At 65.1% G+C, this 56,152-nt stretch carries 53 protein-coding genes and 1 tRNA gene (1 of these 54 cut by a window edge); 25 read left to right on the forward strand and 29 right to left on the reverse strand.

Annotation, left to right across the window (positions count from 1 at the left end; translation table 11 throughout):
* Nucleotides 1-116 precede the first annotated feature (116 nt).
* Nucleotides 117-1,427, reverse strand: coding sequence for a glycosyltransferase family 2 protein (locus L0977_RS20890; protein WP_234266797.1), 1,311 nt, complete (start codon nt 1,425-1,427; stop codon nt 117-119).
* Nucleotides 1,424-2,281 carry a hypothetical protein gene (locus L0977_RS20895; protein ID WP_234266798.1) on the reverse strand — a complete coding sequence of 286 codons (858 nt, stop codon included), beginning with the start codon at nt 2,279-2,281 and terminating at the stop codon, nt 1,424-1,426. The genes L0977_RS20890 and L0977_RS20895 overlap by 4 nt, the downstream gene beginning before the upstream one ends.
* 318 nt (nt 2,282-2,599) lie before the next feature.
* Between L0977_RS20895 and L0977_RS20900 the strand changes: the two genes are divergently transcribed.
* The 5 genes from L0977_RS20900 to L0977_RS20920 all read left to right on the forward strand — a co-directional run bounded on the left by L0977_RS20900 (nt 2,600) and on the right by L0977_RS20920 (nt 7,534).
* Complete coding sequence (locus L0977_RS20900) at nt 2,600-4,087, forward strand: nucleobase:cation symporter-2 family protein (RefSeq protein ID WP_234266799.1); 1,488 nt, start codon at nt 2,600-2,602, stop codon at nt 4,085-4,087.
* Nucleotides 4,088-4,345: 258 nt separating this feature from the next.
* Nucleotides 4,346-5,371 (forward strand): ABC transporter substrate-binding protein, encoded by a 1,026-nt coding sequence (locus L0977_RS20905; protein WP_234266800.1) that lies wholly within the window; start codon nt 4,346-4,348, stop codon nt 5,369-5,371.
* Nucleotides 5,372-5,440: 69 nt separating this feature from the next.
* Entirely contained in the window at nt 5,441-6,277 is an 837-nt protein-coding gene (locus tag L0977_RS20910; protein ID WP_234266801.1) for an ABC transporter ATP-binding protein, read from the forward strand.
* Nucleotides 6,278-6,287: 10 nt separating this feature from the next.
* Nucleotides 6,288-7,058, forward strand: coding sequence for an ABC transporter permease (locus tag L0977_RS20915; RefSeq protein ID WP_234266802.1), 771 nt, complete (start codon nt 6,288-6,290; stop codon nt 7,056-7,058).
* On the forward strand, nt 7,055-7,534 hold the full coding sequence (locus L0977_RS20920; protein WP_370465268.1) for a nucleoside deaminase: 480 nt from the start codon (nt 7,055-7,057) through the stop codon (nt 7,532-7,534). The genes L0977_RS20915 and L0977_RS20920 overlap by 4 nt, the downstream gene beginning before the upstream one ends.
* Nucleotides 7,535-7,558: 24 nt before the next feature.
* Here L0977_RS20920 and L0977_RS20925 read toward each other — a convergent pair whose 3' ends face one another.
* Entirely contained in the window at nt 7,559-8,551 is a 993-nt protein-coding gene (locus L0977_RS20925; RefSeq protein WP_234266803.1) for an isopenicillin N synthase family dioxygenase, read from the reverse strand.
* Between the two features lie 541 nt (nt 8,552-9,092).
* Between L0977_RS20925 and L0977_RS20930 the strand changes: the two genes are divergently transcribed.
* The 5 genes from L0977_RS20930 to L0977_RS20950 all read left to right on the forward strand — a co-directional run bounded on the left by L0977_RS20930 (nt 9,093) and on the right by L0977_RS20950 (nt 14,338).
* Nucleotides 9,093-10,118 (forward strand): ABC transporter substrate-binding protein, encoded by a 1,026-nt coding sequence (locus tag L0977_RS20930; RefSeq protein ID WP_234266804.1) that lies wholly within the window; start codon nt 9,093-9,095, stop codon nt 10,116-10,118.
* Nucleotides 10,119-10,125: 7 nt separating this feature from the next.
* Nucleotides 10,126-11,106 carry an isopenicillin N synthase family dioxygenase gene (locus L0977_RS20935; protein ID WP_234266805.1) on the forward strand — a complete coding sequence of 327 codons (981 nt, stop codon included), beginning with the start codon at nt 10,126-10,128 and terminating at the stop codon, nt 11,104-11,106.
* Nucleotides 11,107-11,154: 48 nt separating this feature from the next.
* Nucleotides 11,155-11,598: a VOC family protein gene (locus L0977_RS20940; RefSeq protein WP_234266806.1), complete on the forward strand. Its 444-nt coding sequence runs from the start codon at nt 11,155-11,157 to the stop codon at nt 11,596-11,598.
* Between the two features lie 90 nt (nt 11,599-11,688).
* Complete coding sequence (locus L0977_RS20945; protein WP_234266807.1) at nt 11,689-12,519, forward strand: urease accessory protein UreD; 831 nt, start codon at nt 11,689-11,691, stop codon at nt 12,517-12,519.
* A 124-nt stretch (nt 12,520-12,643) separates the two neighbouring features.
* Nucleotides 12,644-14,338, forward strand: a complete 1,695-nt coding sequence (locus L0977_RS20950) for a response regulator (RefSeq protein WP_234266808.1) — start codon at nt 12,644-12,646, stop codon at nt 14,336-14,338.
* Nucleotides 14,339-14,558: 220 nt separating this feature from the next.
* On the opposite strand, the gene urtE is transcribed toward L0977_RS20950, so the two are convergent.
* The 7 genes from urtE to L0977_RS20985 form a co-directional block, all read right to left on the reverse strand.
* A complete protein-coding gene (gene urtE, locus L0977_RS20955) occupies nt 14,559-15,251 on the reverse strand; it encodes an urea ABC transporter ATP-binding subunit UrtE (RefSeq protein ID WP_234266871.1) in 693 nt (230 codons plus the stop codon).
* 16 nt (nt 15,252-15,267) lie between these two features.
* A complete protein-coding gene (gene urtD / locus L0977_RS20960; RefSeq protein ID WP_234266809.1) occupies nt 15,268-16,143 on the reverse strand; it encodes an urea ABC transporter ATP-binding protein UrtD in 876 nt (291 codons plus the stop codon).
* The gene (gene urtC / locus L0977_RS20965) at nt 16,140-17,273 is read right to left on the reverse strand and encodes an urea ABC transporter permease subunit UrtC (protein WP_234266810.1); all 1,134 of its coding nucleotides are present in this window, start codon (nt 17,271-17,273) and stop codon (nt 16,140-16,142) included. Before urtC ends, urtD begins: the two co-directional genes overlap by 4 nt.
* A 124-nt stretch (nt 17,274-17,397) precedes the next feature.
* Nucleotides 17,398-19,008 (reverse strand): urea ABC transporter permease subunit UrtB, encoded by a 1,611-nt coding sequence (gene urtB, locus L0977_RS20970; protein ID WP_234266872.1) that lies wholly within the window; start codon nt 19,006-19,008, stop codon nt 17,398-17,400.
* Nucleotides 19,009-19,218: 210 nt separating this feature from the next.
* A complete protein-coding gene (urtA, locus tag L0977_RS20975; protein ID WP_234266873.1) occupies nt 19,219-20,478 on the reverse strand; it encodes an urea ABC transporter substrate-binding protein in 1,260 nt (419 codons plus the stop codon).
* A 224-nt stretch (nt 20,479-20,702) separates the two neighbouring features.
* On the reverse strand, nt 20,703-21,743 hold the full coding sequence (locus tag L0977_RS20980) for a response regulator (protein ID WP_234266874.1): 1,041 nt from the start codon (nt 21,741-21,743) through the stop codon (nt 20,703-20,705).
* Nucleotides 21,744-21,777: 34 nt separating this feature from the next.
* On the reverse strand, nt 21,778-25,284 hold the full coding sequence (locus L0977_RS20985; protein ID WP_234266811.1) for a hybrid sensor histidine kinase/response regulator: 3,507 nt from the start codon (nt 25,282-25,284) through the stop codon (nt 21,778-21,780).
* A gap of 139 nt (nt 25,285-25,423) precedes the next feature.
* On the opposite strand from L0977_RS20985, the gene L0977_RS20990 reads away from it, so the two are divergent.
* The 8 genes from L0977_RS20990 (at nt 25,424) to L0977_RS21025 (ending at nt 30,637) form a co-directional block, all read left to right on the forward strand.
* Nucleotides 25,424-25,726, forward strand: a complete 303-nt coding sequence (locus tag L0977_RS20990; protein ID WP_234266812.1) for an urease subunit gamma — start codon at nt 25,424-25,426, stop codon at nt 25,724-25,726.
* A gap of 125 nt (nt 25,727-25,851) precedes the next feature.
* Nucleotides 25,852-26,454, forward strand: a complete 603-nt coding sequence (locus tag L0977_RS20995) for a HupE/UreJ family protein (RefSeq protein WP_234266813.1) — start codon at nt 25,852-25,854, stop codon at nt 26,452-26,454.
* 10 nt (nt 26,455-26,464) lie between these two features.
* Nucleotides 26,465-26,770: an urease subunit beta gene (locus tag L0977_RS21000; protein ID WP_234266814.1), complete on the forward strand. Its 306-nt coding sequence runs from the start codon at nt 26,465-26,467 to the stop codon at nt 26,768-26,770.
* A gap of 20 nt (nt 26,771-26,790) precedes the next feature.
* A complete protein-coding gene (ureC, locus tag L0977_RS21005) occupies nt 26,791-28,509 on the forward strand; it encodes an urease subunit alpha (RefSeq protein ID WP_234266815.1) in 1,719 nt (572 codons plus the stop codon).
* A 19-nt stretch (nt 28,510-28,528) separates the two neighbouring features.
* Entirely contained in the window at nt 28,529-29,131 is a 603-nt protein-coding gene (ureE, locus tag L0977_RS21010; RefSeq protein WP_234266816.1) for an urease accessory protein UreE, read from the forward strand.
* Complete coding sequence (locus tag L0977_RS21015) at nt 29,118-29,843, forward strand: urease accessory protein UreF (protein WP_234266875.1); 726 nt, start codon at nt 29,118-29,120, stop codon at nt 29,841-29,843. The genes ureE and L0977_RS21015 overlap by 14 nt, the downstream gene beginning before the upstream one ends.
* Before the next feature lie 6 nt (nt 29,844-29,849).
* Nucleotides 29,850-30,524, forward strand: a complete 675-nt coding sequence (gene ureG / locus L0977_RS21020) for an urease accessory protein UreG (protein WP_234266817.1) — start codon at nt 29,850-29,852, stop codon at nt 30,522-30,524.
* 25 nt (nt 30,525-30,549) lie between these two features.
* Nucleotides 30,550-30,637: transfer RNA gene (locus L0977_RS21025), tRNA-Ser, on the forward strand.
* A gap of 152 nt (nt 30,638-30,789) precedes the next feature.
* Here the strand turns inward: L0977_RS21025 and L0977_RS21030 are convergent.
* The 11 genes from L0977_RS21030 to L0977_RS21080 form a co-directional block, all read right to left on the reverse strand.
* A complete protein-coding gene (locus tag L0977_RS21030) occupies nt 30,790-31,953 on the reverse strand; it encodes an acyltransferase family protein (RefSeq protein ID WP_234266819.1) in 1,164 nt (387 codons plus the stop codon).
* Nucleotides 31,954-32,292: 339 nt separating this feature from the next.
* Complete coding sequence (locus tag L0977_RS21035; protein WP_234266820.1) at nt 32,293-32,586, reverse strand: toxin-activating lysine-acyltransferase; 294 nt, start codon at nt 32,584-32,586, stop codon at nt 32,293-32,295.
* Nucleotides 32,552-33,841: a hypothetical protein gene (locus tag L0977_RS21040; protein ID WP_234266821.1), complete on the reverse strand. Its 1,290-nt coding sequence runs from the start codon at nt 33,839-33,841 to the stop codon at nt 32,552-32,554. The genes L0977_RS21035 and L0977_RS21040 overlap by 35 nt, the downstream gene beginning before the upstream one ends.
* Nucleotides 33,842-33,861: 20 nt before the next feature.
* The gene (locus tag L0977_RS21045) at nt 33,862-34,449 is read right to left on the reverse strand and encodes a hypothetical protein (protein ID WP_234266822.1); all 588 of its coding nucleotides are present in this window, start codon (nt 34,447-34,449) and stop codon (nt 33,862-33,864) included.
* Between the two features lie 8 nt (nt 34,450-34,457).
* Nucleotides 34,458-35,669 (reverse strand): hypothetical protein, encoded by a 1,212-nt coding sequence (locus tag L0977_RS21050; protein WP_234266823.1) that lies wholly within the window; start codon nt 35,667-35,669, stop codon nt 34,458-34,460.
* Nucleotides 35,670-35,982: 313 nt separating this feature from the next.
* Nucleotides 35,983-36,900 carry a hypothetical protein gene (locus tag L0977_RS21055; protein ID WP_234266824.1) on the reverse strand — a complete coding sequence of 306 codons (918 nt, stop codon included), beginning with the start codon at nt 36,898-36,900 and terminating at the stop codon, nt 35,983-35,985.
* Nucleotides 36,897-39,143, reverse strand: a complete 2,247-nt coding sequence (locus tag L0977_RS21060; RefSeq protein WP_234266825.1) for a phospholipase effector Tle1 domain-containing protein — start codon at nt 39,141-39,143, stop codon at nt 36,897-36,899. Before L0977_RS21060 ends, L0977_RS21055 begins: the two co-directional genes overlap by 4 nt.
* 1 nt (nt 39,144) lies before the next feature.
* On the reverse strand, nt 39,145-40,047 hold the full coding sequence (locus L0977_RS21065) for a hypothetical protein (protein WP_234266826.1): 903 nt from the start codon (nt 40,045-40,047) through the stop codon (nt 39,145-39,147).
* 428 nt (nt 40,048-40,475) lie between these two features.
* A complete protein-coding gene (locus L0977_RS21070; protein WP_234266827.1) occupies nt 40,476-40,883 on the reverse strand; it encodes a hypothetical protein in 408 nt (135 codons plus the stop codon).
* Nucleotides 40,880-41,179, reverse strand: a complete 300-nt coding sequence (locus tag L0977_RS21075; protein ID WP_234266828.1) for a hypothetical protein — start codon at nt 41,177-41,179, stop codon at nt 40,880-40,882. Before L0977_RS21075 ends, L0977_RS21070 begins: the two co-directional genes overlap by 4 nt.
* Nucleotides 41,170-41,892, reverse strand: coding sequence for a sulfite exporter TauE/SafE family protein (locus L0977_RS21080; RefSeq protein ID WP_234266830.1), 723 nt, complete (start codon nt 41,890-41,892; stop codon nt 41,170-41,172). Before L0977_RS21080 ends, L0977_RS21075 begins: the two co-directional genes overlap by 10 nt.
* 80 nt (nt 41,893-41,972) lie before the next feature.
* On the opposite strand from L0977_RS21080, the gene L0977_RS21085 reads away from it, so the two are divergent.
* Nucleotides 41,973-42,884 (forward strand): LysR family transcriptional regulator, encoded by a 912-nt coding sequence (locus tag L0977_RS21085; protein ID WP_234266831.1) that lies wholly within the window; start codon nt 41,973-41,975, stop codon nt 42,882-42,884.
* A gap of 42 nt (nt 42,885-42,926) precedes the next feature.
* On the opposite strand, the gene L0977_RS21090 is transcribed toward L0977_RS21085, so the two are convergent.
* Nucleotides 42,927-44,081 carry an alpha/beta fold hydrolase gene (locus tag L0977_RS21090; protein ID WP_326491096.1) on the reverse strand — a complete coding sequence of 385 codons (1,155 nt, stop codon included), beginning with the start codon at nt 44,079-44,081 and terminating at the stop codon, nt 42,927-42,929.
* Between L0977_RS21090 and L0977_RS21095 the strand changes: the two genes are divergently transcribed.
* From L0977_RS21095 to L0977_RS21105, 3 genes are read left to right on the forward strand one after another with little or no spacing between them, the layout of a single operon-like run.
* Nucleotides 44,026-45,186 (forward strand): sensor histidine kinase, encoded by a 1,161-nt coding sequence (locus L0977_RS21095; protein WP_234266835.1) that lies wholly within the window; start codon nt 44,026-44,028, stop codon nt 45,184-45,186. The two genes, L0977_RS21090 and L0977_RS21095, sit on opposite strands and share 56 nt — an antisense overlap.
* On the forward strand, nt 45,183-45,563 hold the full coding sequence (locus L0977_RS21100; RefSeq protein WP_234266836.1) for a response regulator: 381 nt from the start codon (nt 45,183-45,185) through the stop codon (nt 45,561-45,563). The genes L0977_RS21095 and L0977_RS21100 overlap by 4 nt, the downstream gene beginning before the upstream one ends.
* Nucleotides 45,563-48,208 carry a PAS domain S-box protein gene (locus L0977_RS21105; protein WP_234266837.1) on the forward strand — a complete coding sequence of 882 codons (2,646 nt, stop codon included), beginning with the start codon at nt 45,563-45,565 and terminating at the stop codon, nt 48,206-48,208. Before L0977_RS21100 ends, L0977_RS21105 begins: the two co-directional genes overlap by 1 nt.
* A 12-nt stretch (nt 48,209-48,220) precedes the next feature.
* On the opposite strand, the gene hemW is transcribed toward L0977_RS21105, so the two are convergent.
* From hemW to L0977_RS21130, 5 genes are all read right to left on the reverse strand, one after another.
* Nucleotides 48,221-49,441, reverse strand: coding sequence for a radical SAM family heme chaperone HemW (gene hemW, locus L0977_RS21110; protein WP_234266838.1), 1,221 nt, complete (start codon nt 49,439-49,441; stop codon nt 48,221-48,223).
* Nucleotides 49,438-50,046 (reverse strand): RdgB/HAM1 family non-canonical purine NTP pyrophosphatase, encoded by a 609-nt coding sequence (gene rdgB, locus L0977_RS21115; RefSeq protein ID WP_234266839.1) that lies wholly within the window; start codon nt 50,044-50,046, stop codon nt 49,438-49,440. Before rdgB ends, hemW begins: the two co-directional genes overlap by 4 nt.
* Nucleotides 50,043-50,771, reverse strand: a complete 729-nt coding sequence (gene rph / locus L0977_RS21120) for a ribonuclease PH (RefSeq protein ID WP_234266840.1) — start codon at nt 50,769-50,771, stop codon at nt 50,043-50,045. Before rph ends, rdgB begins: the two co-directional genes overlap by 4 nt.
* A 135-nt stretch (nt 50,772-50,906) precedes the next feature.
* Nucleotides 50,907-51,806 (reverse strand): PP2C family protein-serine/threonine phosphatase, encoded by a 900-nt coding sequence (locus tag L0977_RS21125; protein ID WP_234266841.1) that lies wholly within the window; start codon nt 51,804-51,806, stop codon nt 50,907-50,909.
* Nucleotides 51,803-52,810: a serine/threonine protein kinase gene (locus L0977_RS21130; RefSeq protein ID WP_234266842.1), complete on the reverse strand. Its 1,008-nt coding sequence runs from the start codon at nt 52,808-52,810 to the stop codon at nt 51,803-51,805. The genes L0977_RS21125 and L0977_RS21130 overlap by 4 nt, the downstream gene beginning before the upstream one ends.
* A 61-nt stretch (nt 52,811-52,871) precedes the next feature.
* On the opposite strand from L0977_RS21130, the gene L0977_RS21135 reads away from it, so the two are divergent.
* Genes L0977_RS21135 through rpoZ form a run of 3 tightly spaced genes read left to right on the forward strand, consistent with a single transcriptional unit; the run spans nt 52,872 to nt 54,627 of the window.
* Complete coding sequence (locus tag L0977_RS21135; RefSeq protein WP_234266843.1) at nt 52,872-53,777, forward strand: YicC/YloC family endoribonuclease; 906 nt, start codon at nt 52,872-52,874, stop codon at nt 53,775-53,777.
* Nucleotides 53,778-53,785: 8 nt separating this feature from the next.
* Complete coding sequence (gene gmk / locus L0977_RS21140; RefSeq protein WP_234266844.1) at nt 53,786-54,406, forward strand: guanylate kinase; 621 nt, start codon at nt 53,786-53,788, stop codon at nt 54,404-54,406.
* A 17-nt stretch (nt 54,407-54,423) separates the two neighbouring features.
* Nucleotides 54,424-54,627, forward strand: a complete 204-nt coding sequence (gene rpoZ, locus L0977_RS21145) for a DNA-directed RNA polymerase subunit omega (RefSeq protein WP_234266845.1) — start codon at nt 54,424-54,426, stop codon at nt 54,625-54,627.
* 112 nt (nt 54,628-54,739) lie between these two features.
* On the opposite strand, the gene nadA is transcribed toward rpoZ, so the two are convergent.
* Nucleotides 54,740-55,849: a quinolinate synthase NadA gene (nadA, locus tag L0977_RS21150; protein WP_234266846.1), complete on the reverse strand. Its 1,110-nt coding sequence runs from the start codon at nt 55,847-55,849 to the stop codon at nt 54,740-54,742.
* A 37-nt stretch (nt 55,850-55,886) separates the two neighbouring features.
* Nucleotides 55,887-56,152, reverse strand: the final stretch of a protein-coding gene (gene nadC, locus L0977_RS21155; protein WP_234266847.1) for a carboxylating nicotinate-nucleotide diphosphorylase. Its footprint extends 598 nt past the window's final position; the window shows 266 of its 864 coding nt (coding positions 599-864); the start codon falls outside the window, past its right edge; its stop codon occupies nt 55,887-55,889.

Raw genomic sequence — 56,152 nt, forward strand, 5'->3', positions numbered from 1 at the left:
ACTCCTGCATCGCGTCTGAACCTCGCATCGTCTGGACTCCTTGTTGAGCGAGCAGTCAGTATCTACAACGATGCTCCTGAATGCCAGGTTTTATGGGAGCGAAATTCAACAGCCTGCTAAGACGCTGGCGCGTCCTGTTCCAGCGGTTCGGTCAGCCCCCCATCCGGCAGCAGCCCCGCAATGTCCAGCGTGCCGATGACGACCGCCGGATCGAGGGGAACAAAGGCCCGAAAGCCACTGCCCTCCGGCGCCTGGGGATTCAGGTACTTCTGTGGACCCTTGAGGGCGGGCGCAGGCTGGTGCGCCGCCAGCAAGGGGGCCGGCTCGAACAACGGCACCCGATGCACCTGGCCATTGACCACGGCCACCAACCCCTGGACGTGCGCGTGGTGCCAGGCCTGGCACCAGCCACGAAGGTGCAAGCCGGCATCCGTGCGGATCACACGGCCCACCCGCCCACCGAACGGAGGGCGCAGGGACTCACACGCCCCGGCATCCCGATCCCCGTCCACCCAGCCGGCGGCCGTCAGCGCCGCCTCGATGCGGGCCATTTCCGCACGCAAACGTTCCAGGTGACCGGGCGCCACAGGCGTGTGCTGATCGTTGTTGTCGTGCCAGAGGAAATAGCTCTGGCCCAGAGGCCGGGGCACGAACACGCGCCCCTTGCGGCGCTTGCGTTGCGCAAACTCCTGGTAGGACTTGATCACGTAGTGGTTGATGCGAAAGCCCTCCCAGCACACCCGTTCACTCCGGATGTAGCGCTTTTCCGGAATGTCGAGATAGTCGGGATGGGTCTGGCGCGGCTGGCCGTCTGCATGGAGGTGGCTGCGTCCCGGTGCCAGTTGCACGTTGTGCGAACACGTGAACCCTTCGAAGTCGCCTGGACGAAAGACCGTCTTGACCGGCACATTGGCGAAATGGTCGCGAGGGGCATGCCGGGTGAAGCGCTCGACCACCAACCCCGGCGCCTGGTGCAGCTGGCCGTCGGAACCGTACGACGCCCAGTTCAGCACCAGGGCGCCCATCTGGGGCCGGCGCTCGGCCAGTTGCTGCAGAAACGCCGGCAACGAGTCTTCTTCTCCCATGGGCCAGATGAATTCGTCGGCATCGATGAAGGCCAGCCACTCCACCTCGTGCCCGTGCGTCTCCAACAGCATCCGGTAGGCCGGCAACTGGGGCCCACGCCCCTCCGGACTGGGAAATCGGTGACAAGCCAGAAAACCACAGGCCTGCAGGGCCTCCAGCAATTCGGTGGTGCCGTCAGTGCTCTGGTTATCGGCCACAAAAAACCGCTCGACACCCAGCAGACGGTGGTGCGCGAGCCATTCGATCACGTAGGGTTTTTCGTCCTTGAAGATCGCCCCGACACCCAGTCTCGGCAAGCGCTTCCCAGTTTCGGGCGAAATCGCCTCGATGCGCTGCCTCATCCCGTAGCGCCCTCCACAGGCGGAGCGGCAGGCACCTCGCAGCCGGATGGCGGCATCTCTTCTGGCACCAGATGCGGGTGGCTGTGCAGCTGGAAATGCAGGTGGTGGTACATCGTCGACAGCTTGGAGAACAGGGCCTGCTCCCGGATCAGCGATTCGGGAAAATGATTCGCCGCATCGGCCTCGTCCACACGCGCGCGCAGGTGCTGCACCACCTCCCGCCGGAAGGCGCTGCTGCAATTCGCCAAGGGGTCATGACCCACCGGGTGAAACGGCGCCGTCCGGATATCGGGGCGGCGGGACACGAAGGTCGAAAAAAGCCGCTCCGCAATGAAGGGCAGGAAGGGCGCCTCCACAAAGTAGGGCGCGGACTCGAACACCGCCCGCGCCTCGGGAGCCTGCGGGCAGGTTTCGAGAAACCGTGCCACCGGGTCCAGCACCTCACCCACGTATGCCTGCCAGAAGGCTGGCGTGCCGACCCAGAAGTTGGCGTAACACAGGTGCCCACGGTGGTGGCGAGGCGTCTTCGACAGGTCCCAGTCCAGCCCGGCGGCGGCCAGCAGGCGCTGGGCCCGCTGCACCAGCCCCGGATGCGCTGCCTCGCCTTGCATCCAGACGTTGTAGGAGTAGTAAGGCATGGTCGGGAACACGTTGACGAAGCACACATCGGCGTCCGGATGCGAGCGTGCAAACGCCAGAAACTGGTCACCGGACAGGTTGGACTTGAGCCGGAACTTGGGCGAAAAGATGCCCGTCTTCTCGGCGACCTGATGCCCTCCGCGGCGAAAGAAATCGACCTGGATGCGCAGCTCGCGCCACGATGCATGGCGGTTGTCCGGCAGCGGCAGCGGCAAAAACGCAGGCTCTTTCAGAGTCTGCCCGATGCGTCAGAGAGGCTCGTAGATGTCAACCCGCATCGACCTCCTTGATGAACCGTGTTTTTTTCATGGGTTTTGCGTGAGAAATCACACTTTTTCATTTTAGACACGACCGGAAGTGGTTGGAACCCACCGAACAGCCTACGCCGCCAGGGGGCTCCACCCTGCCCCGACCAAGCCACGTCTCCGAACCAGAGGGCAACCCAAGCCTCCGCAAGGGTTTGCCCCTATCGATCTCCCAACACTGGGTACACATAATTTGTATACAGATCTGCATGCAAAAAAGGAGATCCCATGACAGCGTCGGTTCATCCCGTGGACGAGAAACTGCCCAACGGCAAACTGGCTGCGCTGGGCCTGCAGCATGTGCTGGTGATGTACGCGGGTGCGGTGGCGGTGCCGCTGATCGTGGGCCGCGCTCTCAAGCTCAGCCCGCAGGAAGTCGCGATGCTGATCTCGGCCGACCTGTTCTGCTGCGGCATCGCCACCCTGATCCAGGCGCTGGGCGTCACGCAGTGGTTCGGCATCAAGCTGCCGGTGATGATGGGCGTGACCTTCGCCGCCGTCGGCCCCATGGTGGCCATCGCCAACACCACGCCGGGCACCGACGGGGCGCGCATGCTGTTCGGCGCCATCATCGGCGCGGGCGTGATCTCCGTCGTGATCGCGCCCATGGTCAGCCGCCTGCTGCGCTTCTTCCCGCCGGTGGTCACCGGCACCATCATCGCCGTGATCGGCATCAACCTGATGCGCGTGGGCATCAACTGGATTTTCGGCAATCCCGTGGGGCCCACGGCCCCGCTGGTGGTGCCACCGGAGCACAGCGAGTGGCTGAGCACGCTGCGCAGCGCCGCCGCCGCGGGCACACCCGGCTACCCCACTGTGCCGCAGGGCCTGACGCTGGCCCCCACCGACCCCAACCCGCGCTATGCTGCGCTGCCCGGCGTGGCCGTGTCGGCCGTGGTGCTGGCCACCATCCTGCTGGTGGCCAAGTTCGCCAAGGGTTTTCTCGCCAACATCTCGGTGCTGCTGGGCATCGTGGTCGGCGGTGTGCTGGCGACCGCGCTGGGCATGATGCACTTCGACAAGGTCGGCCAGGCCAAGTGGGTGGACGTGGTGCTGCCGTTTCACTTTGGTGTCCCGATCTTCGACCCGATCATGGTGCTGACCATGACCTTGGTGATGATCGTGGTGATGATCGAGTCCACCGGCATGTTCCTGGCTCTGGGCGAGATGACCGACCGCAAGATCGACCAGCCGGCCCTGGCTCGCGGCCTGCGCACCGACGGTCTGGGCACCCTCATCGGCGGCATCTTCAACACCTTCCCGTACACCAGCTTCTCGCAGAACGTGGGCCTGGTCGCCGTCACGGGTGTCAAGAGCCGCTATGTCTGCGTGGCTGCGGGCGTGATCCTGCTGGTGCTCGGCCTGCTGCCGAAGATGGCGGCGCTGGTCGAGTCGCTGCCCACCGTGGTGCTGGGCGGCGCCGGGCTGGTGATGTTCGGCATGGTGGCGGCCACCGGCATCCGCATCCTGGGCGGCGTGGACTTCAAGACCCACCGCCACAACGCGCTGATCGTGGCGGTCTCGATCGGCTTCGGCATGATCCCGCTGGTGGCGCCCAAGTACTCGCAGTGGATGCCGCACGCGATCCATCCGCTGATCGAGTCGGGCATCCTGCTGGCCTCGATCAGCGCGGTGTTGCTGAATCTGTATTTCAACGGCGCCCGCGGTGACAGCCAGGCCGCCGTGGCAGCCGCCAAGCAGGCCGACGCCCACTGAGGCGCACCCTCACCACCACCTCCCAAGGGCCCTCGCGGCCCTTTTTTCTTGCCTTGACCCGCCTCAGCCTGCACAGTAGCGGTGCACGCGCCGCGCTTTCGCACCAATACAGGGTTGTTTCGGATGGTCGGTTGGGGCCGTCTGCGCAGAATCTGCATACACATTCTGTATTCAATACCCCTTCCCCACCCGTCTGCTGGCACCGAAATTGCTGGTAGGCGTCACCCTCCTGCAACCGATCCTTACAACGGAGCCCTCATGAACAAGCGTCAAGCCCTCCAGTTCGCCGCCGCCCTGGCTGCCACCACGGTATTCGGGACCGCCCATGCCCAGACCCCGATCAAGTTCCAGCTGGACTGGCGCTTCGAAGGTCCGGCCGCGTTCTTCCTGCAATCCGAAGCCAAGGGCTACTACAAGGCAGCGGGCCTGGATGTGAGCATTGACGCCGGCAACGGCTCCGGCGGCACGGTCACCCGCGTGGCCTCGGGCACCTACGACCTGGGCTTCGCCGACATGGCGGCGTTGATGGAGTTCCATGCCAACAACCCCGACGCACCGAACAAGCCGGTGGCCGTCATGATGGTCTACAACAACACCCCCGCTGCCGTGCTGACGCTCAAGAAGAGCGGCATCACCAAGGTGGCCGACCTCAATGGCAAGAAGCTGGGCGCCCCGGTGTTCGACGCCGGCCGCAAGGCGTTCCCGATCTTCCAGAAGGCCAACGGCATCGGCAACGTGGCCTGGACCGCCATGGACCCGCCGCTGCGCGAGACCATGCTGGTGCGTGGTGACATCGACGCCATCACCGGCTTCTCGTTCACCTCGCTGCTCAACCTCGAAGCGCGTGGCGTCAAGCCGGCCGACGTGGTGGTGTTCCCCTATGCCGACTACGGCGTGAAGCTGTATGGCAACGCCATCATCGCCAGCCCCAAGCTGATCAAGGAGAACCCGGCTGCGGTGAAGGCCTTCCTGTCCGCCTTCACCAAGGGCGCCAAGGAGGTGATCGCCAACCCCGCCGCCGCCATCGACACGGTCAAGGCGCGCGACGGCATCATCAACGTGGCGCTGGAAACGCGCCGCCTGAAGATGGCCATCGACGCGGTGGTCGCCAGCCCCGACGCCTACAAGGAAGGTTTTGGCCAGGCCGTGCCCGGCCGCATGGCGCTGATGGCTTCGCAGGTGTCCGACGCCTTCGGCACCAAGACCCGGATCGACCCGACCGCCGTCTGGACGGCCACGCTGCTGCCGCCGGCCGCCGAACTGAACATCCTGCCCAAGAAATAAATCCCGGCGACATTTTTGACCTGGGCCAGTTCTGCGAAAGCCGGCTGGCCTTTTTTTCAGGAGCGCTCCATGCAAGAAGCCCCCGGAGGCAGCGACGCCCCCTTCGTCGACTTCGACCAGGTCTGGCTGGCCTACAACGACGACCTGCTGGCCAAGAACATCTTCGCGGTCGAAGACATCAACCTCAAAGTGAAGAAGGGCGAGTTCATCGCCATCGTCGGCCCATCGGGTTGTGGCAAGTCCACCTTCATGAAGCTGACCACCGGACTGCGCATGCCCAGCATGGGCAAGATCCGCATCGACGGCCAGCCCGTCACCGGTCCGCTGAAGATTTCGGGCATGGCCTTCCAGTCGCCTTCGCTGCTGCCCTGGCGCACCACCATCGACAACGTGCTGCTGCCGCTGGAGATCGTGGAACCGTTCCGCAGCCAGTTCCGCGACCGGCGCAAGGAGTTCGAGGAACGCGCCCTCAAGCTGCTGGAGAGCGTGGGGCTGGGCGGCATGGGCAAGAAGTACCCGTGGGAACTGTCGGGCGGCATGCAGCAACGCGCCAGCATCTGCCGCGCGCTGATCCACGAACCCAAGATGCTGCTGCTGGACGAACCCTTCGGCGCGCTGGATGCGTTCACGCGCGAAGAACTCTGGTGCACGCTGCGCGACCTGTGGGAAGCGCAGAAATTCAACGTCATCCTGGTCACGCACGATCTGCGCGAAAGCGTCTTCCTGGCCGACACGGTGTACTGCATGAGCCGCAGCCCGGGTCGCTTCGTCGTGCAGCGCGACATTCCGATTCCGCGCACCCGCGACCTGGAGGTGACCTACACCCCCGAATTCACCGACATCGTGCACGAACTGCGCGGCCATATCGGCGCCATGCGAAAAGCCGGCACCGTGATCAACCAGTAAGGAGCGAGCGATGAGCACGAAACAGAAACACGTCGAACGCTGGTCGCCCTGGATCCTTCTCCTGGCCATCATCATCGTCTGGGAAGTCATCTGCAGCGGCTTCGGGGTCTCCGAATTCATCTTCCCCAGCCCTTCGCGCATCTGGGAACAGACGCTGGAGCACAAGACCGTCATCCTGGGTCACGCGTGGCGCACCTACTGGGTGACGATGGCCGGCTTCGGCGTCGCCATCGTGGTGGGGGTGCTGCTGGGTTTCCTGATCGGTTCCTCGCGCCTGGCCTACGCGGCCATCTACCCGCTGATGACCGCCTTCAACGCCCTGCCCAAAGCCGCTTTCGTGCCCATCCTCGTGGTGTGGTTCGGCATCGGCGTCGGCCCGGCCATCCTCACCGCCTTCCTGATCAGCTTCTTCCCCATCATGGTCAACATCGCCACCGGCCTGGCGACGCTGGAGCCCGAGCTGGAAGACGTGCTGCGCGTGCTCGGCGCCAAGCGATGGGACGTGCTGATGAAGGTCGGCCTGCCGCGCTCGCTGCCCTACTTCTTCGGCTCGCTCAAGGTCGCCATCACGCTGGCCTTCGTCGGCACCACGGTGTCGGAGATGACCGCCGCCAACGAAGGCATCGGCTACCTGCTGATCTCGGCCGGCAGCTCCATGCAGATGGGCCTGGCCTTCAGCGGCCTGCTGGTCGTCGGCGTGATGGCCATGGTGATGTACGAACTGTTCAGCTGGGTCGAAAAGCACACCACCGGCTGGGCGCACCGCGGAAGTCAGGGATGATGACCGGCGAGCAGGTCGCGCGCCATCTGCGGCGCGCCAACGAGGTGGCCCTGCGTGCCATGCGCATGGGCCGCCACCCTTTCGGCGCGCTGCTGGTGGCGCCCGACGGCGAAACCGTGCTGGCCGAGCAGGGCAACATCGACACGGTGAACCACGCCGAGTCGACACTGGCGCGAACCGCCGCCGCCAACTACCCCGGCGAATACCTCGCCCGCTGCACGCTGGTCACCACGTTCGAGCCCTGCGCCATGTGTGCCGGCACCGTCTACTGGGCCGGCATCGGGCGCGTGGTCTACGGCGCCGAAGAAACGGCCCTGCTCGCCCTCACGGGCAACCACCCCGAAAACCCCACGCTCAGTCTGCCCTGCCGCGAGGTGTTCGCGCGCGGACAGCGCCCCACGGAAGTGGTCGGCCCGGTGCCGGCGGTGGCGGCCGAGATGCTCGCCACACACGCCGGGTTCTGGGCGGCTCGCTGACCGCGCTCGCCGCCCATCCGCCCGTCAGTCCTTGCGGCGGTAGTTGGCCTTCATGCGTTCGGCCAGATAGTCGCCGGCGGTCATGGCCGGGTACTTGCCCGATGGCGAGGTGATCAGCGCGTCGGTGTTGGCCTGGCAGAAGAAAGCGATGCTGTAGCGCCCGCCCATGTATTCGCCGGGCAGCGGGTTGCGCACACGGTGAAAGTTGGACAGCAGGCGGTCGTCGCTCCAGCGCATGAGCATGTCGCCAATATTGCAGGTGATGAGGTCTTCGCGCGGCGGCACCGTCGTCCATTCCTGGGCTTCGAACTCCTTGCCCGGGCACACCTGCAGGCCGCCCTGGCCATCGCGCTGATAGAGGATGGTCAGGCAATTGAAGTCGGTGTGCGCGCCGCCGCGCACATAGTCCAGCTTGTCCTGCACGTCTTCCGGGATCGGGTAGTAGTGCAGCAGGCGCAACGTGCTCTGGTAGGTGTCGGCGGCGGGATCGTGCGCACGCGCGAAGAAGTCGCGCTCGAAACCCAGTTTCTCGGCAAAACACGACAGCACCTTCATGCCCACCGCCCAGCTCGCCTGCTCGAAGGCCAGCATCGTGGCCTGGAAGCCCGGCAGATCGGCTTCGGCCGGATACAGACCGGCCATGCGCGGTCGCGTGATCTGGTAGCTCTCTTTCTGATCGGGCACGCCCGTGGAAGGCCGCACCTGGGCCAGACTTTCCCAACCGGCATTGCGCGCCAGCGGCCACTGCGCCTTCGTCGCCTGGGGCAGTGCGAAGAAACGTTCGCTCATCGCAAACGCTTCACGCACCTGGGCCACCGGCACGCCGTGGTTGACGAGCTGGAAGAAGCCGACATCGACGGCCGCGCGCCACAGCTGTTCGGTGATCTCGTCGCGGCGGCGATCGAAGTCCGACAGGTCGATCAAAGGCACCGCACGCGCGGTGGTTTCCGAACCCTGGGCGCCCATGCGCGCCTCTTTCTGCAGTTCGGCCAGTTCAAAAGGGGTGGATGTGTTCATGACGGAATCGCTCCTGAAAACAGGCCAGAGGCCTCGAAAAGGTTTCAGGACCATCCGGCATGGCGATCGGTCAGGGAGAAAAACCCGGGCGCTGGGGTCAGCGTGACTCCTGAAGACCGTCTGCCCTGCCGGGCTGGACCTCAAGAGCAATTCCCGGCCAGGACAGCCGACGAAATCGGCCGCTGGTGAACGCTTCTACTCTCGCCAAACAGGCTAGCAGGTTTCAGGCCAGCGCTTTGCCCCGGTGATGAGGAGAGGATCCCCCTGCCTGCACACCAAGCTGGTGCCCCATGCCTCATCTTGGACACGCTCGCGACCCTGACACGCCTTGCCCCTCCACCTGGCGGGCGGTCTGCACAGGATCGGCACCGACACCGGGTGCGTGGCATGGATTCTGCGTCTACGGACAACGAGAGTAGAAGCGTTCAGCGGCCGAAACAGCCGCCCGGAAATTGCTCTTGAAAGTCGTGCGGCCCAAGCCGTCCTTCGCACCTTCAGGAACGGGTCCCTCTGCGTGCCCGCTTGTTTTCGGAGTCCTTACATGCAACGTCGTTCTCTCCTGCGCGCCGCCGGCGCAGCCTCTCTCCTGTCCGCCACACCTTTCGTGCGCGCCCAGGGTTCCCTGCAGAAATTCAAGTTCAACCTCGGCTGGAAGGTGGAGGCCTCGGGTGCCGGCTTCCTGCTGGCCCTGCAGCGCGGCTACTACAAGGACGCCGGCCTGGACGTGACCATCGACACCGGCAACGGCTCGGCCGCCGCCATCGGCCTGGTGGCCAGCGGGGCCTACGAGGCCGCGTCGGCCGACCTCTCGACCATGATCGAGTTCAACCTGGCCAACCCGCAGGCCGCGCTCAAGGCGGTGGCCATGCAGTACGACCTGAACCCCAACGCGGTCATCGTGCGCAAGGACGGACCGATCAAGAAGCCGGCCGACCTCGCCGGCAAGACCATTCTCGGCCAACCCTTCAACGCCTCGCGCAAGCTGTTCCCGGTGTTCGCCAAGGCACAGGGCTTCGACCCCAGCGGGGTCAAGTGGGAAAACGTCGCGCCCGATATCGGCGACACCCGCTTCGTCAAGGGCGACTTCGATGCCGTGGCCTATTTCTTCTTCACCGGCCTGCTCAACCTCAAGGCCCGCGGCGTCACCGCCGACCAGCTCACCGTGTTCCGCTTCTCCGACCACGGCATGAAGTCGTATGGCAACGGCCTGGTGGCCAACGCCAAGAGCATGGAGCAGGCCGACACCATGAAGGCCTTCGTCAAGGCCTCCACGCGCGGCTGGCTCGACTGCATCGCCGACCCCAAGGCCGGTGGCGCGGCGGTCAAGACCCGCGAACCCCTGGCCAACGAAACGCTGGAATTCGAGCGGCTCAAGCTCATCGTCGACGGCACGATGAACACCCCCGACACCCGCGCCAACGGCTGGGGCGCAGCCACGCCGGCGCGCCTGCAGGCGACCATCGACGAAACCGTGGCGGCCTTCGGCCTGAAGAGCGCGCCCACGCTGTCCGACTTCTGGACCGACAAGTTCCTGCCCGCCATGGCCGACCGCCAGCTCAAGGCCTGAGGCGGCCATGGGCATCCCTGTCATCGACCTCGCGGACGCCCTGGCGCCCGGGAGCCGCCGCAGCCTGGCGGTGGCCCGCCAGCTGCGCGAGGCGGCCACCACGTCCGGCTTCTTCTACGTCCGCAACCACGGGGTGGACCCCGCCATGGTGGCGTCCCAGTTCGCGCTCGCAAAAGCGCTGCTGGAGCTGCCCGCCGAGCGGCGCGCGGCGCTGTCCATGAAACACTCGCCCATCATGCGCGGCTACGAAAGTCTGGGCGAACAGACGCTGGACGCAGAGATGAAGCCCGACCTCAAGGAGAGCTTCTACTGCGGCATGGACTGGCCCGACGACCACCCCTTTGTCCAGGCCGGCTACCAGACCTACGGCCCCAGCCAGTGGCCCGAAGAGCTGCCGCAGGCGCGGCCCACCTGCCAGCGCTACATCGCGGCAATGAACCGGCTCTCCGAGCGGATCATGCAGCTGATGGCGCTGTCACTGGACCTGCCCGAGCACCACTTCGACGCGTCCTGCCGCGACCCCATGGTCACGCTGCGCATGATCCGCTACCCGGCCCACCCGGCCGACGCGGACGACCGCACCTTCGGCGCCGGAGCCCACACCGACTGGGGCGCGATCACCATCCTCGCGCAGGACGCCCACGGCGGGCTGGAAGTGCAGATGCCCGACGGCCAGTGGGTGGCGGCCACCCCCATCGAAGGCTGCTTCGTGGTCAACCTCGGCGACATGATCCCGCGCTGGACCAACGGGCTGTACCACTCCAACCCGCACCGCGTGCGCAACGTGTTCTCGGGCGGCGCGCCGCGCTTCTCGGTCCCGTTCTTCTACGAACCCAACTACCTGGCCCGCATTGAAGCCGTGCCCGGCACGGTCACGGCCGACAGGCCGTCGCGGTTCGTGGCGTGCACCGCCGGTGAACACCTGCGCGAGATGTACGAAAAAACCTACGGTCTTCAGAAAGCCGCCGGCGAGACCACCCCCGCCTGACCTCCGGCCGGGCACAGCCCGCGTGCCCGGCCTGTTTTCGCTCCCCGCATGAAACTCTTCGTCAACCTTTTCTGTACCGACATCGCCGCCCAGCTGGCGTTCTACCAGGCCCTGCTCGGCCTGCCCGAAGACAGCCACAGCCGTTCGCCGATCTACCGCGCGGTGGAAACCGAACATTTCCAGTTCGGCTTTCACGCGCCCCCCGCCTACGGCGTGCTGCAACTGGCCGACCGCCAGCCGGCCGACCCGGCGTCGGCCCCCGTTACCGCCTACGCGACCTTCATGCTCGACAACCCGGCCGAGGTCAATGCCGCCGCCGACCGCACTGCGGCGCTCGGTGGGCGCATCGTCAAGGGGCCCTACGCCACCTACTACGGCCAATGGCAGGCCGTGCTGGCCGACCCCGAAGGCCATGTGTTCCGCGTCAGCACCGGCACGCTCCCCGCAGGCGTCGAAGCGCCCGCGCTGACGCTGCCCGCCACGGCGTCCTGAACCGCGCACCACCACGCCGATCCCGCGCCGCCTGATGGCCCTGGCCGCCAGAGCATTGGCCGCGGGCGGCAACCCCTACACTTGGCGCCCATGCCCTGGCAAGCCCATCTCTCGCTCGACTACCGGCTGCAAGGCCAGCGCACGGTGTTGCAACACCAGCACGACGGCCCGCTGCGCATCTTCAAAAGCCTCTATCCCGAAGGCGACGCCATCTGCCACAACGTCGTGGTGCACCCACCCGGCGGACTGGTCGGCGGCGACACGCTGGAGCTGCAGGTGCACGCCGCCGCCGGCACGCACGCGCTGATCTCCACCCCCGGCGCCACGCGCTTCTACGCCGCCGACGACCTGCCCGCCACCCAGCGCGTGGCGCTCCATCTGGACAGCGGCGCGCGCCTGGAATGGCTGCCCCTCGAAGCCATCGCCTACCCCGGCTGCGAAGCCGTCAACCACTGGACCGCCGAACTCGCGGGCAACGCCGAGCTGATCGCCTGGGACGTCACGGCCCTGGGCCTGCCCTCGACCGGCCAGGCCTTCGACCGCGGGCGCTTTCGGCAGCGTCTGGAGATTCCGGGCCTGTGGCTGGAACAGGCCACGCTGGACGCACACGATCAGCGCCTGCTCGACGCCCCCCTGGGCCTGGCCGGCCAACGCTGCCTGGGCACGCTGCTGCTGGCCTCGGGCACGCCGCTGGGGCGGCAGCGCCAGGAGCACCTGCTCGAAGCCGTGCGACAGGTGCTCGACCCCCTGCCGCCCGGTGTGCAGGCTGGCGCCACCTGCCCGAACCCGCAGATGCTGGTGGTGCGGGCGCTGGCACCGCTGGTCGAACCGCTGATGGCCACGCTGCAGGCCGCCTGGGCCGCCTTGCGCCCTGCCGCCTGGGGCGTGCCGGGCACGCCACCGCGCATCTGGCGAGTTTGACCTTGCACCGCACCCGGGCGCAAACTGAGCGGTCTTTGCGGGCTTGTTCCTGCCGCCGGTCCAGGTCGGTTTGTGCACAATGGGGCATGCCGTCCCGGAACCCGCTCCTTCGCCCGATCTGCCCATGAGTGCCGAAAAGAGCGATCTGCAAGACGCGCGCGCCCTCGTCATCGACGGCAACCCGCAGTCGCGCTCGATCATCGTCAACCAGTTGCGCGAAGCCGGCGTGGGCACCATCGTGCAATGCGCACGGCTGGTCGATGCGCGCAGCAAGCTCGAAATGTCGAGCTACGACGTGGTGATCTCCGAACAGTATTTCGAGCGCGAGGAAATCACCGGCCAGGATCTGCTGGACGACCTGCGCCGCCACCAGTTGCTGCCGTTCTACACGGTGTTCGTGATGGTCACGGCCGAGTCCTCCTACAGCAAGGTCGCCGAAGCCGCCGAATCCGCGCTCGACGCTTACCTGATCAAACCCCACACCGCCGCCGGGCTGATCGAACGCATCCGGCAAGCACGCGAGCGCAAGGGCGCGCTCAAAGAGATTTTTGCCGCCATCGACCACGAAGACTTCGACGGCGCCGCCCAGATGTGCAAGGCCCACTTCGACGAGCGGCGCCCCTACTGGCTCTACGCGGCCCGCATCGGCGCCGAACTGATGCTGCGCGGCGGTCTGCTCAGCGAAGCCGAAAAGCTGTACGAAGCGGTGGTGGAGGCCAAAACCCTGCCCTGGGCCAAACTGGGCGTGGCCCGTGCGCAGCTCGAAGCCGGCTATCCGCAGCGCGCCACGACCACGCTCGAAAGCCTGATCGAAACCGAGCCCGGCTATTCCGACGCCTACGACGTGATGGGCCGGGCACAGTTCGAGCTGGGCAACTTCCAGAACGCCCTGGCCACCTTCCGCATGGCCACGCGGCTGACGCCCTCGTCGGTGAACCGCCTGCTCAAGCACGGCATGCTGGCCTACTACGCTGGCGAGCGCACCGAAGGGGTCGAGCTGCTGGACCGCGCCACGCGCGTCGGCCTGGACTCCAAGCTCTACGACCCGCAGGCGCTGGTGCTGCTGGCCTTCGCCCGGCTCGACGCCAACGACCACCGGGGCCTGATGCGCTGCGCCGACCAGCTCATGCACCTGCGCAGCCGCCACCCCGACAGGCCCCGGCCGCAGCGATTGCTCGACGTGGTGCACGCGCTGATCTACATCCACGAACTGCAGCATGCTCGGGCCCTGGAAGAAGTCCGGCGGCTGGCCAAGGACGTGCTGGAGCCGGCCTTCGATTTCGAGTCGGCCAGCAACCTCCTGGGGCTCATGACCCGCCTGGCGCTGCGTTCGATCCAGCTTTACGAAGTCGATGCCACGGTCGACCTGCTGGGTCTGCGCTTTTGCACCAGCCGTGCGCTCACCGAGCTGCTCGCCTGTGCCGCCGTCGGCCGCAACGACTTCATCAACCGCATCCGCGCCGGCCATGGCGAAATCCTGCGCCTGACCGAACAGGCCATGAGCCTGAGCCTCAAGGGCGACCCGCAAGGCGCCGTGATCAAGCTGCTCGAAGACGGCCAGCGCACACTCAACGCCAAGGTCATCGAGTCGGCCCACCTGGTGCTGCACCGCTACCAGCAGCGCATCCCCGACCACACGGCCTTGCTCGAACAGGCCCAGGCCCTGCGGGTGCGGTACCGGACCACCGATGTGCATGCAGGGCTGGGGGAACAGAGCCACACCGGCCGCGCTGCGGGCGGCATCTCGCTGCCCACCGCCTACCGGCCACCCGCCCGCAACGAAGGCCTGCTCGCCAGCGTCAACGCCGTGGGCGCCTGAACGCGCCCCGTTGCACCCATGCCAGCCACCTGGATGCCCGCCTGCGCGGGCATGACGGGTACGGCATGCCTGGCGCCTGCGAAGGCACGGAGCGTGAGGGGCAACGACCCGCGCCAGCGGCGGAGCGTGGGGGCTCAGACGATGCGGCGCCGGGCCGCCCCCCAGCCGGATCAGCCCCCTCGGGGGGCAGCGACACGCGCCAGCGGCGGAGCGTGGGGGCTCAGATCGCCACCAGTTGCCGGATGCCCTTGGCCTGCATCTCGCTGCCCGGGCCGCTGGCGATCACTTCGCCGCGCTCCATCACCACGTACTGGTCGGCCAGTTCTTCGGCAAAGTCGTAGTACTGCTCCACCAGCACGATGCCCATGTTGCCGCGGTCGGCCAGCATGCGGATGACCTTGCCGATGTCCTTGATGATGTTGGGCTGGATGCCCTCGGTGGGTTCGTCCAGGATGAGCAGCTTGGGGCCAGCAGCCAGTGCGCGCGCGATCGCCAGCTGCTGCTGCTGCCCGCCCGAGAGGTCGCCGCCCCGCCGGCCCAGCATCTGCTTGAGCACCGGAAACAGCTCGAACAGTTCGGCCGGAATGGGCGTGCCGCCCTTCTTGTAGGCCAGCCCCATCTGCAGGTTTTCCTGCACTGTCAGTCGGGCAAAGATCTCGCGCCCCTGCGGCACGAAACCCACGCCCATGCGGGCGCGCTCGTACGGCGTGGCCTTGTCGATCGCCTTGCCGTCAAGCGCGATGTTCCCGCTCTTGATCGGCACCAGGCCCATCAGCGACTTGAGCAGCGTGGTCTTGCCCACGCCGTTGCGGCCCAGCACCACCGTCACCTGGCCCAGCTCGGCCTTGAGACCGACGTTGCGCAGGATGTGGCTGCCGCCGTAGTACTGGTTGACGCCCTTGACTTCAAGCAGGCTCATGCGTGTCTCCTCAGCGCCCCAGATAGACTTCGATCACACGCTCGTCGGCCTGCACCTCATCGAGCGTGCCTTCGGCCAGCACCGAGCCGTCGCACAGCACCGTGACCTTTTCGCTGATGGTGCGGATGAAGCTCATGTCGTGTTCGACCACCATCAGCGAATGTTTGCCCTTGAGGCTGAGAAACAGCTGCGCCGTGCGCTCGGTTTCTTCGTCGGTCATGCCCGCCACCGGCTCGTCGAGCAGCAGCAGCTTCGGGTTCTGCATCAGCAGCATGCCAATCTCCAGCCACTGCTTCTGCCCGTGGCTGAGCGTGCCGGCCAGGCGCGCCGCGCTGTCGGCCAGGTGGATGGTCTGCAGCACCTCGCCCAGGCGGTCCTTCTGCTCGCCGTTGAGCTGAAACGTCAGCGAATGCGCGACGCGCTTGTCGGTCGCCAGCGCCAGCTCCAGGTTCTCGAACACCGTGAGCTGCTCGAACACCGTGGGCTTCTGGAACTTGCGCCCGATACCCATGGCCGCGATGTCGGCTTCGCGGTGGCGCAGCAGGTCGATGGTGCTGCCGAAGAACACCGTGCCGCTGTCGGGCCGGGTCTTGCCGGTGATGATGTCCATCATGGTGGTCTTTCCCGCGCCGTTGGGGCCGATGATGCAACGCAGCTCGCCGGGGGCGATGTCCAGGTTCAGGCCGTTGATGGCCTTGAAGCCGTCGAAGGCCACGTGCACATCCTCCAGATAGAGAATGCGGCCGTGGGTCACGTCGACCTCGCCGGTGGTCACCGGGCGGCCATAACCGGCGGTGCGCCCGCCGGATTCGGTGGCACCGGCCACCCGGACTGTGTGCAGCGACTGCAGGCGCTGGGCGCCCGCTTCCATCAGATCGGGCGTCATGCCGACTCTCCTTGCCCGGCCGCAGCCGGTGGGCGCCGAAGCTTGCGGACCAGCCCCACGATGCCCTGCGGCATGAACAGCGTGACGGCGATGAACAGCGCCCCCAGGAAGTAGAGCCAGAACTCGGGAAAGGTCACGGTGAGCCAGCTCTTGGCGCCGTTGACCAGGAAGGCGCCCACGATGGGACCGACCAGCGTGGCACGCCCGCCCACGGCAGCCCAGACCGCGATCTCGATGCTGCCCGCCGTGCTCATTTCACCGGGGTTGATGATGCCCACCTGCGGCACGTACAGGGCGCCGGCGATGCCGCACATGACGGCCGAGATGGTCCAGATGGTGAGCTTGTAGGGCAGCGGGTTGTAGCCGCAGAACATGACCCGGTTCTCGGCGTCGCGCACCGCCTGCAGCACGCGCCCGAACTTGGAGTTGACCAGCCAGCGGGCCCACAGGAAGAAGCCCAGCAGCGTCAGGCTCGTGAGCACGAACAGCGTCATGCGCATGCCCTGCGTGGCGATGGGCAGACCCAGGATGCGCTTGAAGTCGGTAAAGCCGTTGTTGCCGCCCATGCCGGTTTCGTTGCGGAAGAACAGCAGCAGCGCGGCGAAGGTCAGCGCCTGCGTGATGATGGAGAAGTACACGCCCTTGATGCGCGAGCGGAAGGCGAAGTAGCCGAACACGAAGGCCACCAGCCCCGGCACCAGCACGATCAGCAGCAGCGTGGCGATGAAGCTGTCGCTCAGCGCCCAGTGCCACGGCAACTCCTTCCAGTCGAGGAACACCATGAAGTCGGGCAGCTCGCTCTTGTAGTTGCCGTCGGTGCCGATCTGGCGCATGAGGTACATGCCCATCACATAACCGCCCAGCGCGAAGAACAGGCCGTGGCCCAGGCTGAGGATGCCGGTGTAGCCCCAGATCAGGTCCATGGCCAGCGCACAGATGGCGTAGCACATGATCTTGCCCAGCAGGCCGACCATGTAGTCCGACAGGTGCAACGGGCTGTCGGCCGGCACCAGCAGGTTGAGCATGGGCGCCACGGCGCAGACCACCAGCAGGGCGACGATGAAGGCGCTCCAGCCTTTGCGGGTGAGCAACGGGCCAGGCGCGGGGAGAGAAACAGAAACAGCGGTCATGAACAGTGCCCCTCGCGAGCGAAGTGAATGGTCCAGAGCGCCGCGGAACCGGCTCCGCCGGGCCGCAGGCGCTGCCCCTTGAGGGGCGGAGCGGCCACACGCAGTGGGCAAGCGATGGGGGTGGTCATACTTCCCGGCCCTTGAAAGCGAAGATGCCCTGCGGCCGCTTCTGGATGAAGACGATGATGAACACCAGCACGGCAATCTTGGCCAGCACGGCGCCAGCCCAGCCTTCGAGGAATTTGTTGACCAGGCCCAGCCCCAGCGCGGCATACACCGTGCCCGCGATCTGCCCGACACCGCCCAGCACCACGACCATGAACGAGTCGACGATGTAGCCTTGGCCCAGGTCGGGGCCGACGTTGCCGACCTGGCTGAGCGCGCAGCCCGCCAGCCCGGCGATGCCCGAGCCCAGCGCGAAGGCATAGGTGTCGATGCGGGCGGTGTTCACGCCCATGCACGACGCGATGGGCCGGTTCTGCGTGACACCCCGCACGAACAACCCCAGCCGCGTGCGGCCGATGAGCAGCACCACGCCCAGCAACACGCCGGCCGCGAAGACGATGATCAGGATGCGGTTCCAGGGCAGCGTGACCAGGCCGTTCATGAAGGTGAGGCTGCCACTCATCCACGACGGGTTTTCCACGCCCACGTTCTGCGCGCCGAACAGGCTGCGCACCGACTGCATCAGCACCAGACTGATGCCCCAGGTCGCCAGCAGCGTCTCCAGCGGCCGGCCGTAGAGAAAGCGGATCACCGTGCGCTCCATCACCGCGCCCACCAGGGCCGAAGTGATGAAGGCCACCGGCACCGCGGCCAGCAGGTACCAGTCGAACCACCCGGGCAGTGCGCTGCGAAAGAACGATTGCACCAGCCAGGTGGCGTAGGCGCCGATCATGATCAGCTCGCCATGGGCCATGTTGATCACACCCATGAGCCCGTAGGTGATGGCCAGGCCCAGCGCCGCCAGCAGCAGGATGGAGCCCAGGCTGATGCCGGTGAAGGCCTGCGAGACACCGCTGGCCAGAGCACGGGCGCTGTCCAGCGCCGCGATGGCGTCGGACAGGGCCTTCTTCACATCGGGGTTGCTTTCGGCGTCAAGGCGCTCGGCCAGCATCGGCCGCAGGCTGGGTGGGGCCTTGTCGGCCAGCACACGCGCCGCGCTCAGGCGCACCGCGTCGTCGTCGCTGGCCAGTTGCAGGATGGACCGCGCCTGCTCCAGGCTGGCCCGCGCTGCAGCCGCCAGCGTGGGCTGGGCCAACGCCTTTTCCAGCAGCGGCAGGCCCGAATCGTCGGCGTCTTCCACCGCACCCCGCAGCACCACCTGGGCCGCAGCCACCTGGCGGGCGGCATCGTCTTCGAACAAATCGTGCCCGGCCTTGGCCGTCGCCAAGGCACCGCGCATGCGGTTGTTGAGCAGGGCGTCTTCGGCCTCTTCCCTGACCGGAGCGGGCTCGCCCGTCACTGCGTCGATGGCCGAACCGTCGGCCTGCACGATGAGCACCTGCTCGCCCTGGAACTTGACCGCGTCGTCGGCCAGGGCGTTGATGAGCGCCAGCGCCCGGGGATCGTCCTCGGCCGCCAGCCGATTGAGCGCATCGATGCGCTCGTCGCTGGCACCCGAAGCCAGCACCAGCGCGTCTTCCGGCGTCAGCGCGTGCGCGGCGGTCGCACCGAGCACGCCACTCACGGCCACAGCCCCGGCAACCACAAAAGAACGCAACAGCCCGCGCATGGTCATAAATGTCTTTTCAATGTGGGACCCAACCATCACCCCGAACCTCTCCCACCGGGAGAGGGAGCAAAAAACGCCGCAAACCGCGTGCCTTCACCCAGCAGGCACCGCGGAACCGGCTTTGCCGGGCCGCAGGTGCCGTCCCCCCTCGAAGCGCCGAAGGCCCGCCACAGAGGGGGGAAGCCGCGAAAGCGGCGCAGGGGGGAGCCCTTATTTCGTCGGCTCGTCCTTTTTGCCCTTGTTTTCAGGAATGAACGGGCTCCACGGCTGGGCCTTGACGGGGCCCTTGGTCTTCCACACCACGTTGAACTGGCCGTCGGCCTTGATCTCGCCGATGAACACCGGCTTGTGCAGGTGGTGGTTCTTCGGGTCCATGGTGGAAGTGAAGCCCCCTGGTGCCGGGAAGGTCTGGCCGGCCATGGCGGCGATCACCTTGTCGGTATCGGTCGACTTGGCCTTCTCGACCGCCTGCTTCCACATGTGGATGCCGATGTAGGTGGCTTCCATCGGGTCGTTGGTCAGCGGCTTGTCCATGTGGCCCGGAATCTTCTTGGCCTTGGCGTAGTCGCTCCAGGCCTTCACGAACGCGGTGTTGGCCGGGCTCTTGATGCTCATGAAGTAGTTCCAGGCGGCCAGGTGGCCCACCAGCGGCTTGGTGTCCACGCCACGCAGCTCTTCTTCACCCACGGAGAAAGCCACCACCGGCACATCCGTCGCCTTCAGGCCCTGGTTGCCCAGTTCCTTGTAGAAGGGCACGTTGGAGTCGCCGTTGATGGTCGAGACCACGGCCGTCTTCTTTCCGGCCGAAGCGAAGGTCTTGATCTTGCCGATGATGGTCTGGTAGTCGGCATGGCCGAAGGGCGTGTACTCCTCCATGATGTCCTCGTCCTTGATGCCCTTGCTGTGCAGGAAGGCGCGCAGGATCTTGTTGGTGGTGCGCGGGTACACGTAGTCGGTGCCCAGCAGCACGAAGCGCTTGGCCGAGCCGCCGTCCTTGCTCATCAGGTATTCCACGGCGGGAATGGCCTGCTGGTTGGGCGCGGCACCGGTGTAGAACACGTTCTTGGACAGCTCTTCGCCTTCGTACTGCACGGGGTAGAACAGCAGGGCGTTCTTTTCTTCGTAGACCGGCAGCACCGACTTGCGCGACACCGAGGTCCAGCAACCGAAGGTCACGGCCACCTTGTCCTGATCGATCAGCTGCTTGGCCTTTTCGGCGAACAGCGGCCAGTTGGAGGCCGGGTCGACCACCACGGGTTCGAGCTTCTTGCCCAGCACGCCGCCCTTGGCATTGATCTCGTCGATGGCCATCAGGGCCACGTCCTTGAGCACGGTTTCGGAAATGGCCATCGTGCCCGACAGCGAGTGCAGGATGCCGACCTTGATGGTGTCGGCGGCGTGGGCCGAGAGGCCGAAGGCGCCCAGCGCGGCGGCGGCCGACAGGGCTTTGAGGGTAAATCGACGTTGCATCATGGCGCTTCTCCAGGGTTCGGGAACATCCGTTGGGGGGGGGTCTGACTTTCGCCACCGCCCGGCCTGCACGGCTGTTCGATGGGGTCAGACGGATGCTAGGGAGGCCCCTGGAAAGCGTCTGTACGCCGGGTGGCGTATGGGCGGCGGAACGGGCACGGAATCGGCCCGCCGGCGCCTCGGCGTACGCCATGTGGCGTATGCCGGGACCGGCGCACGCCGGATCAGCCGCCGTGTTGCGGCCGCAGCAGCGGCACGCGGTTGATCGCCATCGCCGCGGCGGCGGTGCGCGTTTCCACCCCCAGTTTGGCGTGGATGCGCTCCAGGTGCTTCTTCACCGTGGCGGGGCTGGCGCCGAGGATGTCGCCGATGTCGCGGTTGATCTTGCCTTTGACGACCCAGTACAGCACCTCGGCCTCGCGCGCGGTGAGGCCGAAGGCCTGGGCCAGGGCTTCGAGCACGCTGGCGTCCGACGTTTCCTGCATGACGATGAGCCAATCACCGGGCTCGCCGACCCCGAGTTCGTCGGCCTCTTCGTCGCCCACGCGCTGGTGCAGCCGAAAGGTCAGGCGCCGTGGGCCCTGGTCGAGCGTGAGTCGCGGCGGTTCGGGGCGCTGGGCCGCATCGGCCGCCTGCAGCTCGGGCAGCAGGCGCGCCAGCCACTGCAGCACCACGTCGGGCGTGGCCGGGGCCTCGGTGCCGCAGTAGCGCAGCAGCAGGTCGCGCGCCAGCGGGGTCTGCCACATCAGGCGGCCGTCGCGTGCGCGCACGGTGATGGTGGCGTAGCCGAAGGCGTCGAGCGCGTTGCGCGCCTGGCTGCGTTCGACCGCGCCCTGGCGCAGGTGGCGCGCCTGCGCCAGGTGCACGCCCATGCGCGCGATCACTTCGCGCGGCTTGATGGGTTTGGTCACGTAGTCCACACCGCCGGCGCCGAGTGCGGCCACCAGGTGTTCGGTCTCGGTGAGCCCGGTCATGAAGATGATGGGGATGGGCGCGGTGCGCGGGTCGGCCTTGAGCCGGCGCGCGACCTCGAAGCCGTCGATGCCGGGCATGACGGCGTCGAGCAGGATGACGTCGGGCCGCGCCTGCTGCGCACGCCGCACGGCGGCTTCGCCGTCGAGCGCGACCAGCACCGCAAAACCCGCGTCATCGAGCGCGTCGTGCAGCGGCGCGACGTTGTCGGGCACGTCGTCGACGATGAGCACCACCAGGCGGGATTCCGGCACCAGCACCACAGGCGGTGTCAGCGGATCGGGCGGGGACATGTCGGGGGAAGGAAGGTCGCTCGCGGCCATGGGGTCAGCTCGGTTCGTTCGGCAGGCGCGATGGTACGCCCGCCTGCAGCAGGCGCTGCTCGATGGCTTCGAAGCGGAATTCGCGCGCCATGGTGCGGATGCCCTGCGCGAAATCGGCCTGCTCGGGGTGCTGGCGCACCCAGTCGTCCAGCCATTGCACGATGCCTTTGTAGTAGCCCAGGCGCACCAGATCGAGCAGCGGCAGCAGGGCCTGGGCGTCGCCTGCGGCCCAGGCCGGCGCTTCGGACGCCAGCGGCGCGCGGGCGGGAACGGGTGTGGGCGCAGGCGCCTCGGCGTGCACCAGGTGCTGCCATTCCAGCCGCAACTGCTGGCCCAGCCAGAGCAGCAGGTCGTCGCGCCGCACGGGTTTGACGAAAAAGTCGGTGGGTGCCGCCTCTTCGGTTTCGGCCTGCAGACCTTTGTCGAAGGCGTTGGCCGACACGATGGCGGTGGGCACCGCACCCCAGCCACCGGCGCGCAGACGGCGCAGCGTTTCCCAGCCGTCGATGCCGGGCATGGCCAGATCCATGAAGATCGCGTCGGGCGCCTGGGCACCGCCGGGCTGCACGCCCTCCAGCAGGGCCAGTGCGTCGTGGCCGTTGGTGGCCAGCATCACCTCGAACCCGAGCGGGCGCAACCAGTTGGCCAGCAGTTCGCGGTCGCTTTCTTCGTTGTCGACCACCAGCACCCGGCGGCGCGCGCCGGCATACCCGGTGACCGGCAGCGTGGGGCGCACGCGCCGCGCCGCCACGCCCTGCAGCGCCGGCAGGAACAGTCGCACGGTGAACACGGTGCCCGCGCCGGGTTGGCTGCGCACCGTCATCTCGCCGCCCATGAGGTCGGTGAGCATCTTGGCGATGGTCAGGCCCAGCCCGGTCCCGCCTTCGGGCCCGGCCGCAGCCACCGCGCCCTGCCCGCGCGCGAAGGGCTCGAAGATGCGTTCCATGTCGGCCGCGCTCATGCCCGGGCCGGTGTCGTGCACCTCGAAATGCGCCATCTCGCGCGCATGGCGCACGCGCAGGCGCACCTCGCCCTGGCCGGTGAACTTCACCGCGTTGCCCAGCAGGTTGATGAGGATCTGGCGCAGGCGCTTTTCGTCGGCCCGCACCGCCAGCGGCAGGTCGGCCGGCGCGTCGAACACGAAGCGCAAGCCCTTGGCGGCAGCCTGCAGCTCGAACATGCTGGCCACCTCGCGAACCACGTCGGCAAAGGCCATGGGGCGCACGTCCAGCGCCAGCCGGCCCGACTCGATGCGGGCGATGTCGAGCGTGCCGTCGATGAGCGAGAGCAGGTGCTCGCCCCCGCGGTGGATGACACGGATGGCCTGTGCCTGGTGCTGCGGCAGATCGGTGTCTTCCTGCAGCAACTGGGCGTAGCCAAGGATGCTGTTGAGCGGCGTGCGCAACTCGTGGCTGATGGTGCTGATGTAGCGACTCTTGGCCTGGTTGGCCTGCTCGGCGGCGCGGCGCGCCTGCTGCAGGGCCTCGTCGGTGCGGCGGTGCGACTCGATCTCCTGCATCAGCAATCGGGTCTGGCGGTTCGACTCTTCCTGCGCCACCTCGCGGCTCTTGTGCGCCAGCACCAGCCACCAGGCCACGATGCCCGCGATCAGCAGCAGCACCGCGTACACATGCAGAAAGCCGGCGCGCAGCGCGGCGTCGACCAGGCCGGCCACCGCCTGGGTCTCCAGCGCCTGCGTCTGCTGGCGGTACAGCAGGGCCAGCACGGCCGCCAGCAGCGGCGCCATCACCAGCATGATCAGCAGGTAGTGCGCCAGCCCGGCGCGCAGGTACGGCCACACGCGCTGCGGCAGCAGCATGCGCAGCGCCCCCTGCCACTGCACCGAGAGGCGCGCGTGGGGTTTGCACAGGTCGCCGCAGCGCGCGTCGAGCGAGCAGCACAGCGAGCAGATGGCGCCCTGGTAGGCCGGGCAGTGCGCCATGTCGGGGCCTTCGTAGTCCCGTTCACAAATCACGCACTTCAGCACGCCCAGCCGCCGATAGCCGCCCTCCTCGATGGAGGTCGGAGCGTGGGGGCCCTCTCCTCTGGCGATGTAGTAGCGCCCCTTCGTCGCCCACGCGATCAGCGGCGCCGTCACCAGCGCGGTCACCATCGCGATCACCGCCGAAAACGCCTGCGCCATCGCCCCCATCAACCCCAGGTAGGCCGCCACCGACAGCAGCGAGGCCAGCACCATCGCCCCGACGCCCACGGGGTTGATGTCGTAGAGGTAGGCGCGCTTGAACTCGATGCCCTTGGGGCTCCAGCCCAGCGGCTTGTTGATGACCAGGTCGGCCACCACGGCCATGATCCAGGCGATGGCGAGGTTGCTGTAGAGCCCGAGCACCTCGCCCAGCGCCTGGAACACGTTCATCTCCATCAGCATGAAGGCGATCAGCGTGTTGAACACCACCCAGACCACCCGGCCCGGGTGGCTGTGCGTCAGGCGCGAAAAGAAGTTGCTCCAGGCCAGCGAGCCGGCGTAGGCGTTGGTGACGTTGATCTTGAGCTGCGAGACCACCACGAACAGCGCCGTGGCCGCCACCGCCCAGCCGTAGGGCAGCACGTATTCGTAGGCCGCCAGGTACATCTGGTTCGGGTCCACCGCGTGTTCGGGCGAGACCATGTGCGACAGCGCCAGCCAGGCCAGCAGCGCGCCTCCCAGCATCTTGAGCACGCCCAGGATCACCCAGCCCGGCCCGCCGGCCAGCACCCCGGCCCACCAGCGCCAGTGCTGGCCCGGCCGGGGGGCCGGCATGAAACGCAGGTAGTCGGCCTGTTCGCCCATCTGCGTGATGAGCGCGATACCGACGGTGAGCGCCGCACCAAAAAGGTTCCAACGGAAATCTTCACCCACCCCGGATTCACCACCGTAGTGCACGATGCCGGCAAAAGCCCCCGGGTCCATGATCAGCACGGCCGCGAACGGCACGGTCATCATCACCAGCCACAGCGGCTGCGTCCACACCTGGAAGCGGCTGATGGCCGACACCCCGTGCGTGACCAGCGGAATCACCACCACGGCGCAGATCAGGTAACCCCAGGCGGGCGGAATGTCCAGCGCCAGCTCCAGCGCGTAGGCCATGACCGCCGCCTCCAGCGCGAAGAAGATGAAAGTGAAGGTGGCGTAGATCAGCGAGGTGATCGTCGAGCCGATGTACCCGAAGCCCGCGCCACGCGTGAGCAGATCCATGTCGACCCCGTAGCGCGCGGCGTACACACTGATGGGCAGGCCGGCCAGGAAGATGATGAGCCCCGTGGCCAGAATGGCCCAGAAGGCGTTGATGAAGCCGTACTGCACCAGCAGCGTGGCGCCCACCGCTTCGAGGATGAGGAACGAGGCCACGCCGAAAGCCGTGTTCGCCACGCGCCATTCGCTCCACTTGCGGAAACGCTGCGGCGTGTAGCGCAGCGCGTAGTCCTCCATGGTTTCGCTGGCCACCCAACTGTTGTAGTCGCGGCGCACCTTGATGATGCGCTGCGGCGCGTCCACCGGCGCGGGCAAAGGCATATGGGCGTTTTCAGCAGAGGTGTTCACCTCGAAAATGCTGCAGATTTTGTGCCACGCACCAACAAGGTGCTTTGCAGGCACAGTATTTGCTGAATCGACAGCCTTTGGTCACCCGACGCCCTTTTCCCCGCCGACCGCCATGGAACTGACCCCTCGCGAAAAAGACAAGCTGCTGATCTTCACCGCCGCCCTGCTGGCCGAGCGCCGCCAGGCCCGCGGCCTCAAGCTCAACTACCCCGAAGCCATCGCGCTGATCACCGCCGCCGTGATGGAAGGCGCCCGCGACGGCAAGACCGTGGCCCAGCTCATGAGCGAGGGCCGCACCGTGCTGACGCGCGACGACGTGATGGAGGGCGTGCCCGAAATGATCCCGGACATCCAGGTCGAAGCCACCTTCCCCGACGGCACCAAGCTCGTCACTGTCCACACGCCGATCAGTTGACCCCCCCGCGCCGGGCTTCGCCCGTCACCCCCCAAGGGGGCGATGCGAGTGGCCCGGCAAAGCCGGTTCCACCGCATCCTTGACCCGGACACTTCGTGCCACCGCCTTCTCTGCCGAGGACCTTCATGAAACACACAACACTCGTCAAAACCCTCCTATCCACCGCGCTCGGCACCACCGCCCTCGCCGCCCAGGCCCACACCGGCCACGGCACCAGCAGCCTCATGGAAGGCCTGGTCCACCCCTTCGGCCCCGACCACCTGCTGGCCATGGTCGCCGTGGGCATCTGGTCCGTCTCGGCCCTGCCCGCGAACAAGTCCTGGCAGGGCCCGGCCACCTTCCTGCTGGCCCTGGTGGCCAGCGCCGTGCTGGGCATGATGGGCCTGACCGTGCCCTACCTGGAACACGCCATCTCGCTGAGCGTGGTGATGTTCGGCGCCATGCTGATCCTGGCGGCCAGGCCCCTGCCACCCGCCCTGGGTCTGGGCCTGATCGCCTCAGCCGCGTCGCTGCACGGCCTGGCCCACGGTGCCGAAACGTCCGAGACCGGCTTTGCCGGCTACGCGCTCGGTTTCCTGCTGACCACGGCCGTGCTGCACATCGGCGGCGTGGGCATCGGCCTGGCGATCAAGCGCTGGCTGGGCCGGCGCAGCGGTCTGGCGCTGGGCAGCCTGGGCGCCGCGCTCAGCGCCGCCGGCGTCTACCTGTTCAGCCAGCTGGCCGCCTGAGGACATCCCCATGATTCCCGGCGAACTCCTTGTTGACGACGGCGACCATGCCCTCAACCCCGGCCGTGCCGGGCTGACACTGGTGGTGAAGAACACCGCAGACCGCCCGGTGCAGGTCGGCTCGCACTACCACTTTGCCGAGACCAATGCTGCGCTGGCCTTCGACCGCGTCGCCGCGCAGGGCAAGCGGCTGAACATCGCCAGCGGCACCGCGGTGCGCTTCGAGCCCGGGCAACAGCGCACCGTCGAACTGGTGGACTTCGCGGGCGACCGCATCGTGTACGGCTTCCGTGGCCTGACGCAAGGCAAGCTCTGATTCCCAAGGAAAGCCCTGACATGGCCAGCATTCCCAAACGCGCTTACGCCGACATGTTCGGCCCCACCGTCGGCGACCGCGTGCGCCTGGCCGACACCGGCCTGCTGATCGAGGTGGAAAAGGACTTCACCCTGGCCGCCGGCGGCTACGGTGAGGAAGTGAAATTCGGCGGCGGCAAGACCATCCGCGACGGCATGGCGCAAAGCCAGCGCACGCGCGCCGAAGGCGCCGTCGACACCGTGCTCACCAACGCCCTCATCGTCGACCACTGGGGCATCGTCAAGGCCGACATCGGCCTCAAGGACGGCCGCATCGTCGCCATCGGCAAGGCCGGCAACCCCGATACCCAACCTGGGGTCGACATCGTCATCGGGCCGGGGACCGAAATCATCAGTTGCGAAGGCAACATCGTCACCGCCGGCGGCATCGACAGCCACATCCACTTCATCTGCCCGCAGCAGGTGGACGAAGCCCTGGCCTCGGGCGTGACCACCATGCTCGGCGGCGGCACCGGCCCGGCCACCGGCACCTTTGCCACCACCTGCACGCCCGGCCCCTGGCACATTGAGCGCATGCTGCAGGCGGCCGACGGCCTGCCGATGAACCTGGGCTTTCTGGGCAAGGGCAACGCCAGCCAGCCCGCACCGCTGCGCGAGCAGATCGATGCCGGCGTGATCGGTCTGAAGCTGCACGAAGACTGGGGCACCACGCCCAGCGCCATCAGCAACTGCCTGGACGTGGCCGAAGAAACCGACACCCAGGTCGCGATCCACTCCGACACGCTCAACGAATCGGGCTTCGTCGAAGACACCATCGCGGCCACCAAAGGCCGCACGCTGTGCGCCTTCCACACCGAAGGGGCTGGCGGCGGCCACGCGCCCGACATCATCCGCGTGGTCGGCGAGGCCAACTTCCTGCCTTCGTCCACCAACCCGACCATGCCCTACACCGTCAACACGCTCGACGAACACGTCGACATGCTGATGGTCTGCCACCACCTGGACGCCGGCATTCCCGAAGACCTGGCCTTTGCCGAGAGCCGCATCCGCCGCGAGACGATTGCCGCCGAAGACATCCTGCATGACCTGGGTGCCATCAGCATCATGAGCAGCGACAGCCAGGCCATGGGCCGCGTCGGCGAGGTGGTGATCCGCACCTGGCAGACGGCCGACAAGATGAAGAGCCAGCGTGGCGCGTTGCCCGAAGACAGCAGCCGCAACGACAACTTCCGCGTCAAGCGCTACATCGCCAAGTACACGATCAACCCGGCCATCGCGCACGGCATGTCGCACATCGTCGGCTCGCTCGAAGTCGGCAAGTGGGCCGACCTGGTGATCTGGAAGCCCGCGTTTTTCGGCGTCAAGCCGGCGCTGGTGCTCAAGGGCGGCAGCATCGCGCTGGCCGCCATGGGCGACCCGAACGCCTCCATCCCCACGCCGCAGCCGGTGCACTACCGCCCGCAGTTCGGTGCCTTCGGCGGCGCATTGGCCAAGGGCAGCCTCACCTTCGTGTCGCCAGCCGCGCAGGCGGCTGGCGTGGCGCAACGCTACGGCCTGGCCAAGACCACGGTGGCGGTGCAGAACTGCCGCAGCGTCACCAAGGCCAGCATGGTGCACAACAGCTACCTGCCCAAGATGGAGATCGACGCCCAGCGCTACACCGTGCGCGCCGACGGCGTGCTGCTGACCTGCGAGCCCGCCAGCAAACTTCCCATGGCCCAGCGATACTTCCTGTTTTGATAGCAAAACAGGGACATCCATGCAACAAGTCTCCAAGCTCATCCCTCAGGCTCAAGGCCTCGCGGCCGTGCTCGTGCGCCGCGCAGCCACGGTCACGCTGGACTGGGATGTGCGCCAGAAAAGCCGCTTCGACGCCGAATCGTCCGAGGGGCGCCGTGTCGGCGTGTTCCTGCCGCGCGGCACCGTGGTGCGCGGCGGCGACGTGCTGGTCACGCAGGACGGATCGCTGCTGCGCGTGGTCGCGGCGCCGCAACCGGTGCTGCGCATCACCGCCTGCACCGACCACCACCACGGACACGATCACGACCCGGCGTTCGACCTCATGCGTGCGGCCTACCACCTGGGCAACCGCCATGTGCCCATCGAACTGCGGCCCGATCATCTGAAGATCGAGCCCGACCATGTGCTGGCCGACATGCTGCGCGCCATGCACCTGAACGTGGTCGAGGTGCGCGAGCCGTTCGAACCCGAAGGCGGCGCCTATGCCGCCGGGCATGGCGGCCACGCAGGCCACAGCCATGGGCATGACCACGGGCACGCGCACGACCACCACCATGGGCATGAGCACAGCCACGGACAGGGTCACGGCCCTGGGCATTCCCACGATCATGACCACGGCTGAGTCCACCAGCGCCATCGCTCCCGTTCCCCCGCCCGCAGGGCTGCTGCACACCCTCTGGCTGGCCTCGCCGGCGCTGCCGGTGGGCGGGTTCTCGTATTCCGAGGGCCTCGAAGCGGCCATCGACGCGGGCCTGGTGACCGACGAGCACAGCGCGGCCCAATGGCTGGTCGACCAGCTCCACCTGGGCCAGGCACGCAGCGACCTGCCCGTCTTTGCCCAGGCTTTCGCCGCCTGGCAGGCGCACGATCTGGAGCGCATTCGCGCGCTCAACGACTGGGTGCTGACCACGCGCGAAACGCAGGAGCTGCGCCTGCAGACCGAACAGATGGGCCGGTCGCTGCTGGAATGGGCCCGCTCGCTGGGCGCGCTGGGCCAGGGCATCACGGACAGCCTGCTGCAGGCCCGTCTGGCGCCGCCCACCTACCCGGTGGCCATGGCCTGCGCCGCCGCAGCCTCGGGCGCCCCCCTGCCCCAGAGCCTCACCGGCTTCGCCTTCGGCTGGGCAGAGAACATGGTCCAGGCGGCCATCAAGTCGGTCCCGCTCGGCCAGGGGGCCGGCCAACGCATGCTGGCCCGTCTGGTGGGCGAGATCCCGGCTGCCGTCGAGCACGCCATCGCCCTGCCCGACGAACAACGCCAGGCCTTCACCCCCATGCTGGCCGTCCTCTCGGCCCGCCACGAAACCCAATACTCCCGACTGTTCCGGTCCTGACCTGCCATGAACGCGCTGCACCACATCCCGAACCGCACCAAGAACCTGCCCCCCCTGCGCGTGGGCATCGGCGGCCCCGTCGGCTCCGGCAAGACCACCCTGCTCGAAGTGCTGTGCAAGACCATGCGCGAGCGCTACGACCTGGTCGCCATCACCAACGACATCTACACCAAGGAAGACCAGCGCCTGCTCACCGTGAGCGGCGCGCTGCCAGCCGAACGCATCATGGGCGTGGAAACCGGCGGCTGCCCGCACACCGCCATCCGCGAGGACTGCTCGATCAATCTCGAAGCCATCGACCGCATGCTGGGCGACTTCCCCGATGCCGACATCGTCTTCGTCGAAAGCGGGGGCGACAACCTCGCCGCCACCTTCAGCCCGGAGTTGAGCGACCTCACCATCTACGTGATCGACGTCGCGGCCGGCGAAAAGATTCCGCGCAAAGGCGGCCCCGGCATCACCAAGAGCGATCTGTTCGTCATCAACAAGACCGACCTGGCCCCGCACGTCGGCGCCAATCTGGACGTGATGAAACAGGACACGGCGCGCATGCGCCCGGACACCGAGCGCCGCCCCTGGGTGATGACCAACCTCAAGACCCTGGCCGGCGTCGACGAGGTGGTGCGCTTCATCGAAAAGCGCGGCATGCTCACCGCCGCCCCGCAGAACGCGTCAAGCTAGAATCCCCGCTCGACAGATGCGCTCAGGAAGGGTGGCAGAGTGGTCGATTGCACCGGTCTTGAAAACCGGCGACGGGCAACCGTCCGTGGGTTCGAATCCCACCCCTTCCGCCAGAACAGCAGGAAACCAGCGGCCTCCAGGCCGCTTTTTCGTTTCTGCCCGCCGTCCCTCCCGCCCCAAAATATCGATGGCCTGAAGGCCCCCAGGGCGGCAACCACCGTTCCCTGAGCCGGTGCAGCGCCATCGACCCCGTCCCTGATCATGTTCATTGGGCCGGCCTCGCCACGAGCGCATCGGGCGGTGCAGGCCGCTCGGGTGACACGACCATTTGACGCTTGCCGGAAAACCGGCGCATGAGCGGGCGCTCCACCGCGTGATAGCTCACCGAGGCCAGCAACAGCGTCACGACCGTGGTCAACAGCAGGCCACCCACGCTGGCCAGCGGTGTGGTCCACATGTCGGGCCACAGCTTGGCGGTGACGGTCTGCACAGGCAGGTGCCACAGGTAGATGCCGTAGCTGATGTCCCCCAGCCAGACCATGGGCCGCGAGGCCAGCCAGCCCGTGCCGCGCATGGGCGCCAGCAGGGTCCAGAGAATGGCCGCGATGATCAGGGCCATCACCATCCGCCAGACCAGCGGCGACCAGTGCCCCCGGGGAATCGCACTGTGAAAATGGTTCAGTCCCCACAGCATCGCGAGGTAGACCAGCACCAGCACCGCCAGGAGCATCTGCCGCTGCCGTTCGGGCCACGGCTTTGCCAGCAAGTGCAGCGAAACGCCGGCAATGAAGGCCACTTGCAAACCCGCCAGGAATGGAAACACATACCGCAGGAACTGGTACAGATACTCCACATGCGGCACCAAGGCGCGCCCGAACTGGCCCAGCAGTTGGGCCCCCACCACCAAGGCCAGCAACAGCAGGATGTGGGTGCGGCGCAGCAGCATCAGCAACCAGGGCAGCAGCAGGTAGAACGAGAACTCGACCACCAGCGTCCAATACACCCCGTTCAGACTGCGGTATCCCCACGGCAAGGGGCGAAGCCACAGGACGGCGTTGCCGAAAACCTGGGCCCAGTCGATACTGGCCATGAGCCCGAGGGCATACAGCAGGGGAACCAGGGTCAGCAACTGCAGCCACAGCGCCGGGAAAATGCGCACGCTCCGGCGCCACCAGAAGCGCAACACTTCGCCCGGGCTCAGGGACTTTGCCCACAAAGTGCCAGCGAGCACGAAACCCGACAGCACAAAGAACCAGTCCACACCGATCCAGCCCGTGCGAACGAGAAACGAAAGATCCCAGCGGGCGCCGAACACCGGCACATCACTCAGGAACTGGACCAGGCCCGGAAATGGACTGGCCGAATGAAACAGCAGCACCAGGATGGCGGCAATGCCCCTGACGCCATGCAACGCGAAATTGAATGCCATACCACGCGGGCATCACCACTGCATCGGCCTGCCCTGATTGCTTATGAATATAAGAAATCGCGCAATCTAACACGCCGAATGGCTTCAAACGGGAAAGAGGAATCCCAGGCAAGCCCCGTGTGCGACAGCCTGCCGCTGGCGACTGATAACTTACCTACCGCAGGCCATCTGCCAAGCTGTCGCATGGACTCCACCACCCTCGCCCGGCTTCAGGTCGGGAGCACCCCATCATCACTGCCACGGCAAACAATCCATGAAACGGCCTGTGCCAACACATCATTTGCTGGAGCCGTTTCAAGAAACGCCTCTCTGGGCCGATGCAAGCTGTTCAAATCAAGGTTAGACAGCAGGCCAGGTAAGCACGCGTGATGGCTCAGAAGGCGTGGCAGCCAGTTGGTGAACGACTTGACCTGAAAACACCTGCGTGCGCAGTTCTTCCATCAGCTTCGGCACACCCCCAAAAGGCGCCACCACATCAATCAGCCAGACCTCACTGCCGCTCTTCCAGTCATTGAAGGAAAGCTGGTGCGGTACCTGACGGTAGCGTTGGCCCACCGCATCCGACATCTTTGCCCAGGATACATAGGCCAGCGGCGCATCACCTCGCATGTAGAGCTTGGCCTGTTCCAGCATCAGCGCAGGAACGACTCGCCACTCCAGCTCCGGGGTTGAGTGTCACCGTGTGAGCACTGGTGTCGTTGACAAAGGCGCTGGAAGCCGGTCGAGGAGGCGCAGCATCGCTCGGCAGCCCATCGGCGCCCACTCCTGCACCAGACGGACTACGCACTTGCTCCATTTCTCCGGTGGCGCGGTTGAGCGCCCAGGCCGAGCCGCCCTGCGTATCTGCCACCGCCACCAACTTGCCATCTTCGTACACATGCTCGGCCACCACCTCGCCAGTGCGACGGTCCACCGTTTGAACGATACGTGTGACGCTGCCCGAGCCGTTGGTGATCTCCACGGTATTGGTCGCTACCGTCGAGCTGGTGGTCATCTGCCATAACTGCGTGGCGTTGGGCGCGATCGGGTTGGCCGTGCCCCAGGGCTGGCCGTCCGGCCCCAGGCTGTTGGCGTAGTCGGCTTCGCTGCGGTTGAACATCTCCCGCAACTCAGTCCGATGCTGTTCGGCCACCTGGGCGTTGTGCTGCTCCACCTGCGGGCCATAACCGGCCGCCTCCAGGTAATTCCCCGTCAACTCCGCCACCTTGGCGCCGCTGACCACTTCTATATAGCGATTGGGCAGCGTCGGGTTGTCGTTGATGGCAAACCATGTGTATTTACCTCCTACGTTAACCAGGGCGTACTGATCTCCGGAGGCCGTGGTAACTGTCGACTGCAGGTTCAAATCACTAGGCAAAATCTCTGGTGGGCCGATTTTGTCGGGAGTCGCTCCTCCGGTCAGGACGGCGGCAATGTCGCCTGCAGTATCCCCTCCCAAGACAGATCCAACCATCGCGCCAATAATCGCAAATCCACCAGAAACGTAAGGCCCCAGAAAAACCGATGCACCGCCCAGAATCTGGGCACCTGCATAAGCACCGCCAGCCCCACCTGCAACAGTAGCGCCCGCCACGGCAGCTTCTGCACCATCGCCTTGCACCACATGCTGTCCAACGCTGTAGATGTCATCAGCAACGCCGATGACTTTGGTGCCATAGATGATGTACCGGCCCGTAGTGGAAGGAATCTGTCCGCCCGCTTCCTCTGCTCCCGCCAACGCTCCTGACGCCAAGTCATTCAGCGGACTGGATGTTTCACTACGGGGACGAGGAGTGGCCATTACCCAAATAGCCGTGTTTGTCTCGAAGCTGCCTATGCTTGCCACCGTCAAGGCGGCGCCATCACCATAGACGAATACATTTCCTGTCTGGACAGTGGGATTCGGCATCTTGTTACCCACTGGAAAATTTAGGCATTCTTACGGATTTCTTGCTCATGGATGTTTTTTGGAATGTAGCCACTCAACCAGCCGTAGGAAATAGCTGACACCCCTCCAATCACACCGACTGGAGAAGCAACAAACAGAAGATTCCCCATGAAAGATCGACCCCAAATAGAATTCAAAATCCTGCACACCATTTTAGAATCGATATCCAACAATCCATAGCCCCACAAAGACAAAGCAAAAATAAAAATACCAAACAAAATCGGGAGAATCGTCTTATTCAAAGGTGCCGACCACACTGGATAGCCTCTCTTTCGCTCACTCCAAACAACAAGCGCAGACATCACAAACAAGAATGGGCTCAATCCCCATAACAATGAAAAATAAAATCTATTGATATCAGACTTGATACCCAATGACGTAACTCTATCAATTTGCGGAACAATGGAGGCCATGAAATCACTGAATTCCCGCGCCCAAGCATTGGCCGTGAGAATATCCGATGGAATGAACATCCCAATGAGCACCGTCAACACAAAGTAGATGATCAGCGCCATGCCTGTGGGCGTGCTGTACATCGCCTTGTAATCTTGTGCGGTCAATCGCTTCATTTCAAACCTCACATCGTCCAAGCAGAAGCTCCGGAGTCCACACAACTCGACGCTAGTGCCGTCAACTGCCCATCGGCGAACAAACTGCCCTGCCCCAGGCTGGCCACCATACCCGCCGTGACCTCCTGCACAGCGCCCGGCAGTTGCGCCTGCAAGGGCACGAACACGATCGGGTCCTTGCCCATCGGAATGCGCGGGCCATTGGCACTGGCATTGGCCCCCGTGGTTGCTTCGCGCTGGAGCACGCCACCGACCACCTGCCCGTACATCACAGCCAGCCACCTGAGCGCCAGTTGCCCATCACTGTCTTCGACGCTGAAGCCGCCCAGGCCGAAGTAGTAGCCCACCCGGGGCAGGCCGTTGACCGAGGCTGCCCCAACCGTGCCCGCCCATTCACCAAAGCTTTGGCCCGAACTTGCGCTGCCTCCCGGCCCATACCCGTTGATGAGCCCGCCATCGGTCATCGTGCCGTTGCCTCCGTCAGCGATCTCCGCAATGGGGATGCCAGGCGTGGGTACTTGGCCGATGTCGGGCAGTACACCCCACTGAGGGTTAGCAACCAGCGGATCGAGCGCCGAAGCCTGCAGTTGAGCATCAACCCCATCCACAAACGGCACCCAATCGTTACCCATCATCGATTGAGTAACTTCGGCGGCTTGTTCACTGCTCCAAAGGGCTTGCACCTGGGGATCGTCGAAGGCACCGAGCAGGGCAATTTCGGCCAGCCTTTCGGGATCGACCAACACAGCGACAAATTCGCCCCCCAGCGGGTCAATGCCTTCGATCACTTCCCCAAGAAGATAGAGTTCCCGAGGGCTTTGGCCCTTGGGGTAGACCATGCGGCACATCTGCGCTGCCGGATCCGCCACATCCAGCGCCTTGCCCACACTTTCGCTCCAAAACACGTCCGCATGACCGCCGACAGGGGCAGAAAGAATCTTCCCGGCCTTGTCGTTCACGAGCGCGCTGAGCGCAGACTGGCAGATGGCGTAGTTCTCCTCCGATGTGAACGGCCCTTGCAACAAAGCATCCTTGACGCCCGAGGCAAACCCCTGGATGCCGTCGATGGCTTGACCCAGCAGACCTCCAGCGGTGTCGTTCCACTCGACGCGGCCATCGGGGTAATACGTCTTGGGGCCGATGTCCACCTTGCTCAGCAAGAGCAGTTGCGCATCGTTCTGGGTCTTGAAACTGGTGAACTCGCCAGCCAAGCTATACATGTTGTCTCGGGTCGTCTCCAACTGGAACGCTCCAACGTCGACAGATTGGGGCTTTTGAGGCGCGTTTCCGCGTCTTGTGCCACCTTGATCAGCTGACTGCCGCTTTCGATGAAGCTGTTGTACGCCTGCGCCGCTTGGATTTGCGCAAGCTGCGCTTGGTCAAGCTGGGGTTGGAGGGAGTCGTCTTTAACAACGTATTTCGCAAGCTCAGTTACTCGATCCTGGGCCGATTTGTTTTCTGCTCGCAAAGTACTCAATTGACTTTGCCATTGAGCCTGGAGTTCAGGTAGATAGCTTGGTGCGCTTCCCATATTCACCCCCCTAAAATACTCTTTGTTAATTCAATACACTCATCAATACTAGGGTGCCACTGACGTAGCCGATCCAACTCTTGAGTCAAAATGGCCTGCTGCTCAGGAAAAAATTTGTCCTTGTACACGTCGATGGACAAACCAGGATCAAAGAAACTATTTTTAGCATCCTGATACTGCCAGCAATATATCAATTTACGATTAGCTCTGTCTTCAAGCCCGCGGCGCTCAAAATCCACCCACAACGATCCTGCACCATGCAAATAGCCTTTACGAATCGCATCAAAGATCATCTCCGATCCGCGCTTGACCTCTTTTGGATAGCCATCGGTGCCCGCAGTCAATCTCCCTCCCAATGCAATCAAGCACTGCGGATGTCTCAGTTGAGCACCTTTCTCCATCCATTCCCGGGCTTTCTTCTTCTGCGGGGTCCAATCCACCGCCCAGATGGGCAGTTGAAAGGCAATGCCTCCGTAGAGGCACATGGCCCCCGCATCGCCTTGCTCGGCCAGTTCTTCCAGCCGCTTGAAGATGGGCAGCGGGTTGTGTGAAGGCGCCGGCTCACCCGGCTCCAGAACTTGCAGCGTCAGATAGGCCAGCTCGTAGCCTTCGCTCGCCATTTCCAGCCAGCGCTGTCTGCGCTTTTCCAGCGAACCCGGCTCTTGGTAACGACGGCTCTGGGTGTTCCACATCCATAACTCGCTGAAGAGCTCTCGCTCAAGCTCTGCGCGGCGCTGAGTGCTCAGACTCTTTGCCTTGCCTACATCGAACTGGGGAATGGGGTTCTGATGTCGCAACGGTATGGACCACCAAATGGTCAGCAACTGCCAGTTCGCAGAAGCAAGGAATACCGCGAGCAGCAAGGCAATACCCGTGATCTTCCACTTCCTATGCTTGTGAAGGCGTTTTTGAGCCGTCATGCGGCTTGTCTCCACGGGTATTCATTCGCGCTTGGAGCGAAACCGTCACGGGTAGCGAGACGCTTAAGTTCCGCTTGCTCCCAGCACATGTCGCTGCTGTCGTACAGGCGCTGATGAGCCACTCCGGCTTCGAGGTTGTCCAGCGCCATCAGCAAGTTGAGCACCGGCACCACCTGACCCACCGGCAGGTTCACGCCCATCTCGGCCAGTCCGCTGGCGATCATGCCGCTGGCCCAGTCCCCGCTCAACGCATCGACCAGTTGCACCCCTCCCGTCAAGGCCTGCAAGGCGTTGTCGTTTTCCAACCCGTTGACCAGGCCCAGCAGGCCGCTGAAGCTGGCACTGGCTCCACCGATATCTCCCGGCAGCCCTCCGGCGCTGGCCACATCCAGCCGGTTGTACAGGCTGGCCACTGCACTCAGCCGCTGCACGTCGTTGAGTTCGCTCCAGTTCTGCAGGCCCAGTACCGCGCTCATCAGGCTCAGCCCGCTCTCTAGCTGCTGCGCCTGCTCCAGCTCCTGGCGGCTCCAACGCTGGCCCAGGCTGTCGGTGATGCTCTCTTGTCCGTCCAGCCCGGTGAACACCCGGGTGTTCCCATAGCCTTCGCTGAGCGTACCCACCACTTCACCGTCTATGTTGGCCACCAGATAGCTGCCATCGGGTTGCCGGTACACGCTCAGGCCAGAGGCCTGCAGCCCTGAGCCCTGCAGGCCCCAGCCCTGATCCAGCGCCGCCATCTGTGCCTGGCTGAGCACACTCGACAAGCTCGGACCCGATGGTGTGGCCGCAGGGTCGCCAAGGGTTTGGGCGGTAGTCGCCGAGCCTGAAGTCGATGGCGCCTCAATACTGGGCACCCCCAGGTCAGGCATGGCAGGCTCGGTCACGGTGCCTATCGAAGACCCCCAAACCACCGCCTCCTGCAATGAAGACTGGCTGCCTGTCTGTTGCCCTTGCAAATGACCTTCGGCATCCAGATCAAACTGCTGCACGATGTAACTGCCGTCATCGTTCAGCACGCGGCTGTAGACCAGATAGCCCAGCCCATCCTCCTTGGGCACATGCATGTTGTATTCGCCGTTGGCTTCGTTGTAGGCCACGTGCGTACCGTTGTCGTAGTGCAATAGGGTGGAGCCATCGGGCAGGTTTTCCACCAAATACACCCCTTCGGGCAGCGGCTGAGGCACAGCAGGAATCACCGGCTTGCCGAATGGCGGCGTGGCACCGTGGTTGACCACGTCTTGGACCGAGGGATCGAGTCGGCCAGCACCTTCATACACCCGATCGCCTTCATTGACCGACCAGATTCGGTTCCCGTAATTGTCCAGCGACGAATCGTGCACATGCATCTCGTCCCAATTGGGCTGGAGATCCTCGGAAGCATCTGATATGCCCAGACCGCTGGCCTGCTGGAACTTCAAACCCAAGCCTATTGTTACCGCCTGAATGCCTTGCTCATTGAACGACCCACCAATGTTCGCATGCGCACCGGGCACCCCCACGATATTGGCATCCAGCCCCAGTTGCATGGCCGGCATGATGTAGCGGCCTTCATCCATCGCCACCACCAGGTTGTTCTGGACGTTGGTTGGCCAATTCGTATTGAGCGCCCCGTTGGTCATGTCCACCGGGTCGTAGAGCAGCAGGGTGTCAATGGGCACCTGCCCGGGTGAATACAAGCCCGGGATGCCTTGTTCGTTCAGGTAGTTGGCGAAGGCCACCGCTTCGGCCGCACCCCGACTGAACCCCGTGAGGTTCAAAGAAATCGTGGCATCCGGGTTGGCTTGCAGGGTCGCCGTTACTTGACGGGTCAACCGATCATATGCATCAACCAGAATTCCGTTGGCCACCGCCCCCGCATGGCCCGGCAGCGAATCCCAATTGCTGGCTGGCACATTGGGCTGGGTTGCGCCGGGCTCACCTTGGGGAGCGCCTACGCCGGGGAGGTAGATGGAGTTATTCCTCCCATAAGTGTTCGCAAATTGTTCAGATAATTGAAACACATTGGTCGGACTTTCTCCCGCTGCAGGGAACCAGCCATTGTTCTGCGTGCCATCGAAATGAACACTGATGACCGTGGCACCCTCAGACACCACGGGCTGCACGCTCTGCAAAGGCGGATTGCCATGCAGGTCTTGCAGCACCTGCAACTGCTGCGCATCCACTGGCCGATAGGGTGTGGTGCCGGTGGCACCCGTATAGCCCTGCTCAACCAGCGATGGGGCGATGTAGCCATTTGATGCCATGTCATTGCTCCCTGTTTATGTTCCTCCCGACTTCCCGCTTCTGATCGAAATCAATTCCGGAGGTGGGCTGACCAGGAATTTCGGTGACGAGGTGCTCCTCTTCCTCAAACTGCCAAAATCCCCGATTACCACTGGCATAACTTCGTTTATCGGGCGGCGTATGATTCAATGTAATTACCCACTTAATACGCACAAAATTATCTTTGACCTCATATGCCAACGAGGGATTGTAATCCCCCATTTCCGCCTTCGGCCTGCTCTCTCTTTGCCACTGAAGCTTGATGTCGTGATTCTTGAAATACTCCTTCATGATCGGCCGTACATCAATGCTCTCCAAGATGAACTGGCGACCATCCTTGAGCTCCCAACGAATAGAGAATGGGAAATACCATTGCACCATGCTGACCGTGCCCAATGCATAACCAGGCTTGAAATCGGCCCAGCTTCTTTCATCAGGATAAATTCCGTAAGCCGATTGAACCCTTTTCAAATTCTCGAAATTCTCTTTGCTTTGAGCGATTCCAAAACTGTAGTAAGGTGAACCCCCAGGAAAATAGTCTCTTTCTTGAAATGCCTTTCCAGAAGCACATGCCGTCAACAGCAACGGCAAGAGCAGGGCACAAAAAAGACGTTGAGTTGTTTTCGCCAAGCTGAGCAACCGTTCTCTCATCGTAGGAAACCAGCCATTGTTCTGGGTGCCATCGAAATGCACGCTGATGACCGTGGCACCCGAAGACACCACAGGCTGCACGCTCTGCAAGGGCGGATTGCCATGCAGGTCCTGCAGTGTCTGCAACTGCTTCTGCACATTCCCATGCGAATGACGTACGCTGACGAAAGCAACTTGTCCAAGCGAACAACACTTGGTGCGATCGTTCTGCCTTGGTTCTGCTTGGGTAGGCATGTGTTTTCTCCCTGCGCCGATCCTCACACCACTTGACGTTTCAGACCAGCCTCTCCAAAAGAATGAAAAGTATCCAAATACTCCGGCTGCCTATCGTCGAACACCCTGTCAGGGCTGACAGGCCCAGCAAGGGCGTTTTGTGACTTTCCACACGAAGCCTTTGACTCCTTGCCGTTTTGCCTGCGTGGGCACGAACACGATCGGATCTTTGCCCTGAGGAATGCGCGGCCCTTGCGTGCTCGCGCTCAGGTTCTGGATAAAGAATTCTTGGATCGTCCCAAACAAGGAGCGCCTGCACATCCCCCATTTGGTAGAGGTGTCGCCCCTATCGCCTCAAAGCGTGATTTCGTCCGCGCATGCAGGGTCACTCTTGACCCTGAGCTTTGCGCACCAAAACCTTGACGCTTGGCGCAACTCAGGTCGGCGACCTACTTCGACCGGTGGCAGCGCTTCTCGGCCTCTATCTGCTGCCGCAGTGTTTTGCGCTCTTTGTCCGACAGCGTAACGCTGCTGGCCGAGGTTTCCAGGTTGCGGATCTGGTGCCAGGGCATGCAGTTTCGGGCATGGCCCTGGGTCGTTCGGCGGTAATGCGCATTGCTCTGGGCGGCCTGGAGCGCCGTCTTGCGACGTTCCTGCTCCCGTTGCGGGCCGGCGGCTTGCTGGGCCTGGGCCTGCCGCGCCTCAGCGGCCCGCAGGCTCTCGGGCGAGGGACGGCCGTCGCAGGTGAAATCCTGGAAGACCACGGTGCCGTCGGCTTGCGCACAACGGTGGACCTGGGCCCAGGTTGCCGTGCCTCCCAGCAAAGCGACCACGGTGATGAAGATTCTGGTTTTCATGGCCCATTCTGGCCCGCCAGAAAACACCGCGGTGGAGAGCCCTGCCGATCGTGCGCAGCCACCCGAGCAGCCTCCAGAACCTGTGCGGCCCGCGCAACGTCCAGCAACGTCACCAACTCCGCAGACAACACCCGCGCCGCAAACTTCTGCGCGTCGGGCTCATCGGCGTTACCCATCGCGTCGCTCGCCACCGCCCCGTCGTGCAACAACAAGGCCAACCGGTAAGCGCGCTCAAGACATTCGGCGAGTTCGATAGCCGGCGTGGAAACGCCCGGGCTCGCCGGCTTCAACGCCACCACAGATTGATCGCCCCAAGCAACACGAAGCTGAGAAACACGCCCCGCTGAAAGGCCCTACCGTTCAACCGCGCGCGCAGACGGGCGCCGCACCAAAGCCCCGTCCATGCCGCGAACAGCGCCCAGACACTGGGCCATTGCCAGGCACCGGCAGCGGCCAGGCCGTGCAGGCGCCAAGCCAGCGCCAGCGTGGCCACCGTGAAAGACATGCCCAGCGCCTGCACAAGCGCCTCCTTGTCCAGCTTGAGCGCCTGCAGATAGGGCACCAGGGGCATCACAAACACCCCGGTCCAGGCCGTCACGGCACCGGTCAGCGCCCCGGCGGCCATGCCCCAAAACCAGGGGCGGCGCGACAGGTCAGGCAGTGCCGGCCGCACCAGCCCCCAGAGCCCGTAGGCCAGCAACACCCCGCCCAGAATCCCACGCCCCGACGCCCCGGTGGCGGGCAACGGCGGCGTCACCACCGCGGCCGCCACCAGCAGCAGCCCCATCGGCCACAGCAGACGCAACAGCCGATGTGCATCGCGGCCCCGGCATTGCGCCAGATTGGTGACCAGCGATGGCCATACCAACAACGCAGCGGCCTGCCCAAGCGGCATCCACAGCCCCAGCAGGCTGATGGCCACAGTGGGCAGCCCCATGCCCGTCACCCCTTTGACACTGCCGGCCAACCCAAAGACCGCGCCGATGGCGATGAACTCCCAGGTAATCATGCCGACATGGTCGGTTGCGACGGCCGGGTTGTGAATCACAAAGACCTGCGCATATCCTTCGGCTTTCCCGAAGGAACGAGATGCCCACCCCCATGCGACCGGTCGACTTCCGCCTGGACCCGTTTGATCTGCGCCTGTTCGTCGCCGTGATCGACACCGGCACCATCACCGCCGCCGCCCAGACCCTGGGCCTTTCGCTGGCGGCCGCGAGCACCCGGCTCAAGGGCCTGGAAGCGCGTGTGGGCACGCCCTTGCTGGTGCGCACCAAGTCGGGCGCAGCGCTCACCGACGCGGGCCTGGCACTGACCGAGCATGCGCACCGCATCCTCTCGGGCATGGCCGCTTTGCATGCCGACATGAGCCGCTTTGCGGACGGCCTGCGCGGCACCCTCAAGCTGTACGGCAACACCTCGGCCGTCACGCAGGTGCTGCCGCCCCTGCTGGGCGATTTCCTGACGCGGCACCGCGCGATCGACCTGGACCTGCAGGACATGCCCAGCGAAGCGGTGCTGGAGGCGCTGCGCCGCGGCGCCTGCGATGTGGGCATCGTCGCCAGCCATGTCGACACCCAGGGCCTGCCCAGCCATCGCTGGGTCGACGACGATCTGGTCGCCCTGCTTCCCGGGCGCCAGCGTTCTGCCAAAGCCTTGTCGCTTCACCAGTTGTTGGAGCGGCCCTGGGTCGGCCTGCCCGAAGACAGTGGCTTGAGCCGTTTTCTCGCCCAGCAGGCGCGGCGCGGTGGCCGGTTGCCACACTACCGCGTGCGGGTCGGCTCCCTGGAGGCCGTGGTCGAACTGGTCGCGGCCGGCGCCGGTGTGGCCATCCTGCCGCAACGGGCGGTGCTGCGCAGCCCCCACACCGCCACACACCTGCGCGTGCAACCCCTGCAGGACGCCTGGGCACGCCGCCATCTGTGTGTGTGCACGACGCCGGCGTCGGCGGAACGACCGGCCGTGAGCGCGCTGGTGAACGCGCTGCGCCAGGCCCGCTGAAACGCTCCCCGGTTTGTATGCGCGGTGCTGCGCGCTCGCGTGTCAGCGATCCGATGTGGGCATGCGGCGCTGCAGCCAGTCCAGCAGCAGCCGGTTGACCGCTTCCGGCCGCTCTTGCTGCATCCAGTGCCCACAGTCGCTCACCGTGTGGCGCTCCAGGTCGGGCACGATGTGCTCCATGCCTCGGGTCGTGGAGGGCGGCAGGAAGCAGTCCCGGTCTGCGCACAGCATGAGCGCTGGCACCGTCACCTGATCGGGCCGTCCCTCGGTGTCGGCCCAGTTGCGCGGCAGATTGCGGTACCAGTTCAACGGTCCGGTGAAACCGGTGCGCCGAAAGGCCTGTGTGTAGTGAGCAATGGCGGCCTCGTCCAGAAAGCGCTCCCCCATGAGTTCGGGCACGCCGAGAAACAGATCGGCCGGCAACGCACGCGCGTGCACAGAACGCTGGTTGAATTCGTCGATGCTCATCGCAGGCCGGCGCATCAGGCGGTCGAACAGCGTGTCGAGGTTCGCTGTCAACAAGGCCTCACCGGCGCCCGGGGTCTGGAAGAACACCATGTAGTTGTCCGGTCCGCGCGTGCGGCGCATGGTTTCGGCCAGGTCGGTGTCGGTGCGCCGGGTGTAGGGCGTGCACAGAGACACCACGCCGTGCAGACGGTCAGCGTGATCGCGCGCCAAGGTCCAGGCCAGTGCGCCGCCGAAGTCGTGCCCAACCACCACGGCCTTGGCGATACCCAGTGCATCGAGCAGCCCCAGCACGTCCTGCGCCAGATTCGCCATGCGGTAGTCGGCCACCTCGCCATGTGCGCCGGTGTCGCCATAGCCGCGCAGATCCGGCGCGATGGCGCGGTAGCCGGCTGCCGCGAGCGCATGCATCTGGTGTCGCCAGGAATGGGCCAATTCCGGAAAGCCGTGCAACAGCAGCACAGCAGGCCTGTCCGTCAATGGACCTACAGGCTCAGCCACCTGTACCGCCATCTGTAATCCATTGGTGGATACAAAGACCAAAGGGGTCATCTGAAAGCTCTCCAGTGCTTCAAAAATAAGGGCAGCGCATGCTGCGCTGCAGCGTTTCAAGGAAGGACAAAACCGCTCAAGATGGATGGATAAACGTCGATATCGCTGCTTTGCGAAGTGCGCCATGACTGTCAGCCCTGCGCCCTCCAGCAATCCTTTGCTGGCCCTCCTGGACCTCATTTCCAGCGCGCTTGTCCTGTTCACGCCTGAAGGACGGGTGGCCTTCGCCAACCGTGCGGCCAAAAAGATACCGGCACGCCCGATTCTGAGTTTGCCCAGCGATCCGCAGATCAAGAATCTCATTCGCGACATCAGCCTGGGCGCGGGCCAACGCCAGGTCGAAGTCGATATCGACGTGAACTCGGATGAGGGCATGGTGCCGTTGCGCTGCACTTTTGCTCCGCGCCCCATTGCTGGCCTGGTGGCCATGGCGCTGACCGAGCGGCTGGTACTGCAGACGCCTGCCCCAGCGGACGAGCTGTCCACACCCGCACCCGCACCGCCTCCACGGATGAGCCTGCAGCAGATCATGGACCTGCTGGAAGACGAACTCATGGGCCCCCTGGACAGCACAGCTTCTGCCCTGCGCGACCTGAATCTGCTGGATGACCACCCGGCGGCCCTGGCCGTGCAGGTCTTGCGTGAGCGGCTCGACCGGCTCTCCGACCTGATCGGTATTTTTGGCGACGATGTGCTGATCGGCGACGACCGCATGGTCATGCCGGACATGGTGCGCGACATCTGCCAGGAACTGGCCCCGCTGGCCCGTGCGTCCGGTACCGGCTTCGTGCTCGAAGGCGACAAGGTCGATCTGCCCCCGGTCTATGGCAGCCAGCGGCTCATCCGGCGCGCGCTGATGGAATGCCTGCGCAACGCCATCGAGCACGCCGGCAAACCCAGCACCATCGACGAGAAAGCCTTGGTGCGTGTGCGCTTCCACTCGGCGGGGCATCACCTGCTGATCAACATCCGCAATCTGGGTGTGTTGCCCGGTGTCGCTCTCGAGCGCTACGCCCACGGCCTGTTCCGTCCGGTGGACGAGCCGGCATCGGCTGCCGAGGAACCCACCCTGCGCATCGGGCTGCCCATGAGTCACCGCATCCTGCAGTTGCACGGGGGGCGGTTGCGCTACGACGGCACACCCGGAGAGATCGACGTGCGGCTGGAGATTCCCACGGGTGCCCGCCACCAGGACACACAGCAGCTGGATCTGTTGCAGGCCCAGCTCTACGCGCAGGACCTGTCCCGCCTGATCGCCCGTTCACGCCCCCGGAGCCCCACATGAGCACCCGCATCCTGATCGTCGATGACCACCCCGACATCCGCAAACTGATCCAGTTGACCCTGGAGCACCTGGAAGACGCCGAGCTGCACGAGACGGACAACGGCGGTGATGGCTGGCGCCTGGCGCAGAGCATCAAGCCCCACCTGATCCTCCTGGACGTGATGATGCCCGGCGAGCTCGATGGTTTCCAGGTGTGCCAGAAGATCAAGGCGGACCCCGCGCTGTCGCACACCAAAGTCATCCTGCTGACGGCCCGCGCCCAGCAGACCGACCGTGCCCTGGGTGAGCAGGTGCAGTGCGACGCCTACCTCGCCAAGGCCTTCAGCCCCCTGAAGCTGCTGGAAACGGTCGACACCTTGCTCGGGCGATGCCGCTGATGCCTGCATCGAAAACCGCCATTCCCAGCCCCCGGCATGTGGCCATCCGAAAGCTTCAGTGCCTGGGCCACTGGTTGTCTCGCCAAAGCCTGCGCACGCAGGTCGACATTCTGGTCATCACGTGCACTCTGGCTTGCACCCTCCTGCTCAGTCTCTACGCCTACCAGCGCCTGAGCGTCAACATCCAGCAGGACGCGCGTGCCTGGGCGACCTCTGCGTCGCGCCTGGCGGCGCACCTGGCCACCAGCACCGATCCGAACCGGCCTGAGGACATCTCTTTCGCCGCCCTGACCGGTGTGCTCGAAGAGACCGCGTCGCTCCCCGGTGTTCGCGAAGTCCGTCTGGTACGTCCGGACGGCTGGCTCCAGGTCCAGTCCGAACGACGCGACAACGCCACCGTGCGCAGCCTCTTCCCGCGCGGCCAGCGTGTGTCCCCTCCTGCCTCACCCCAGATCAACGGCCACAACACCATATCGGTTTACACGCTGTTGGCGGTTCCCGATATGCCCGACAGCATCCCAACGGCCACTGACTACCTGGAGCACGGCTGGATCGAAGTGCACGTGTCCACCCAGGGCGCGCTGCTGGGCGCTGCCTCCGAGTGGTTCACCAGTTGGCTGCTGACCATGGGGGCCCTGACCGCAGCGCTGTTCATCCTTCGGCGCTGCCTCATGAAGTCGATCGGGCCGATCATGGCCTTGGCCAAGCTCTCGACACAGATCGCTCAGTCGCCCGGCCTCACCGCCCACGTGCCCTGGAGCAGCCGCGAGGTGCGGCGGCTGGGTCTGGCACTCAATGCCGCGTCGCGTGAACTGGGGTTCCAGATCGGCCACACACAACGGCAACTGTCGCGCCTGCGAGCGGTGCTGGACACGGCCGCCGACGCCATCATCAGCGTCACGCCCCAGGGCCTGATCGACAACGCCAACCGTGCCAGCGAACACATCTTCGGCCCCACGTCAGGGGCCTTGCATGGGGCGCCACTGACGCTGATCCTGCCCAGCCTGAGGATTCAGGAACTGGAGCAACTGATGCGCAACGGCACGCTCATTCACAGCACCAAGAGCCGTACCTGCCGGATCGAATGCCAGGCCCTGCGCGGCAACGGCACAGCGTTTCCGGTGGATGTGCTGATCAGCGAAGTCAACAACGATCCGGACATCCGCTACACCTGCATCGTGCGTGACCTGACCGACCGCAAGCTCGATCACGAGAACCTGACGCTCTACAGCCGCGCGGTCGACTGCGCGCTCAATGGCATCGTGATCAGCGACGCCCGCAAGCTGGCCCATCCCATCGTCTACGCCAATCGCGCCTTCAGCCGGATCACCGGCTATGCACCGCAAGATGTACTGGGGCAGGACCTGTCCATCCTTGACGGCGCAGCCACCAATCCGGAAGACCTGGCGCTGCTGGCGGAGACCATGCACCGCGGCGGATCGCTCACGACCACGCTCGTCCACCACCGCCGGGAGGGCGCCCCTTTCCACAACAAACTGTCGATTTCACCGGTCCGCAATGACGCCGGAGTCATCACCCACTACATCCATGTGATGGAGGACGTCACAGGCCAGATCGAGGTCAAGCAGCGCCTGATCGAGCGCACCGCACGTCTCAACGCGGCCTTTCACCTCAGTCCCGACGGTTTTGCGGTGTTCGACAAGGACGGCGAACTCACCTCCACCAATCCTTCCATGCGGGCGATGATCGGCATTCCCCCGGAACAGTGCAATGGCCAGGAATTCGACGCGTGGTTCCGTTCGCTGTGCGAAAACCCCGAGACCTACCGGCCCGTCGAGCAGGTGGGCACCGCCAATCTGCGCGACGTCATGATCCTCACGCACCCCTACCCCCGCGTGGTGCAACGCGAAGTGCGGCGCAATCTGGCCGGCAGTGGCGAAACCATTCTGTACTTCCAGGACATCACGCAGCAAACGGAACTCGATCGCATCAAGAGCGACTTCCTGGCCACCGCAGCGCATGAACTGAGAACGCCGCTGGCCAGCATCCTCGGCTTCACCGAGCTGATGCTGCATCGCGAATACCCCGAGCACAAGCGGCGCGAACTCCTGCAAACGGTGCACCGCCAGAGCGAATTGCTGTCGCACCTGATTCAGGAACTGCTCGACCTTTCACGCATCGAAGCGCGGCAAGGTAAAGACTTTCACATCGTTCCAACGCGGCTGGGTGACATCATCGACAACGCGGTGGCCGACATGGGTCACCAAGAAGCCGGTCGCACCATTCACGTTGAAGGGGCGCTGGCACTTCAGGTCATGGCTGACACCGAAAAAATCGAACGTGCGTTGCTCAACCTGCTGAGCAACGCGTTCAAGTACTCGCCCCCGGGCAGCCAGATCCGCCTGACGGTGGACACCGATGCCAGCGAGGGGGCGGCCTGTGCACGCATCCGGATCAGCGATGAAGGTCTGGGCATGACGCCAGCGCAAATGGCGCGCGCGTTCGAGCGCTTCTATCGCGCCGACACCTCGGGCAGGGTTCCAGGCACCGGCCTGGGCCTGTCCATCGTCAAGGAAATCGCCGAGCTGCACGGTGGATCGGTTGGCCTCAGCAGCAAGCCGGGACAGGGCACCACCGCCACGCTGCGGCTGCGCCTGAGCCCCACCCCGCCCCAGGCCGACTGACCCAGCACTGTCTCAATCAGGCAGGAACAGTGCCTGCACGTCGCTCAGAAAATCGAAGCCGAGGGCGGTGGGCATGACCTCGTCGCCCCGTACGGTGAGCCAGCCACGCTGTTCGGCCTCGCGCAGGCGGGCAGCCAGGCTCGACAGCGGCAGGCCGGTGCGGGCCGCGAAATCGGTGAGCAGAAACCCTTCACGCAGACGCAGGGCATTGAGCATGTACTCAAAAGGCAGGTCGCGCCGCGCCACCTCGTCGACGCTCACCACCGGATCGCCCGCCAGAGCCTTTTCCATGTAGAGCCGCGGCTCGCGCGCCCGCACCTGCCGCACCACGCGGTGCGCAAAACTGAGCTTGCTGTGCGCTCCGGCGCCCAGCCCCAGGTAGTCGCCGAACTGCCAGTAGTTCAGGTTGTGGCGGCTGCGATGCCCCGGCCGGGCGTAGGCCGAGACTTCGTAGCGCTGCAACCCGGCTTCGCCGGTGCGCTCGGTGATGCGGTCCAGCATCGCGTAGGCGTCGTCCTCCTCCGGTACGGCAGGCGGAAACTTGGCGAACACCGTATTCGGTTCGATGGTCAGGTGGTAGATGGAAATGTGCGGCGGCTGGAAATCCAGCGCGGTGCGGATGTCCTGCTCGCATTCGGCCAGCGACTGCCCGGGCAGCGCATACATCACGTCGAGGTTGAAGGTGTCGAAAGCCTGGGCCGCCTCTTCGACGGCAGCCAGCGCCTGGGCCCGGTCGTGCACGCGGCCCAGGGCCTTCAGGTGCCGGTCGTTGAAGCTCTGCACCCCGATCGACAGGCGCGTGACGCCGGCCTGGCGGAAGGCGCGGAAACGGTCGCGCTCGAACGTGCCGGGGTTGGCTTCGAGCGTGATTTCGGCGTCGGCGTCGAGCCGTACCCGCGCCCGCAGATCGGCCAAGAGGCGATCGATCGCCTCGGGCGAAAACAGGCTGGGCGTGCCGCCTCCGATGAACACGCTGTGGACCGGACGACCCCAGATCAGCGGCAGCGCGGCTTCCAGATCGGCGCGCAGGGCATCCAGGTAGGCCTGCTCGGGCAGCGGTGCCCCGGCGGCGGCCGTCGCCGACCACTCGTGGGAATTGAAGTCGCAGTACGGGCACTTCTTCAGGCACCACGGCAGGTGCACATACAGCGACAGGGGAGGCAGGCCTTGCAGTTGCAAGGTGCCGGGGCGCATCCAGTGGCGGACGTCGCTCCAGTGGGGCGTTTCGCTCATGGCTGAGCAAACCAGCGGGTGCGCATCAGCTCAAGCATCTGCCGGGCGGCTTTGCCCCGGTGGCTGTGGGCGTTCTTGACCGCTGGCGGCAATTGCGCGAACGTCTGGCCGAATTCGGGCAGGAACATGACCGGGTCGAACCCGAAACCCTGCTCACCCACGGGAGCCTGCGTGATCAGGCCGGGCGCCCGGCCCGTGGCCACCAGCGGCTCCGGGTCGTCGGCACTGCGCAGCGCCACCAGGGTGCTGACCAGCGCGGCACGCCGGTCGCTCACACCCTGCATCTGTTCAAGCAAGGCCCGCACATTGTTGGTGTCACCCTTCTCGTAGCCGAAGCGCGTGGCGTAGTAGGCGGTGTCGACACCGGGTTGCCCACCGAAAGCCTCCACGCACAGACCGGCATCGTCGGCCAGCGCCGGCAGACCGCTCACTTGTGCGGCGTGCCGGGCCTTGGCCAGCGCGTTTTCGATGAAGGTGTGGTGGGGCTCGGGGGCTTCGGGAATCCCCAGTTCGGCCTGCCGCACCAGTTCCACGCCCAGCGGCGCAAACAGCGCCTGCAACTCGGCCAGCTTGCCCGGGTTGTTGGATGCAAGGACCAGCTTCATGCGCCCAATGCCGCCTTCTGGGCACCGATCAGTTCGCCAATGCCTTTTTCGGCCAGCGCCAGCAGCGCGTCCATTTCCTTGCGGGTGAAGGCCACGCCCTCGGCCGTGCCCTGCACCTCCACGTAGTGACCGGCGCCGGTCATGACCACGTTCATGTCGGTATCGCAGGCCGAGTCTTCCACGTACTCCAGGTCCAGCAACGGTTGCCCGTCCAGGATACCGACCGAGATCGCGGCCACGTGGTCCTTGATCGGCGACGCTGCCAGCTTGCCTTCGGCGATGAGTTTGTTCACCGCGTCCTGGGCCGCCACGAAAGCGCCGGTGATGCTGGCGGTGCGCGTACCGCCGTCGGCCTGCAGCACGTCACAGTCGAGCGAAATCGTGCGCTCGCCCAAGGCTTTGAGGTCGAACACCGCGCGCAGCGAACGCCCGATCAGGCGCTGGATTTCCTGTGTGCGCCCGGTCTGCTTGCCCTTGGCGGCTTCGCGGCTGCTGCGGGTGTGGGTGGCGCGCGGCAGCATGCCGTATTCGGCCGTCACCCAGCCTTCGCCGCTGCCTTTTTTGTGGGGCGGCACTTTTTCTTCCACCGACGCGGTACACAGCACCTTGGTGTGGCCGAATTCGATCAGCACCGAGCCCTCGGCGTGCATCGTGTAGCCGCGGGTGATGCGCACGGGGCGCAAGGCATCGGCGGCCCGTTGGCCAGGCCGGGAGGAAACAGTCATGGGAAAACCTCGAAATCAGTGATGAACTGGGTGATGAGCCGTCAGGCCGACAGGCCGGACGCTCAGCCCGGAATGCGGCAACACCGGCTCGACCGCGCCACCCCTGGGGTGCGGTGGTCACAGAGGTGACGAGCGCTACGCATTTTTTTCCGCTGTGCGCCGGATCGCCTCGTTGATTTCGGCAATCGAACGCTCGATCGCCTCGTCATCCAGATCCTCGACCGACGGATCGGGCACGCCCGACTGGATGGTCGAGGCGAAAACGCCTTCTTCGATGTCTTCGGTCGACACCCGGGTGGTCTGGAATTCGTCGGGCGTCTCCCATTCCATCGCCAGCACGGTGACGTTGTCGCAACGTGGACCGCCCCGTTTGAGGGCCATTTCGACCAGCTCAGGCACGGCGTGTTCGAGCGGATGCCGGGCCAGTTGGTCCGCAATCTCGAAATCCTTGACGGTGCTCCACAGCCCGTCCGAACACAGCAGCACCCGGTCGCCCTGTTGCAGTTGCACCGGGCCGGAAACGTCGTACACCGGCTTGGCGGGCGAGCCCAGGCACGTGAAGAGGATGTTGCGGTTGATGTGCTCGGTGGAGCGGCCCAGGTGGGCCTGTTGCTCGATGTAGGAATGGTCGCGCGTGCGGGTCAGCAACTCCCCTTCGCGCACCAGGTACAGACGGGAATCACCGCAGTGAATCCAGTGCACGTGGTTGCGTTCCATCACCGCCGCCACCAGCGTGGTGCGCGGGGTGTCCAGCATGCCTTTTTCCGCAGCGTACCGGATGATCTGGTGGTGGGCAGCCATCAGCGCGCTGGAGAGGAAGTCCGGCACCTCGCGCACGGTCGGGCTGGCCGCCTTCTGGAAATAGGCCGAAAAGGTCTGCAGGGCCAACTGGGCCGCCATGGCACCCTCGGGATGGCCCCCCATGCCATCGGCCAGCACGAACAGCCCGGACTCGCGGGTATATGCATACCCCATGCGGTCCTCGTTGCGTTCGCGCCCTCCCTGCCGACTGATCTGATAGACCGAAAACTTCATTTGAAGCGGGTCCCTGCGGCGGTGGTCTTGCGGGCCGCCCGTTTGTTGTCGGAAACGATGTTGTCGAACTGCAGACGCATCTTTTCAGCCACTGTCAGCTTGGTGTAGCTGCGTTCCGTCTCCCGACTGAGTTCCTTCTGCAAGGCAAACACCGACTGCGGGCGGGACAGCGGATCGAGCGACATGCACCATTCGACCACCTCGATCAGGTTGTCGGAATAAACACCGCGCAGACGCGACAGTGCCAGCGACAGACGGTCTTTTTCCAGCCGCTGAGGCGCATCGTTGGGCGGGTAGCCCTGCATGCTGGCGTAGATGCAGGCGCCGATGGCGTAGATGTCGGTCCACGGCCCCATGCTCGAGTCGCGCCGGTACATCTCGGGCGCGGCAAAACCGGGCGTGTACATCGGACGGATGAAGTTGCCTTCCTTGCTCAGCACTTCGCGGGCAGCACCGAAGTCGATCAGCACCGCGCGGTTGTCGTCGGTGATGAAGATGTTGGCCGGCTTGATGTCCAGGTGCAGCATCTTGTGCTGGTGCACGATGCGCAGGCCACGCAGCACCTCGTCGTAGAGCGAACGGATGGTCGACTCGCGAAACACCTTCTGCTTCTTGAGCTCGCGCGCGGTGATGATGAATTCCTGCAGGGAAGCCCCCTCCAGGTAGTTCATCACCATGTAGACGGTCTCGTTCTCGCGAAAGAAGTTGAGCACGCTCACCACCGACTGGTGGGAGATCTGCGCCAGCGCGCGCCCTTCTTCAAAAAAGCTCTTGAGCCCCAGCCGGTAGAGTGAGAGCTTTTCCGGCTGCACCTGGGGCAGCAGTTCACCAGGCCCGCGGGAAGCCAGCGACGATGGCAGGTATTCCTTGATGGCGACCTGCTGGCCCTCGGTGTCCACGGCCAGATAAACCACCCCGAATCCGCCCGCCGCCAGTTTCTTGACAATGCGGTAGCCGCCGATCACGGTGTCCGGCGGCAAGGGGGCGGGCTTGACCTTTGACATAATTTGAACGGCTTCCGGAACGCCTCGTTTTGGACCACTCAACTTCAGGGCCCCATATTCGATGGCAGTTTACAGCATGACCGGCTACGCCACAGCCCAAACTGGCGGGCCTGCGCAAGGCAGTTCCGACACTCCCCAGGCCGCGCTCGGTCTGGAAATCCGCTCGGTCAACAGCCGCTTTCTCGATCTGGTTTTCAAGTTGCCGGAAGACCTGCGCGGCACCGAACCCGCTCTGCGCGAGCTGCTGTCCAGCCGGCTCAAGCGCGGCAAAGTGGAGGTGCGCGCCTGGATCGAAGGCCGCAGCGACAGCGGCCCGCCAGCCCCCAACCCCTCGGATCTGCAGCGCCTGGTGAACCTGCAGGACGGCATCCAGGCCTGGTGCCCCAAAGCCGCTCCGCTGTCGGTGGCCGAGATCCTGCAACTGACCTCGCGCCAGCAGGCCCAGCCCGGCCGCTGGAACGACAGCCTGCTGACACTGGCCCAGACCACCCTGGGCGGCCTGATCGAGGCCCGCGAGCGCGAAGGCCAGAAGCTGGCCGCCATGCTCAAAGACCGGCTCGGGCAACTGCGCAAGCTCGCCAAAGAGGCCCAGCCCCTGGTGCCCGAACTGGTGGCCCAGCAGCGGCAGCGCTTTCTGGACCGCTGGAACGAGGCCCTGGGCAATGCCGGCGCCGATGCCGCCAGCGCCAGTGCCCAGGACCGGGCACTCGCCGAGGCCACGGCCTTTGCCATCCGCATCGACGTGGCGGAAGAACTGACCCGCCTGGCCGCTCACCTGGACGAAATTGAACGCCTGCTCAAAAAGGGCGGCGAAACCGGCAAACGGCTGGACTTCCTGATCCAGGAGTTGCACCGGGAAGCCAACACCCTGGGCGCCAAATCCTCCAGCCTGGAGCTCACCCGCATCTCGGTGGACATGAAAGTCCTGATCGAGCAGATGCGTGAGCAAGTGCAGAACATCGAATGACCAAGGCCATGGACTACCCTGGAAACCTGTTTGTCGTGGCGGCCCCCAGCGGTGCCGGCAAGTCCAGCCTCGTGAAAGCCCTGATGGAGCTGGACAAGCGGGTCTCGCCCTCCGTGTCCCACACCACCCGCGCGCCGCGTGGCCAGGAGGTGCACGGCCGCGAATACTATTTCGTCAGCCACGAGACCTTCGACCAGATGGTCACGCAGAACGCTTTCCTGGAATGGGCCAGCGTGCACGGCAACCGCTACGGCACCTCCAAGACCGCCATCGAGCAGCGCATGTCCCAGGGGGTTGATGTGGTGCTGGAGATCGACTTCCAGGGGGCCATCCAGGTCAAGCGGATCTTTCCCAACGCGGTCCTGGTCTTCATCCTCCCCCCCAGCTGGGAGGAACTGCGCTCGCGGCTGGAGCGCCGCAACGAGGACAGTGCCGAAACCATCGAGCTGCGCCTGCAGAACGCGGCCCAGGAAATGGCCCACGCCCGGGAATTCGATTTCGTTATAATCAACGAGTTGTTCGAGCGTGCGCTTTTCGACCTGAAAGCCATCGTCCACGCTCAGCGCCTGCGTTATGGAGCGCAGCGCATCGCCCGCGCCGACACCTTTGGCGCCCTCAACATTCACTGACTTTCCGAGAGAACGCCATGGCACGCATCACCGTCGAAGACTGCCTGGAGAAAATCCCCAACCGTTTCCAGCTCGTGCTGGCCGCCACCTACCGCGCCCGCATGCTCAGCCAGGGCCACGCCCCCAAGATCGAGAGCAAGAACAAGCCGGCCGTGACCGCTCTGCGCGAAATCGCTGACGGCAAGGTGGGCCTGGAAATGCTCAAGAAGGTTCCGACCTGAGCACTCTCTTCCGGCAGTGCGCCGCCCCAGACGGGCTGCCCCGCCCCAACAAAAAGGCCCGCAACCGCGGGCCTTTTTGTTGGGGTCTCCATGCGGACAGTGCCCCTGCCAATCAGGCCGCGCCGATGTTCGGCACCAGTGCACCCGCGTCGTGCCCGGCCTTGTACGCGGCCGTGAAAGCCAGCATGCGGTCGATCGGCTGCCGGGCACGCGGGATCAGCGCCGGATCCACCTCGATGGCGTTCAGCCCCCGCTCCAGCACCTGCGCAACCCCTTCCAGGCCGTTCATCGCCATCCAGGGACAGTGAGCGCAACTCTTGCAGGTGGCGCTGTTGCCGGCCGTGGGCGCCTCGAAGAACACCTTGTCGGGATTCTGCTGGCGCAGCACATGCATCATGCCGTTGTCGGTGGCAACGATGAACTCGCGGGCAGCCATTTCGCGGGCAGCCTTGAGAATGGCCGACGTGGAACCCACCGCATCGGCCAGCGCGATCACATCGGCCGGGCTTTCGGGGTGCACCAGCACCTTGGCCTGGGGATGCTCCTGCTTGAGCGCCTCCAGCTCGAAGCCCTTGAACTCGTCGTGCACGATGCACGAACCCGACCACATCACCATGTCGGCCCCGGTTTCGCGCTGGATGTAGGCCCCCAGGTGCTTGTCGGGCGCCCACAGAATCTTGTGCCCCTTGTCCTTGAGGGCCTGCACGATCTCCAGCGCACAGCTGGAGGTCACCAGCCAGTCGGCCCGGGCTTTCACCGCGGCGCTGGTGTTGGCGTAAACAACGACCGTGCGGTCCGGATGAGCATCACAGAACGCGCTGAATTCGTCGATCGGGCAGCCCAGATCCAGCGAGCAATTGGCGTCGAGATCGGGCATGAGCACGGTTTTCTCCGGGCTCAGGATCTTGGCCGTCTCGCCCATGAACCGCACCCCCGAAACCACCAGGGTGGTGGCAGCGTGGTCGCGCCCGAAACGGGCCATCTCCAGCGAATCGCTGACGATGCCCCCGGTTTCCATGGCCAGGTCCTGCAAGTCCGGGTGCACGTAATAATGCGACACCATGACCGCGTTGCGTTCCTGGAGCAGGCGGCGAATGCGGTCCTTGAGCTCGGCACGCCGTTTGGGACCGGGCTCGACCGGCACGCGCGCCCAGGCATGCTGGGTCGGGCAGGCAGGCTGCTCGTACTCGACGTCAATGACGGCGGAATCGGAACTGTTCATGGCGGGGGCGACTGTCACGAAAACGCGGTATCAGGAATCAAAGAGCGTCGAAACGCATCGAAAAATCAATGGCCTTGACGTCCTTGGTCAAGGCACCGATGGAGATGCGGTCAACCCCGGTTTCTGCAAGGCCGCGCACGGTCTGAAAACTCACGCCGCCCGAGATTTCGAGGATGGCGCGACCGGCATTGAGGCGCACCGCTTCGCGCAGGGTCGGCAGGTCCATATTGTCCAGCAGGATCATGGTCGCACCGCAGCGGAGGGCTTCTTCGAGCTGCGGCAGGGTCTCCACCTCGATCTCCA

Origin of the sequence: Hydrogenophaga sp. NFH-34, assembly GCF_021401345.1 — a bacterium.
In the GTDB taxonomy this organism is placed as follows: Bacteria; Pseudomonadota; Gammaproteobacteria; order Burkholderiales; family Burkholderiaceae_C; genus Hydrogenophaga; species Hydrogenophaga electricum.

Excerpts from the sequence above, each read along its gene's own strand:
- L0977_RS20890 (WP_234266797.1), bottom strand. The coding sequence starts at position 1,427 with ATGAGGCAGCGCATCGAGGCGATTTCGCCCGAAACTGGGAAGCGCTTG.
- L0977_RS20900 (WP_234266799.1), top strand. The coding sequence starts at position 2,600 with ATGACAGCGTCGGTTCATCCCGTGGACGAGAAACTGCCCAACGGCAAA.
- L0977_RS20905 (WP_234266800.1), top strand. The coding sequence starts at position 4,346 with ATGAACAAGCGTCAAGCCCTCCAGTTCGCCGCCGCCCTGGCTGCCACC.
- L0977_RS20910 (WP_234266801.1), top strand. The coding sequence starts at position 5,441 with ATGCAAGAAGCCCCCGGAGGCAGCGACGCCCCCTTCGTCGACTTCGAC.
- L0977_RS20915 (WP_234266802.1), top strand. The coding sequence starts at position 6,288 with ATGAGCACGAAACAGAAACACGTCGAACGCTGGTCGCCCTGGATCCTT.
- L0977_RS20920 (WP_370465268.1), top strand. The coding sequence starts at position 7,055 with ATGATGACCGGCGAGCAGGTCGCGCGCCATCTGCGGCGCGCCAACGAG.
- L0977_RS20925 (WP_234266803.1), bottom strand. The coding sequence starts at position 8,551 with ATGAACACATCCACCCCTTTTGAACTGGCCGAACTGCAGAAAGAGGCG.
- L0977_RS20930 (WP_234266804.1), top strand. The coding sequence starts at position 9,093 with ATGCAACGTCGTTCTCTCCTGCGCGCCGCCGGCGCAGCCTCTCTCCTG.
- L0977_RS20935 (WP_234266805.1), top strand. The coding sequence starts at position 10,126 with ATGGGCATCCCTGTCATCGACCTCGCGGACGCCCTGGCGCCCGGGAGC.
- L0977_RS20940 (WP_234266806.1), top strand. The coding sequence starts at position 11,155 with ATGAAACTCTTCGTCAACCTTTTCTGTACCGACATCGCCGCCCAGCTG.
- L0977_RS20945 (WP_234266807.1), top strand. The coding sequence starts at position 11,689 with ATGCCCTGGCAAGCCCATCTCTCGCTCGACTACCGGCTGCAAGGCCAG.
- L0977_RS20950 (WP_234266808.1), top strand. The coding sequence starts at position 12,644 with ATGAGTGCCGAAAAGAGCGATCTGCAAGACGCGCGCGCCCTCGTCATC.
- urtD (WP_234266809.1), bottom strand. The coding sequence starts at position 16,143 with ATGACGCCCGATCTGATGGAAGCGGGCGCCCAGCGCCTGCAGTCGCTG.
- urtC (WP_234266810.1), bottom strand. The coding sequence starts at position 17,273 with ATGACCGCTGTTTCTGTTTCTCTCCCCGCGCCTGGCCCGTTGCTCACC.
- urtB (WP_234266872.1), bottom strand. The coding sequence starts at position 19,008 with ATGCGCGGGCTGTTGCGTTCTTTTGTGGTTGCCGGGGCTGTGGCCGTG.
- urtA (WP_234266873.1), bottom strand. The coding sequence starts at position 20,478 with ATGCAACGTCGATTTACCCTCAAAGCCCTGTCGGCCGCCGCCGCGCTG.
- L0977_RS20980 (WP_234266874.1), bottom strand. The coding sequence starts at position 21,743 with ATGTCCCCGCCCGATCCGCTGACACCGCCTGTGGTGCTGGTGCCGGAA.
- L0977_RS20985 (WP_234266811.1), bottom strand. The coding sequence starts at position 25,284 with ATGCCTTTGCCCGCGCCGGTGGACGCGCCGCAGCGCATCATCAAGGTG.
- L0977_RS20990 (WP_234266812.1), top strand. The coding sequence starts at position 25,424 with ATGGAACTGACCCCTCGCGAAAAAGACAAGCTGCTGATCTTCACCGCC.
- L0977_RS20995 (WP_234266813.1), top strand. The coding sequence starts at position 25,852 with ATGAAACACACAACACTCGTCAAAACCCTCCTATCCACCGCGCTCGGC.
- L0977_RS21000 (WP_234266814.1), top strand. The coding sequence starts at position 26,465 with ATGATTCCCGGCGAACTCCTTGTTGACGACGGCGACCATGCCCTCAAC.
- ureC (WP_234266815.1), top strand. The coding sequence starts at position 26,791 with ATGGCCAGCATTCCCAAACGCGCTTACGCCGACATGTTCGGCCCCACC.
- ureE (WP_234266816.1), top strand. The coding sequence starts at position 28,529 with ATGCAACAAGTCTCCAAGCTCATCCCTCAGGCTCAAGGCCTCGCGGCC.
- L0977_RS21015 (WP_234266875.1), top strand. The coding sequence starts at position 29,118 with ATGACCACGGCTGAGTCCACCAGCGCCATCGCTCCCGTTCCCCCGCCC.
- ureG (WP_234266817.1), top strand. The coding sequence starts at position 29,850 with ATGAACGCGCTGCACCACATCCCGAACCGCACCAAGAACCTGCCCCCC.
- L0977_RS21030 (WP_234266819.1), bottom strand. The coding sequence starts at position 31,953 with ATGGCATTCAATTTCGCGTTGCATGGCGTCAGGGGCATTGCCGCCATC.
- L0977_RS21035 (WP_234266820.1), bottom strand. The coding sequence starts at position 32,586 with ATGCTGGAACAGGCCAAGCTCTACATGCGAGGTGATGCGCCGCTGGCC.
- L0977_RS21040 (WP_234266821.1), bottom strand. The coding sequence starts at position 33,841 with ATGCCGAATCCCACTGTCCAGACAGGAAATGTATTCGTCTATGGTGAT.
- L0977_RS21045 (WP_234266822.1), bottom strand. The coding sequence starts at position 34,449 with ATGAAGCGATTGACCGCACAAGATTACAAGGCGATGTACAGCACGCCC.
- L0977_RS21050 (WP_234266823.1), bottom strand. The coding sequence starts at position 35,669 with ATGTATAGCTTGGCTGGCGAGTTCACCAGTTTCAAGACCCAGAACGAT.
- L0977_RS21055 (WP_234266824.1), bottom strand. The coding sequence starts at position 36,900 with ATGACGGCTCAAAAACGCCTTCACAAGCATAGGAAGTGGAAGATCACG.
- L0977_RS21060 (WP_234266825.1), bottom strand. The coding sequence starts at position 39,143 with ATGGCATCAAATGGCTACATCGCCCCATCGCTGGTTGAGCAGGGCTAT.
- L0977_RS21065 (WP_234266826.1), bottom strand. The coding sequence starts at position 40,047 with ATGCCTACCCAAGCAGAACCAAGGCAGAACGATCGCACCAAGTGTTGT.
- L0977_RS21070 (WP_234266827.1), bottom strand. The coding sequence starts at position 40,883 with ATGAAAACCAGAATCTTCATCACCGTGGTCGCTTTGCTGGGAGGCACG.
- L0977_RS21080 (WP_234266830.1), bottom strand. The coding sequence starts at position 41,892 with ATGATTACCTGGGAGTTCATCGCCATCGGCGCGGTCTTTGGGTTGGCC.
- L0977_RS21085 (WP_234266831.1), top strand. The coding sequence starts at position 41,973 with ATGCCCACCCCCATGCGACCGGTCGACTTCCGCCTGGACCCGTTTGAT.
- L0977_RS21095 (WP_234266835.1), top strand. The coding sequence starts at position 44,026 with ATGACTGTCAGCCCTGCGCCCTCCAGCAATCCTTTGCTGGCCCTCCTG.
- L0977_RS21090 (WP_326491096.1), bottom strand. The coding sequence starts at position 44,081 with ATGAGGTCCAGGAGGGCCAGCAAAGGATTGCTGGAGGGCGCAGGGCTG.
- L0977_RS21100 (WP_234266836.1), top strand. The coding sequence starts at position 45,183 with ATGAGCACCCGCATCCTGATCGTCGATGACCACCCCGACATCCGCAAA.
- L0977_RS21105 (WP_234266837.1), top strand. The coding sequence starts at position 45,563 with ATGCCTGCATCGAAAACCGCCATTCCCAGCCCCCGGCATGTGGCCATC.
- hemW (WP_234266838.1), bottom strand. The coding sequence starts at position 49,441 with ATGAGCGAAACGCCCCACTGGAGCGACGTCCGCCACTGGATGCGCCCC.
- rdgB (WP_234266839.1), bottom strand. The coding sequence starts at position 50,046 with ATGAAGCTGGTCCTTGCATCCAACAACCCGGGCAAGCTGGCCGAGTTG.
- rph (WP_234266840.1), bottom strand. The coding sequence starts at position 50,771 with ATGACTGTTTCCTCCCGGCCTGGCCAACGGGCCGCCGATGCCTTGCGC.
- L0977_RS21125 (WP_234266841.1), bottom strand. The coding sequence starts at position 51,806 with ATGAAGTTTTCGGTCTATCAGATCAGTCGGCAGGGAGGGCGCGAACGC.
- L0977_RS21130 (WP_234266842.1), bottom strand. The coding sequence starts at position 52,810 with ATGTCAAAGGTCAAGCCCGCCCCCTTGCCGCCGGACACCGTGATCGGC.
- L0977_RS21135 (WP_234266843.1), top strand. The coding sequence starts at position 52,872 with ATGGCAGTTTACAGCATGACCGGCTACGCCACAGCCCAAACTGGCGGG.
- gmk (WP_234266844.1), top strand. The coding sequence starts at position 53,786 with ATGGACTACCCTGGAAACCTGTTTGTCGTGGCGGCCCCCAGCGGTGCC.
- rpoZ (WP_234266845.1), top strand. The coding sequence starts at position 54,424 with ATGGCACGCATCACCGTCGAAGACTGCCTGGAGAAAATCCCCAACCGT.
- nadA (WP_234266846.1), bottom strand. The coding sequence starts at position 55,849 with ATGAACAGTTCCGATTCCGCCGTCATTGACGTCGAGTACGAGCAGCCT.